General features: G+C 63.7%; 54 protein-coding genes and 1 pseudogene (2 of these 55 running past the window's edge). 23 read left to right on the top strand and 32 right to left on the bottom strand.

Translation table 11 applies throughout. From position 1 onward, the window contains the following. A protein-coding gene (locus tag WAB17_RS06340; RefSeq protein ID WP_435419170.1) for a long-chain-fatty-acid--CoA ligase crosses the window boundary here: on the top strand, positions 1–1,539 show its 3' portion. It extends 132 nt beyond the left edge of the window; 1,539 of the gene's 1,671 nt are visible here — the last part of the coding sequence; the start codon falls outside the window, past its left edge; the stop codon is at positions 1,537–1,539. A gap of 33 nt (positions 1,540–1,572) precedes the next feature. Here WAB17_RS06340 and WAB17_RS06345 read toward each other — a convergent pair whose 3' ends face one another. Both WAB17_RS06345 and WAB17_RS06350 read right to left on the bottom strand, forming a co-directional pair. Continuing rightward, complete coding sequence (locus WAB17_RS06345; protein ID WP_435419171.1) at positions 1,573–1,980, bottom strand: bactofilin family protein; 408 nt, start codon at positions 1,978–1,980, stop codon at positions 1,573–1,575. Continuing rightward, complete coding sequence (locus WAB17_RS06350) at positions 1,973–3,154, bottom strand: peptidoglycan DD-metalloendopeptidase family protein (RefSeq protein ID WP_435419172.1); 1,182 nt, start codon at positions 3,152–3,154, stop codon at positions 1,973–1,975. Before WAB17_RS06350 ends, WAB17_RS06345 begins: the two co-directional genes overlap by 8 nt. Positions 3,155–3,388: 234 nt before the next feature. Between WAB17_RS06350 and WAB17_RS06355 the strand changes: the two genes are divergently transcribed. The 9 genes from WAB17_RS06355 (at position 3,389) to wecB (ending at position 10,694) form a co-directional block, all read left to right on the top strand. Next, complete coding sequence (locus WAB17_RS06355; RefSeq protein WP_435419173.1) at positions 3,389–4,060, top strand: nicotinate-nucleotide adenylyltransferase; 672 nt, start codon at positions 3,389–3,391, stop codon at positions 4,058–4,060. A gap of 120 nt (positions 4,061–4,180) precedes the next feature. Beyond that, complete coding sequence (gene rsfS, locus WAB17_RS06360; protein WP_435419346.1) at positions 4,181–4,543, top strand: ribosome silencing factor; 363 nt, start codon at positions 4,181–4,183, stop codon at positions 4,541–4,543. Between the two features lie 127 nt (positions 4,544–4,670). Beyond that, positions 4,671–5,093, top strand: a complete 423-nt coding sequence (locus tag WAB17_RS06365; protein ID WP_435419174.1) for a 23S rRNA (pseudouridine(1915)-N(3))-methyltransferase RlmH — start codon at positions 4,671–4,673, stop codon at positions 5,091–5,093. A 19-nt stretch (positions 5,094–5,112) separates the two neighbouring features. Beyond that, positions 5,113–6,336, top strand: coding sequence for a murein hydrolase activator EnvC family protein (locus WAB17_RS06370; protein ID WP_435419175.1), 1,224 nt, complete (start codon positions 5,113–5,115; stop codon positions 6,334–6,336). Between the two features lie 142 nt (positions 6,337–6,478). Further along, the gene (locus WAB17_RS06375) at positions 6,479–7,816 is read left to right on the top strand and encodes a S41 family peptidase (RefSeq protein ID WP_435419176.1); all 1,338 of its coding nucleotides are present in this window, start codon (positions 6,479–6,481) and stop codon (positions 7,814–7,816) included. 18 nt (positions 7,817–7,834) lie between these two features. Beyond that, the gene (locus WAB17_RS06380) at positions 7,835–8,299 is read left to right on the top strand and encodes a disulfide bond formation protein B (protein WP_435419177.1); all 465 of its coding nucleotides are present in this window, start codon (positions 7,835–7,837) and stop codon (positions 8,297–8,299) included. Between the two features lie 7 nt (positions 8,300–8,306). Continuing rightward, positions 8,307–8,828: a demethoxyubiquinone hydroxylase family protein gene (locus tag WAB17_RS06385; protein ID WP_435419178.1), complete on the top strand. Its 522-nt coding sequence runs from the start codon at positions 8,307–8,309 to the stop codon at positions 8,826–8,828. Between the two features lie 79 nt (positions 8,829–8,907). Continuing rightward, positions 8,908–9,507: a hypothetical protein gene (locus WAB17_RS06390; RefSeq protein WP_435419179.1), complete on the top strand. Its 600-nt coding sequence runs from the start codon at positions 8,908–8,910 to the stop codon at positions 9,505–9,507. 53 nt (positions 9,508–9,560) lie between these two features. Further along, positions 9,561–10,694 (top strand): non-hydrolyzing UDP-N-acetylglucosamine 2-epimerase, encoded by a 1,134-nt coding sequence (wecB, locus tag WAB17_RS06395; RefSeq protein ID WP_435419180.1) that lies wholly within the window; start codon positions 9,561–9,563, stop codon positions 10,692–10,694. A gap of 36 nt (positions 10,695–10,730) precedes the next feature. Here the strand turns inward: wecB and WAB17_RS06400 are convergent, their stop codons facing one another. Further along, positions 10,731–11,732, bottom strand: a complete 1,002-nt coding sequence (locus WAB17_RS06400) for an SDR family NAD(P)-dependent oxidoreductase (protein WP_435419181.1) — start codon at positions 11,730–11,732, stop codon at positions 10,731–10,733. A gap of 116 nt (positions 11,733–11,848) precedes the next feature. Here WAB17_RS06400 and wecC point away from each other — a divergent pair, with 116 nt between their 5' ends. Next, positions 11,849–13,150 (top strand): UDP-N-acetyl-D-mannosamine dehydrogenase, encoded by a 1,302-nt coding sequence (gene wecC, locus WAB17_RS06405; RefSeq protein ID WP_435419347.1) that lies wholly within the window; start codon positions 11,849–11,851, stop codon positions 13,148–13,150. Positions 13,151–13,162: 12 nt separating this feature from the next. Here the strand turns inward: wecC and rfbA are convergent, their stop codons facing one another. The 15 genes and pseudogenes from rfbA to rfbC all read right to left on the bottom strand — a co-directional run bounded on the left by rfbA (position 13,163) and on the right by rfbC (position 27,951). After that, a complete protein-coding gene (gene rfbA, locus WAB17_RS06410) occupies positions 13,163–14,041 on the bottom strand; it encodes a glucose-1-phosphate thymidylyltransferase RfbA (RefSeq protein ID WP_435419182.1) in 879 nt (292 codons plus the stop codon). A gap of 58 nt (positions 14,042–14,099) precedes the next feature. After that, on the bottom strand, positions 14,100–14,834 hold the full coding sequence (locus WAB17_RS06415; RefSeq protein ID WP_435419183.1) for a glycosyltransferase: 735 nt from the start codon (positions 14,832–14,834) through the stop codon (positions 14,100–14,102). Continuing rightward, positions 14,831–15,988 carry a glycosyltransferase gene (locus WAB17_RS06420; protein ID WP_435419184.1) on the bottom strand — a complete coding sequence of 386 codons (1,158 nt, stop codon included), beginning with the start codon at positions 15,986–15,988 and terminating at the stop codon, positions 14,831–14,833. The genes WAB17_RS06415 and WAB17_RS06420 overlap by 4 nt, the downstream gene beginning before the upstream one ends. A 26-nt stretch (positions 15,989–16,014) precedes the next feature. Next, positions 16,015–16,164, bottom strand: a pseudogene (locus WAB17_RS06425) (DapH/DapD/GlmU-related protein); the annotation flags it as partial. Between the two features lie 446 nt (positions 16,165–16,610). Then, a complete protein-coding gene (locus WAB17_RS06430; RefSeq protein ID WP_435419185.1) occupies positions 16,611–17,681 on the bottom strand; it encodes a glycosyltransferase in 1,071 nt (356 codons plus the stop codon). After that, positions 17,656–18,864, bottom strand: coding sequence for a hypothetical protein (locus WAB17_RS06435; protein ID WP_435419186.1), 1,209 nt, complete (start codon positions 18,862–18,864; stop codon positions 17,656–17,658). The genes WAB17_RS06430 and WAB17_RS06435 overlap by 26 nt, the downstream gene beginning before the upstream one ends. Next, entirely contained in the window at positions 18,864–19,712 is an 849-nt protein-coding gene (locus WAB17_RS06440; RefSeq protein WP_435419187.1) for a glycosyltransferase, read from the bottom strand. Before WAB17_RS06440 ends, WAB17_RS06435 begins: the two co-directional genes overlap by 1 nt. Further along, complete coding sequence (locus WAB17_RS06445; protein ID WP_435419188.1) at positions 19,709–20,821, bottom strand: glycosyltransferase family 4 protein; 1,113 nt, start codon at positions 20,819–20,821, stop codon at positions 19,709–19,711. The genes WAB17_RS06440 and WAB17_RS06445 overlap by 4 nt, the downstream gene beginning before the upstream one ends. Then, entirely contained in the window at positions 20,814–21,812 is a 999-nt protein-coding gene (locus WAB17_RS06450) for a GDP-mannose 4,6-dehydratase (protein WP_435419189.1), read from the bottom strand. Before WAB17_RS06450 ends, WAB17_RS06445 begins: the two co-directional genes overlap by 8 nt. A 24-nt stretch (positions 21,813–21,836) precedes the next feature. Beyond that, a complete protein-coding gene (locus tag WAB17_RS06455; RefSeq protein ID WP_435419190.1) occupies positions 21,837–22,583 on the bottom strand; it encodes a class I SAM-dependent methyltransferase in 747 nt (248 codons plus the stop codon). Positions 22,584–22,615: 32 nt separating this feature from the next. After that, positions 22,616–23,995: a lipopolysaccharide biosynthesis protein gene (locus tag WAB17_RS06460; protein WP_435419191.1), complete on the bottom strand. Its 1,380-nt coding sequence runs from the start codon at positions 23,993–23,995 to the stop codon at positions 22,616–22,618. Positions 23,996–24,116: 121 nt separating this feature from the next. After that, on the bottom strand, positions 24,117–25,259 hold the full coding sequence (gmd, locus tag WAB17_RS06465) for a GDP-mannose 4,6-dehydratase (protein WP_435419192.1): 1,143 nt from the start codon (positions 25,257–25,259) through the stop codon (positions 24,117–24,119). Between the two features lie 147 nt (positions 25,260–25,406). After that, on the bottom strand, positions 25,407–26,300 hold the full coding sequence (rfbD, locus tag WAB17_RS06470) for a dTDP-4-dehydrorhamnose reductase (protein ID WP_435419193.1): 894 nt from the start codon (positions 26,298–26,300) through the stop codon (positions 25,407–25,409). After that, positions 26,293–27,360 carry a dTDP-glucose 4,6-dehydratase gene (gene rfbB, locus WAB17_RS06475; protein ID WP_435419194.1) on the bottom strand — a complete coding sequence of 356 codons (1,068 nt, stop codon included), beginning with the start codon at positions 27,358–27,360 and terminating at the stop codon, positions 26,293–26,295. Before rfbB ends, rfbD begins: the two co-directional genes overlap by 8 nt. A gap of 3 nt (positions 27,361–27,363) precedes the next feature. Further along, entirely contained in the window at positions 27,364–27,951 is a 588-nt protein-coding gene (rfbC, locus tag WAB17_RS06480) for a dTDP-4-dehydrorhamnose 3,5-epimerase (protein ID WP_435419195.1), read from the bottom strand. Positions 27,952–28,388: 437 nt separating this feature from the next. Here rfbC and WAB17_RS06485 point away from each other — a divergent pair, with 437 nt between their 5' ends. Continuing rightward, the gene (locus WAB17_RS06485) at positions 28,389–29,645 is read left to right on the top strand and encodes a sugar transferase (protein WP_435419196.1); all 1,257 of its coding nucleotides are present in this window, start codon (positions 28,389–28,391) and stop codon (positions 29,643–29,645) included. Positions 29,646–29,663: 18 nt separating this feature from the next. Here the strand turns inward: WAB17_RS06485 and WAB17_RS06490 are convergent, their stop codons facing one another. The 9 genes from WAB17_RS06490 to WAB17_RS06530 all read right to left on the bottom strand — a co-directional run bounded on the left by WAB17_RS06490 (position 29,664) and on the right by WAB17_RS06530 (position 40,124). Continuing rightward, positions 29,664–30,872 (bottom strand): hypothetical protein, encoded by a 1,209-nt coding sequence (locus WAB17_RS06490; protein ID WP_435419197.1) that lies wholly within the window; start codon positions 30,870–30,872, stop codon positions 29,664–29,666. A 15-nt stretch (positions 30,873–30,887) separates the two neighbouring features. Further along, positions 30,888–33,113 (bottom strand): GumC family protein, encoded by a 2,226-nt coding sequence (locus WAB17_RS06495; RefSeq protein WP_435419198.1) that lies wholly within the window; start codon positions 33,111–33,113, stop codon positions 30,888–30,890. 15 nt (positions 33,114–33,128) lie between these two features. Beyond that, positions 33,129–33,860: a polysaccharide biosynthesis/export family protein gene (locus tag WAB17_RS06500; protein ID WP_435419199.1), complete on the bottom strand. Its 732-nt coding sequence runs from the start codon at positions 33,858–33,860 to the stop codon at positions 33,129–33,131. Between the two features lies 1 nt (position 33,861). Beyond that, a complete protein-coding gene (locus tag WAB17_RS06505; RefSeq protein WP_435419200.1) occupies positions 33,862–35,247 on the bottom strand; it encodes an O-antigen ligase family protein in 1,386 nt (461 codons plus the stop codon). Positions 35,248–35,421: 174 nt separating this feature from the next. Beyond that, complete coding sequence (fabI, locus tag WAB17_RS06510) at positions 35,422–36,225, bottom strand: enoyl-ACP reductase FabI (protein WP_435419201.1); 804 nt, start codon at positions 36,223–36,225, stop codon at positions 35,422–35,424. A gap of 1 nt (position 36,226) precedes the next feature. Further along, positions 36,227–37,165 (bottom strand): YihY/virulence factor BrkB family protein, encoded by a 939-nt coding sequence (locus WAB17_RS06515; protein ID WP_435419202.1) that lies wholly within the window; start codon positions 37,163–37,165, stop codon positions 36,227–36,229. Between the two features lie 123 nt (positions 37,166–37,288). Then, entirely contained in the window at positions 37,289–38,239 is a 951-nt protein-coding gene (locus WAB17_RS06520) for a DnaJ C-terminal domain-containing protein (RefSeq protein ID WP_435419203.1), read from the bottom strand. Positions 38,240–38,322: 83 nt separating this feature from the next. After that, positions 38,323–39,114, bottom strand: a complete 792-nt coding sequence (locus WAB17_RS06525) for a class I mannose-6-phosphate isomerase (RefSeq protein WP_435419204.1) — start codon at positions 39,112–39,114, stop codon at positions 38,323–38,325. Beyond that, a complete protein-coding gene (locus WAB17_RS06530; RefSeq protein WP_435419205.1) occupies positions 39,111–40,124 on the bottom strand; it encodes a mannose-1-phosphate guanylyltransferase in 1,014 nt (337 codons plus the stop codon). The genes WAB17_RS06525 and WAB17_RS06530 overlap by 4 nt, the downstream gene beginning before the upstream one ends. Before the next feature lie 105 nt (positions 40,125–40,229). Between WAB17_RS06530 and pdxH the strand changes: the two genes are divergently transcribed. From pdxH to WAB17_RS06545, 3 genes are read left to right on the top strand one after another with little or no spacing between them, the layout of a single operon-like run. After that, a complete protein-coding gene (gene pdxH / locus WAB17_RS06535) occupies positions 40,230–40,850 on the top strand; it encodes a pyridoxamine 5'-phosphate oxidase (RefSeq protein ID WP_435419348.1) in 621 nt (206 codons plus the stop codon). Then, the gene (locus WAB17_RS06540) at positions 40,847–41,782 is read left to right on the top strand and encodes a cation diffusion facilitator family transporter (protein ID WP_435419206.1); all 936 of its coding nucleotides are present in this window, start codon (positions 40,847–40,849) and stop codon (positions 41,780–41,782) included. Before pdxH ends, WAB17_RS06540 begins: the two co-directional genes overlap by 4 nt. Continuing rightward, positions 41,779–42,597 (top strand): PhzF family phenazine biosynthesis protein, encoded by an 819-nt coding sequence (locus WAB17_RS06545; RefSeq protein ID WP_435419207.1) that lies wholly within the window; start codon positions 41,779–41,781, stop codon positions 42,595–42,597. Before WAB17_RS06540 ends, WAB17_RS06545 begins: the two co-directional genes overlap by 4 nt. On the opposite strand, the gene WAB17_RS06550 is transcribed toward WAB17_RS06545, so the two are convergent. Further along, a complete protein-coding gene (locus WAB17_RS06550; RefSeq protein WP_435419208.1) occupies positions 42,582–43,709 on the bottom strand; it encodes a serine hydrolase domain-containing protein in 1,128 nt (375 codons plus the stop codon). The genes WAB17_RS06545 and WAB17_RS06550 overlap by 16 nt on opposite strands. A 31-nt stretch (positions 43,710–43,740) precedes the next feature. On the opposite strand from WAB17_RS06550, the gene WAB17_RS06555 reads away from it, so the two are divergent. Beyond that, entirely contained in the window at positions 43,741–44,097 is a 357-nt protein-coding gene (locus tag WAB17_RS06555) for a hypothetical protein (protein ID WP_435419209.1), read from the top strand. A 17-nt stretch (positions 44,098–44,114) separates the two neighbouring features. Here WAB17_RS06555 and fcl read toward each other — a convergent pair whose 3' ends face one another. Next, positions 44,115–45,059, bottom strand: a complete 945-nt coding sequence (gene fcl, locus WAB17_RS06560; RefSeq protein WP_435419210.1) for a GDP-L-fucose synthase — start codon at positions 45,057–45,059, stop codon at positions 44,115–44,117. A gap of 81 nt (positions 45,060–45,140) precedes the next feature. Then, on the bottom strand, positions 45,141–46,304 hold the full coding sequence (gene mnmA / locus WAB17_RS06565; protein WP_435419211.1) for a tRNA 2-thiouridine(34) synthase MnmA: 1,164 nt from the start codon (positions 46,302–46,304) through the stop codon (positions 45,141–45,143). Positions 46,305–46,433: 129 nt separating this feature from the next. Here mnmA and WAB17_RS06570 point away from each other — a divergent pair, with 129 nt between their 5' ends. The 7 genes from WAB17_RS06570 to WAB17_RS06600 all read left to right on the top strand — a co-directional run bounded on the left by WAB17_RS06570 (position 46,434) and on the right by WAB17_RS06600 (position 54,243). After that, positions 46,434–46,727 carry a hypothetical protein gene (locus WAB17_RS06570; protein ID WP_435419212.1) on the top strand — a complete coding sequence of 98 codons (294 nt, stop codon included), beginning with the start codon at positions 46,434–46,436 and terminating at the stop codon, positions 46,725–46,727. Continuing rightward, positions 46,727–47,026: a CtrA inhibitor SciP gene (sciP, locus tag WAB17_RS06575; RefSeq protein ID WP_435419213.1), complete on the top strand. Its 300-nt coding sequence runs from the start codon at positions 46,727–46,729 to the stop codon at positions 47,024–47,026. The genes WAB17_RS06570 and sciP overlap by 1 nt, the downstream gene beginning before the upstream one ends. A 120-nt stretch (positions 47,027–47,146) precedes the next feature. Beyond that, a complete protein-coding gene (locus WAB17_RS06580; protein ID WP_435419214.1) occupies positions 47,147–47,413 on the top strand; it encodes a GlsB/YeaQ/YmgE family stress response membrane protein in 267 nt (88 codons plus the stop codon). Between the two features lie 244 nt (positions 47,414–47,657). Then, positions 47,658–48,905 carry an efflux RND transporter periplasmic adaptor subunit gene (locus WAB17_RS06585; protein ID WP_435419215.1) on the top strand — a complete coding sequence of 416 codons (1,248 nt, stop codon included), beginning with the start codon at positions 47,658–47,660 and terminating at the stop codon, positions 48,903–48,905. Positions 48,906–48,911: 6 nt separating this feature from the next. After that, positions 48,912–52,409 (top strand): efflux RND transporter permease subunit, encoded by a 3,498-nt coding sequence (locus tag WAB17_RS06590; protein WP_435419216.1) that lies wholly within the window; start codon positions 48,912–48,914, stop codon positions 52,407–52,409. A gap of 65 nt (positions 52,410–52,474) precedes the next feature. Next, the gene (locus WAB17_RS06595) at positions 52,475–53,686 is read left to right on the top strand and encodes a DUF445 domain-containing protein (RefSeq protein ID WP_435419350.1); all 1,212 of its coding nucleotides are present in this window, start codon (positions 52,475–52,477) and stop codon (positions 53,684–53,686) included. Continuing rightward, positions 53,683–54,243 carry a GNAT family N-acetyltransferase gene (locus tag WAB17_RS06600; RefSeq protein WP_435419217.1) on the top strand — a complete coding sequence of 187 codons (561 nt, stop codon included), beginning with the start codon at positions 53,683–53,685 and terminating at the stop codon, positions 54,241–54,243. The genes WAB17_RS06595 and WAB17_RS06600 overlap by 4 nt, the downstream gene beginning before the upstream one ends. Here the strand turns inward: WAB17_RS06600 and WAB17_RS06605 are convergent. After that, complete coding sequence (locus WAB17_RS06605; RefSeq protein ID WP_435419218.1) at positions 54,207–55,148, bottom strand: energy transducer TonB; 942 nt, start codon at positions 55,146–55,148, stop codon at positions 54,207–54,209. The two genes, WAB17_RS06600 and WAB17_RS06605, sit on opposite strands and share 37 nt — an antisense overlap. Positions 55,149–55,193: 45 nt before the next feature. Next, on the bottom strand, positions 55,194–55,887 hold the 3' portion of the coding sequence (locus WAB17_RS06610) for an electron transfer flavoprotein subunit alpha/FixB family protein (protein WP_435419219.1). Its footprint extends 236 nt past the window's final position; the window shows 694 of its 930 coding nt (coding positions 237–930); its start codon lies off the right edge, out of view; it ends in the stop codon at positions 55,194–55,196.

Raw genomic sequence — 55,887 nt, forward strand, 5'->3', positions numbered from 1 at the left:
CGGACCTACAGCTACGGCGCGATCCATGCCGAGGCACGCCGTTTTGCGGCCGGGCTGGCGAGCGTCGGGATCGGCAAGGGCGACCGCGTAGGCTTGTTCCTGCCCAATGTGCCGATCTACGCCGCGGCCTATTACGGCGCGATGATGGCGGGCGCCGTGGTGGTGAACTACTCGCCGCTCTACACTGTCGACGAACTGGCCTGGCAGGTCGAGGATTCGGGGACCCGCCTGCTGGTCACGCTGGACGTGCCGGAGCTCTATCGCACCGCCAGCGCAGTGCTGGCGGGCTCGACGCTGCAAACTCTCGTGGTCGGATCGCTGGCGGCCCAGTTGCCGCTCGGCAAGGGCCTGCTGCTGCGCACCCTCGGCCGCAGCAAGCTCGCCCGGGTAGCGCTCGACCAGTCGATACGGTCGTGGGGGTCGCTGACGCCGGACCGCGCGCCGCCTGTCGTGGCGCTCGATCCGGCGCAGGACCTTGCCCTGCTGCAATACACTGGCGGCACCACCGGTAGGCCAAAGGGCGCCATGCTCGGTCACAGCCAGCTGGCCGTTAATGCGCAGCAGGTCGCCTCGATCAATCCGTTCGGCAATCCGGCCGGCGAAGTCTTCATGGGCGCGCTGCCGTTCTTCCATGTCTTCGCCAACACCGCCCTGCTCAACCACGCCGTCGCCAGCGGCGGCTCCATTGCCATCGTGCCGCGGTTCGAGGCGAAGCAGGTGCTGCAGACCATCCAGCGCTATCGCTGCACCGGTTTCCCGGGCGTGCCGACCATGTTCCAGGCGCTGCTCGACCATCCCGACTTGCCGAAAACGGACCTGTCGTCGCTCAAGGTCTGCATATCGGGCGGGGCCCCGATGCCTGCACCCGTGCACGAGAAATTCGAAGCCGTCACCGGTGTCCGGCTCGTCGAGGGGTACGGCCTGACGGAGACATCCGGTGTCGTTTCCGCCAACCCCTATACCGGTACCCGCAAGCGCGGAACCATCGGCCAGGTCGTGCCGCGAACGGAAGTGTTGCTGCTCGACAAGGAAGATCCTTTGCGCCTCGCCCCCGATGGCGAGCCGGGCGAACTGGCGATCCACGGGCCGCAGGTGATGCGCGGATACTGGAACAGGCCGGAAGCCGCCGCCGAAACCTTCGTCGAGCACCGCGGCAAGCAGTGGCTCCGCACAGGCGATGTCGCGACCATCGATGCCGACGGCTTCCTGTCCATCGTCGACCGCATCAAGGACATGATTGCCGTAGGCGGGTTCAAGGTCTTCCCGAGCCAGGTGGAGGATGTCCTGCTGGAACATCCGGCGGTGAAGGAAGCGCTGGTGATCGGCGTGCCCGACACCTACCGCGGCGAAGTGCCGCGGGCCTTCGTGACCCTGCAGGACGGGCAAGCCGTCGAGGGCGCGGCGCTCGCCGAATGGCTGAACAGCCGTATCGGCAAGCACGAGCGTGTCGATTCGGTGGTGGTGCGCGAAGGGCTGCCCAAGACCCTTATCGGCAAGCTCGATCGCAAGGCCTTGCGTGCCGAGGTGCTGCCCGCATAGTTCGCCGGAATAGCCGCAGCACGCGGGGGCCGGTCAGATGGTAGCGGCCAGCGCTGCGGTTCCGGCTTCCGTAGCCAGCGAAACCGGCGAAGGAGCTGCTGCCTTGCTATTGCTGCGCGGGGCGAAGCGGCCATCGACAGCCGCACCCTGCTCGATCGTAAGCGCATCGTAGTGGACATCGCCGGTAATGGTCGCGGAGCGCAGGATCACCAGCTCGCGCGCATCGATCGAACCTTCGACCCTGCCGGCCAGGCGGGCGGTTTCGGCAGTCACGGCGCCCTTGATGGTGGAGGTTTCCCCCTGCACCAGCGACGCGCATCCGATATCGCCTTCGACAGTGCCGTCGACATGCAATTCGGTCGATGCCGAGATGTCCCCGCGGATGGTCACATCGCTTCCGATCACGGAAAAGCTGCCCGAAGCGCCCGACGATCTAGCCACGGATACGCTCCTTGGCAGGCCTTGCTCCGGTACGGCGGGCTTCTTTGAGAACATTGGGTGCAGCCTCCAGGAAGGGGCGGGGATTGACCGCGCGGTCGTTGATGCGGACTTCGAAATGCAGGTGCGGCCCGGTCGAGCGGCCGGTGCTGCCGATCGCCCCGATCACCGTACCCGCGTCAACCCGCGTGCCTACGCGGGTCGAAAAGCGCGACATGTGGGCATAACGGGTCATCAGGCCGTTGCCGTGGCTGATCTCGACCACATTGCCATAGCCCGATTTCCGGCCGACGAAGCTTACCACACCGTCAGCAGCGGCATAGATCGGCGCGCCCATCGGGCCTTTGAAATCGAGCCCTGCGTGCATCGCGCCGCCGCCGGTGAAGGGGTCGCGGCGATAGCCGAAGCCGGAAGAGACGCTGGTGATCGACAGGCTGGTCGGGGTGAACTGCGGGACGGCATCCAACCCGCGCTCGAGCGCCGACATACGTGCCAGGCTCAGGCCCAGCCGCTCGAACCGCGGGTCGATCTCGCCATTGGCGCCAGTGGCCAGCATGACCAGCGGACCACCCATCGCCTGCTTCTCGGCACCGGCAAGCATGGTCTGCGGATTGAGTCCGAGCTGGCGCAGGGCCTGCGCCGCCCGCGCGGCACGCTGGTCGGCAAAGCGGGTCAGCCGCTCGACATAGGCAAGCTGGCGGGCTTCAAGTTCGGCCAGCGCGCGCGCTTGCGGGAAGGCCGCACTGACCTTGTCGACAGTGGCCGCCGCTTCGCTCGTGCTGTCGGAAACCGGCGTGCCTTCGGCGGCCTTGACGTCTTCCGGCAGGGAAGAGGTCATCGCTTCGAGGAAGTCCTGCCGCTTCTTGAGGTCTTCGGCGACCTTGTCGATATCCTTGCTGTAGGCATCGAAGCGTTCCTGCGTGGTTGCCACGCGCGCCTCGCGCTCCAGCAGCGACATACGGTCGGCCTGCGCGCGATATTGAAGGTAGCTCATCACGCCCATGCTGATCGCCCAGACCAGCAAAGCGATCACGACACCCGCAGCGGCTAGCATCTGGGTGCGCGACGATACCTTGATGAAACGGACTTGGCCTTGCGAGCGCATGAAGAACTCGCGGTCCGGAAACCAATCCGCGACCCTTGCGGCAAATCCGCTGTTATCCAGCTTGTTGTACAATGCGACCCCGCTTGTATGTCGATTATCGTTCCCCGCTGCGCCGCTAGCAGCGGATTCGGGGCCGGTCGAATCCGGTAACCGTTGTAACCGCCGAGTCGGTGGAGTCGCGCGACAAACGGATTCATGACACCGGAACCTTTTCCTTGCGGTGCTGTGAGCGATCACAATTTGGCGGAAATGTGCAACTGCGCAAAGCGCTTGGAAGCGGCGCTGCGAATCGGTACGCGTTCGCCGATGGGCGCGAAACAACGGACCGGCCTGCTCGGCGGGAGCTTCAATCCGGCCCATGGCGGGCACCGGCGGATAAGCCTGTTCGCATGCGATGCGCTCGGCCTGGACGAGGTGTGGTGGCTGGTTTCCCCGGGCAATCCGCTCAAGCCCCGGCAAGGCATGGCGGCGCACCAGGCGCGCTACCGGTCGGCGCTGCAACAGGCCCGGCGCGCGCCGATCCGCGTAACGGCGATCGAGGCGCAGCTGGGCACGCGCTATACCGTCGACACTCTGCGCAAGCTTGTCCGGCGCTATCCGAATCGCGAATTCGTCTGGCTGATGGGTTCCGACAATGTGGCACAATTCCACCAGTGGAGAGCCTGGCGCGCCATCGCGAGGCTGATGCCGATTGCGGTCGTTGCCCGCCCGGGGTATGAAAGGGCCGTCGCTGCCAGCCCCGCAGCGGCCTGGTTGCGGCGCTATCGCATCGCGCCGGAAACATTCAAACGGGGCGAATGGAGCGCGCCGACCCTGGTGAACCTGCGTTTCGATCCGGATCCGAGATCGGCCACGGCCATCCGCCGTGCCGACCCCGACTGGGCGTCACGCTTTCCCGCTGGAAAACTGTTCGACCAGGCGACCCATCGATCGATCTTCGGCCGTTCCGATATCGGGGAGGATGAGCCCCGCGCATGACGCCTTCACGGACTCGCAATCGGCTCACCCGCACCCCATCTACCCGCCATGACAGGAGTATCCATCTCGCCCATGACACCGGCGCATACCATCACGCCCATCGCCAGCGGTTCGCCCGCAATGGCTGATTCCGCCTCCGCCACGCTCCATGCCCTCGTGCTCGAACAGCTCGAGGAGGACCAGGCGCAGGATGTCGTCACCGTTCCGCTCGAGGGAAAGAGCTCGATTGCGGACCACATGGTCATCGCATCGGGCCGTTCGACGCGGCAGGTTGCGGCCATCGCCCAGAAACTCGCGGAAAAGATCAAGCAGGCGGGCTTCGGCCCGATCCGGCTCGAAGGCCTTCCTGCGGCCGACTGGGTGCTGGTCGATGCCGGCGATGTCGTCATCCACCTTTTCCGCCCCGAAGTGCGCAGCTTCTACAATCTCGAACGGATGTGGTCGTTCGGGGATGCACCTGCGGCCGTTGCCGGAAACGCCTGACCGGCTAGTCATCCGCGCGCGGGCACGCGATCGCCGGCAGGGCCGGCCGCTGCGCCACCATAGCCGCGCGGTCCGCGAGAATGGCATGGCGCCGGGTGTTACCGTGGACGATTGAGGCCAACACGTCATGCTCCTTCACGTCGTCGCCCGCGGCAAGATCGCCCGCTCTCCCGAAGCCGAGCTGGTCGACCGCTACGCCCGCCGCATCACCTGGCCCCTGCGGCTGACCGAGCTGCCCGAAACCGGCGGTCGCGTCCCCGAGCCCCTGGCGCCGGTGCGCACCGTGCTTCTCGACGAACGGGGGCAGGACCTTACCTCGAAACAGCTCGCAGACACTCTCGAACGCTGGCGTGACGGCGGCACCCGCGAGGCGCGGTTCGTGCTGGGCGCGGCCGACGGACATACAGCCGCCGAACGAAGCGGCGCCGACCTGCTGCTAGCCTTCGGATCGGCGACCTGGCCGCACCTGCTCGCCCGCGCCATGCTGCTCGAACAGCTTTACCGCGCCACCGCCATCCTTGCAGGCCACCCCTATCATCGCGAAGGATAATCGGGCAGGGATTGGCGTCATGACGACTGGGCGCATCCTTCTTGCTTGTGTGGGACTGGCGGGGGCCGGACTGCTCGCGCTTGTCGGCCTCGCAGCCCAGCCGGCCGCCCCCGACGAGGATCCGCGCGCACTCACGGCTGCGATGGAAAGCGCCCGGGCCGAAGCGGCGAAGGCGGCGAAGCGCGGTTCCCGCCTCGAAGCTTCGGCCCGTGCCGCCACCGAAGCGGCGGACCGGTCCGCCCGGGAAGCCGCCGCGCTCGCAGCCCGTATCCAGCAGGCCGAGGCGGAGATTGCAGCTGCGGAAGGCCGCCTGGCACTGATAGACAGTCAGCGTCGCAGCCTGATGAAGCGCCTGGCCGAGCGACGGGAGCCCCTCGTCCGCCTGACCGCAGCCTTGCAGAAATTCGCCCGCCGCCCCCTCGGGCTCGCCGTGCTGCGCCCCGGTTCGCTGGAGGAAACTGTGTACTTGCGGGCGATGCTGGAAACCACCTTGCCACAGGTCCGCCAGCGTACCGCTGCACTGAGGTCGGAAATCGATCGCGGGCGCGCGCTCGAGGCTGAGGGGCGCACCGCGCTGGCGGCCTTGCGCGAACGGCAGGACACGCTCGATACGCGGCGCGACCGGCTCGCGGTGCTGGAAACCCGCCAGAGGCTCGAATCGCGATCCCGCAGCGGCGAGGCTGCGCGCGAAACCGATCGGGCGCTGGCCCTGGCCGAAGAGGCGCGCGATCTCGATACGCTGGTCGACCGCTTGGGCGAGGCCGGTTCGCTTCGTCAGGAACTGGCCGCGCTGCCCGGTCCGATCCTGCGTCCCGCAAGCCCCGCGCAGGCCCGCGTGGCGCCCGCAGCGGATGCGCCGCAATCACCCGCGGCCCTCGCCCCCAGGAACCTGCAGGTGCCCGTGGCGGGGCGAACCGTTGCCGGGTTCGGAGCCGTGACCGGTTCGGGAACCCTGTCCGACGGCCTGACGATTGCCCCGAGGCCTGCCGCACAGGTCGTGGCCCCTGCCGCCGGGCGGGTGGCGTTCGCCGGCACCTATCGCGGCTACGGCCGGATCGTCATCATCGATCACGGCGCGGGCTGGACCAGTCTCGTCACCGGCCTTGCCCGCACCGATGTGACGGTCGGCGACGAGCTGGTCGGCGGCGCTCCTTTGGGTATCGCCGGACCGGTGCGCCCGCAGATCGTGCTCGAACTGCGTCGCGACGGCCTGCCGGTGAACCCGCTCGATTATATCGGCTGAACGCCGCCGGGCCCGTCCACGCAGCTGCCGTTTCGACGGAGACTGCTCCGTAGAGGGACGAGCGACATGGCGGTGTGCGGCCTCATCTGGCGTTCATCGCCGAGGCAGGATAGAACGGGCTGCCAAGCAAGAGAGAGTCTGCATGAAACTTGCACCGCTGCTGCGTTCCGCCGCCCTCGTGACGGCTGTTGCCCTGGTCCCGGCGACGACCGCGACCTTCGCGCAGGTCGATGGCCGCGTCGGACCGGAATTCGCGCGCCTGTTCGAAGTCTACCAGCGCATCCAGGCCAGCTATGTCGAGCCGGTCGACAAGGACAAGCTGGTACGCGGGGCGATCGACGGGATGCTGGCTTCGCTCGATCCCCATTCCGCCTATCTCGACGGCGGGGACTTGCAGCGGCTCGAAACCATGATCGACGGGAAATACTCCGGCCTCGGCCTGTCGGTCATCATGGAAGACGGCGCCGTCAAGGTGATCAGCCCGTTCCGAGGCAGTCCGGCGGACCAGGTCGGAATCAAGGCGGGCGATTTCATCACCCATCTCGACGGCGAACTGATCTATGGCGGCGAACTGGACGACGCGGTGCAGCGGATGCGCGGCCTGGCCGGCACATCGATCCGGCTGACGATCTTCCGGCCCGGCCGTGACGAACCCTTCGATGTCACCGTAACGCGCGGCGTCATCGAACTCGAACCGGTTACCTTCGAACTGAAGCAGGGCAACATCGGCTTCATCTCCGTCAACGAATTTTCGAAGGATGTCGGCTCCGACGTATTCAACGCCTGGCGCGCCTTGCAGAAGGAAGCCGGCGGGCGCGTCAACGGGCTGGTGCTCGACTTGCGATCCAACCCCGGCGGTTCGCTGGACGAAGCGGTGGCGCTGTCGGACCTGTTTCTTTCCGAGGGGCGGATCGTCTCGCAACGCGGCCGGGTGCGCGGCGAGAATTATCTCTATGATGCGGAGACGGTCTATCGCGGCGAGATCGCCGACGACGTGCCGATCATCGTGCTGATCGACGCGGGCTCGGCCTCCGCTTCGGAAATCGTTGCGGGCGCCTTGCAGGACCACCGCCGTGCGCTGGTGATGGGCCAGACCAGTTTCGGCAAGGGCAGCGTGCAGTCGCTCCTGCCGATCGGGGAGGATGCGGCCCTCAAGCTGACGACCGCGCGCTATTACACCCCGTCGGGCAAGTCGGTGCAGGAAGGCGGCATCAAGCCGGATATCATGGTGCCGCAGATCTCGGATCCCGACTGGGAGAAACGCGCCAAGTTCCAGCTGCGCGAATCTGACCTGCGCGGCCACCTGGTCAACGATGCCAACCTCAAGGACGAGGAGCTCGAGAACGACAAGCTGCAGGATCCCCGCTTCCAGCTGACGTCCGCGCAGCTCAAGGAACAGGGCATCGAGGATTTCCAGCTCCATTATGCGCTGGAAACCCTGCGCCGCACGACCAAAGCCACGGTTGCGCTGCGGCCCTGACCTCACCATAGAGTCGGCATGGTCCTGACGCCGTCCTTGCTGCGCGCGCGGCGCATTGCGCTCCTCGTTCCCACCACCTTGCTGGCGGGGGCCTATATCTCGCAATACGGGTTCGGGCTGTTTCCGTGCGAGATGTGCTGGTGGCAGCGCTGGCCGCACTTCGCGGCTGTCGCTTTCGCGGTTCTCGGCTTTTTCGTTGCCCCGCAGCGGCTCTGGATCCTGCTGGCGGCGCTCGCGATCCTGCTGTCCGGCGCGATCGGCGGCTTCCATGCCGGCGTCGAGTACGGCTGGTGGGACGGGATCACGCCGTGCACCACCCCGGTGTCGCAGGGCGGCGACGTCATGAAATCGATCCTCGATGCCCCGCTGGTACGCTGCGACGTGGCACCATGGACGCTCGCGGGCGTTTCGCTGCCGGGATGGAATTTCCTCATCTCCACCGCGGCAGGGCTGGCGGTGCTGTTGCTGTTGGCGAGAAAGTGAGCAAACCATGGACAAGGCGCAGCTGGAACGGATGATCCGCGTCGACCAGGCCGGCGAGTTCGGGGCGACCCGCATTTACGAAGGCCAGTTGGCGGTGATGGGCGACAGGGGGCCCCACTCGGGAGAGATTGCCGGCATGGCCCGCCAGGAGGCGGAGCATCGCAAGAAATTCGACGCGCTGATGGCCGCGCGCGGCGTTCGCCCGACGGCGCTGCAGCCGCTCTGGTCGATGGCGGGGTACGCGCTGGGCGCGGGTACCGCGTTGATCGGCCCGGAAGCGGCCATGGCCTGCACGGCGGCGATCGAAACCGAAATCGACCGCCATTATTCCGACCAGCTCGAACAGCTGGAAGCCAGCGGGGCCGACCCCGAACTGGCCGAAATGATCCATGCCTTCCGCGAGGACGAGCGCGAACATCGCGACGCTGCGCTGGAACTAGGGGCCGAAAAGGCACCTGCCTATCCGCTGCTTTCGGGCCTGATCCGGCTGGGCTGCCGTGCCGCGATCAAGCTGAGCGAACGCGTCTGATCCGTTCTTTCAGGGTGTATTCACGCCGACACACCCTATATTCCAGCCAATGATTCAGAACCCCGCGAGGCAACCCCGCATGATCCGCCGTATCAATCCGCTCACCCTCGCCGCGCTGCTGGTTGCAGCGATGATGCCGTTCACCGACCCGGTTGCCGCGCAGGACGACGGCGGGGACAAGGTCCGGATGGTGATCCTCTATGGCGACGATGCCGTTCCTGCCGCCGATGGGGACGAAATCCTCGTCGTTGCGACGCTGCCCGAAAGCGAACGCTATCGTATCCCCGAAGTGCTGCGGAGCAGCGACGATCCGGCGAACACGGCCTGGGCCCGCCGCGTCGAATCCTTCAGGTTCGTCGGCGATTTCGGGATATTGTCGTGCTCCCCCAGCGGGGCCGGCGGCTACACCGGCTGCACCCAGGAACTCATCGATGCCGCCTTCGAGGCGCGCGCCAACGCCCCCGGCGTGCGTTTCGCGCAGCTGATCGAAGCGGCGCGGGCCGACCGACTGTCGACCATCGATGAAGAGGCTGCCGCCGAACAGGAACGGGTCGAGGCGATCGAGCGGGCCTATATGGAACGGCTGGAGCGCGAGCGTGCCGGAGAAACGGCTCCTGTCACCGATGAGCCCTTGCCGCAGCCGGCCAATGACGATGAGCCGGAGGCGGCCGGGCTCTGACGTCCCGCAAGGGCTAGGCAGCATTTAACGAATTGCCGCTAGAGGGTTGCCGCATGAGCACCGCTGCGGCACCCCTTCGCAAAATCGTCACTGTCTTCGGCACCCGACCGGAGGCTATCAAGCTGTTCCCGCTTCTGCACGTGCTGGAAGCCGACCCGCGCTTCTCCAGCCGCGTACTTGTGAGCGGGCAGCATCGCGGCATGCTCGACCAGGTCCTGGCCATCGCCGGTATCGTCCCGCACCACGATCTCGACGTGATGCAGCCGAACCAGTCGCTTGATGCGCTTACGGCCCGCCTGCTGACGGGTATCGGTGACGTGCTGGACCGCGAACAGCCGGATTGGGTCGTGGTGCAGGGCGATACCGCCACCGCCATGTGCGGCGCGCTTGCGGCCTATTACCGCAAGATCCCGGTGTGCCATGTCGAGGCCGGCCTGCGCAGCGGCGATATCTATCATCCGTGGCCCGAGGAAGTGAATCGGAAGGTTATCGGCAGCTTCGCCGCGCTCCATGCAGCGCCAACGGAGACTTCGGCCGCCGCCTTGCGCCGCGAGGCGATCGATCCGGCGACCATCCATGTAACGGGCAACACCGTCATCGACGCGTTGCACTGGATCACCGCCAAGGTAGCGGCCGAACCGGCCCTGGCTGAAGGCCTTGCCGCGGTGGAAGAGCGGTTCGCGGGGCGGCGTATCATTGGGGTGACCAGTCATCGCCGGGAGAATTTCGGCGAGGGGATGCGGGCCATCGCAACCGCCATACGGGAGCTTGCGGCGCGCGACGATGTGGCGCTGGTGTTCCCGGTGCATCTCAACCCCAACGTGCGCGCGGTGATGAACGAAGAACTGGCAGGCTTGCACAATGTCGCCCTGCTCGAACCGCTCGACTATCCCACTTTCTCCCGCTTGCTCGACATCTGCACCTTGATGCTGACCGACAGCGGCGGCGTCCAGGAAGAGGCGCCGGCGCTCGGCAAGCCGGTGCTGGTCATGCGCGAAACCACGGAGCGCCCGGAAGGTGTGGAGGCCGGCACGGCGAAGCTGGTCGGAACCGATGCGGACCGCATCGTGCGCGAAGCGTCCCGCCTGCTCGACGACGAAGCCGCGTACCTCGCCATGGCCCGTGCGCACAATCCCTTCGGTGACGGGCACAGCGCGCGCCGGATCGCGGACCTCTTGGCCCGCTAGAAACTACGCGGCCCTTCGGGCCGTCACTTGGGGTCGTCACTTGGGGCCGTTCCAGCCCCGGTACCATTCGACGAAGCGGGGAAAGCCTATCTCGACCGGCGTGGTCGGGGCATATCCGTGGTCGCGGGTGATCGCATCGATATCCGCATAGGTCTGCGGCACGTCGCCCGGTTGCATCGGCAGCAGTTCGATCTGTGCCCTGCGTCCGCAGGCATCCTCGATGATGCGGATGACATCCAGCAATTGCTCTGGCCGATTGTTGCCGATGTTGTAGATCGCGTGAGGTGCGATGCTGCCGCCGGGTTTGGCGCAGCCGTCGTCGGCCGGGGCCTTGTCGAGGCAGGCGACGATCCCCGCAACGATATCGTCGATGTAGGTGAAATCGCGCTGCATCCGGCCCTCGTTGAACACGGGTATCGGCTCGCCGCGCAGGATCTTCGAGGTGAAGATCCAGGGCATCATGTCCGGGCGGCCCCAGGGCCCGTAAACGGTGAAGAACCGCAGGCCGGTCTGCGGAATGCGGTAGAGATGCGCATAGGTCTCGCTCATCAGCTCGTCCGACTTCTTGGTCGCGGCATAGAGCGAATAGGGATGATCGACCCGGTCCTCGACGGAAAACGGCACCTTGTCGTTCCCGCCATAGACCGAACTGGAACTTGCATAGACGAGGTGCTGCACCTGCCGCGACCTCGCCAGTTCGAGCATGTTCACATGCCCGACCACGTTCGAATGGATGTAGGCGTGGGGGTTCTCCAGCGAATACCTGACCCCGGCCTGGGCGCCTAGATGGACGATGCGCTCGAATTCGATCGACGCCAGGGCATCCTGCAGCGCAGCCATGTCGGCAAAGTCGAGTGCAAGGAACGTGAATCGCTCGCCCCCGGCTTCCTGCAGGCGGGCAAGTCGCGCGTGCTTGAGCTTGACGTCGTAATAGTCGTTGAGATTGTCGATCCCGACGACCTCTTCTCCGCGGGCGAGGAGGCGCTCGGCAAGCGCGGCACCGATGAAACCGGCGGCCCCGGTCAGTACTATGCGCATTGCAATCCTTCCCCTCGCTGGTGCCGCCTTGCCATGGCGGAACATCATTACCGCTATCTTAACCCCTTCCGCGCTACGCGTCGCGTCACACTAGGTATGGAATGCGGGATCTGACAATGCGCGGAGAATCGAAGCCCCAGGTATGCGTCATCGGCCTCGGCTACATCGGCCTGCCGACGGCGGCAGTGATCGCGCGGGCAGAGTGCCCAGTGCTTGGAATCGATATCTCGCAAGCGGTGGTCGATACGATCAACCGCGGCGAAATCCACATCGAGGAAGTCGATCTCGACGGACTCGTCCGGGGCGTCGTGCAGCGTGGCTATCTCAAGGCATCGACCCAGATCGCGCCGGCCGACGTGTTCGTCATTGCCGTGCCTACACCCTTCGAAAAGGACGGGAACCATACGCCCGACCTGTCCTATGTGATGGCCGCAGCCACCGAGATCGCCGCCGTGCTCAAGAAAGGGGACTGCATCATCCTCGAATCCACCTCGCCCGTGGGGACGACGGAAGCGATGCGCGACCGTATCGCCGGGCTGAGGCCCGACCTGCGGCTGCCCGGCCTGTCTGCCGATACCCCAGATGTCTCCATCGCCTATTGCCCGGAACGCGTGCTGCCCGGCCGGATCCTCGAGGAACTGACCCACAACGATCGCTCCATCGGCGGGATCACTCCCCGATGCGCGCGCAAGGCCATGGCTTTCTACAAGCGCTTCGTTCGCGGAACCTGCGTGACCACCGATGCCCGCAGTGCGGAAATGACCAAACTGGTCGAAAACGCCTACCGCGATGTCAACATCGCCTTCGCCAACGAACTTTCCATGATCGCCGATCACATGGGCCTCGACGTGTGGGAGGTTATCCGGCTCGCCAACCTTCATCCGCGCGTCAACATCCTGCAACCGGGCCCCGGCGTCGGGGGTCATTGCATCGCGGTCGATCCCTATTTCATCATTCACGGCGCGCCAGAGCAGTCGCCGCTGATCCGCACGGCGCGACAGGTCAATGACGGCAAGATGCGTCACGTCCTGGCGCGTGCCGAAGCGCTCATCGAACAATACCCCGGAATTCCGGTCACCTGCCTGGGCCTGGCCTTCAAGCCGAACATCGACGATTTCCGTGAAAGCCCGGCCCGCTTCATCGCTGCCAGCATCGCCCGCAAATATGGCGAACGGGTCCGGATCGTGGAACCTTACGCCGCCGAGCTGCCGGTCGAATTCAAGGCGACCGGCGCGACGCTGGTCGATCTCGACGAAGCGCTGGAAGCCGGCGGAATCCTGATCGTGCTGGTCGACCACGACGTCTTCAAGGCCGTACCCGCGGAGGAGCGGAGCCATGCCATCGTTTACGATACGCGGGGCATCTGGGGGCAGAGATCGGGTCCCGAGGCACCCGGAGCCCTTCGCCTTGCCAGCTGAGCGAGCCGGCAGTCAGACGCCGCGTTCGAGCAGTCTATGCAGATATCGCCCATAGTTCGTTTTACCGAATGCTTCCGCACGGCTGCGTAAAGCCTGGTCGTCGATCCAGCGATTTTCCCACGCGATCTCTTCGAGGCATGCCAGCTGTATTCCCTGTCGGTGCTGGATGGTCCGGACGAATTCGCCGGCTTCGAGCAGGCTTTCGTGAGTGCCCGTGTCGAGCCACGCGTACCCGCGCCCCATCGTTTCGACATGCAGGTCACCCGCTTCCATATAAAGGCGGTTGAGGTCGGTTATCTCAAGCTCGCCGCGGGCAGAGGGTTTCACACGCAAAGCAAGGTCGGTCACACGGCTGTCGTAGAAGTACAGTCCGGTGACTGCCCAATTCGACTTGGGCTTGAGGGGCTTTTCCTCGATGGATTTCGCGCGCCCGGTTTCATCGAGTTCGACCACGCCGTAGGCCTCGGGAGAATCGACGTGATAGCCGAAGATGGTCGCCACCCCATCGTCTGCACGACGCTTTGCGGCCGAGAGCATGTTGCCGAGGCCGGCACCGTAGAAAATGTTGTCCCCCAGGACGAGACTCGCAGGGCCACCGTCGACAAAATCGGCCCCAAGGTGAAAGGCCTGAGCAAGCCCTTCGGGCCGCGGCTGCACTACGTACTCAATGCTGATGCCGAATTGGCCGCCGTCGCCGAAAAGGCGCTTGTAGTTGTCGAGATATTCGGGCGACGAAATGATGAGGACCTCGCGGATCCCTGCAAGCATGTGGGTGGCCAGCGGGAAATAGATCATGGGTTTGTCGTAAATGGGCAGGAGCTGCTTGTTGACGGCGATCGTGGCCGGATGCAGCCGGGTCCCTGAACCGCCGGCGAGAATGATGCCCTTCATGTGCAACCTGGTCCTTTCAGAATTCAACGACTAATTGGCCAGACTTGGCCCGGACGTCCTACAAGCCAGTCAGAAAGCGCAAGCTGCTCACCGCATGCCATCGCAAGTGCCTGAAACTGCGCCGGCTCGCTCTTTGTGCATGATGGACAACCCGTGTGGTCGGATCGACCAGAACTTCGTACCCTGCCCGGCGGAGGCGCTGGCAAATGTCGGCATCCTCGAGGTACATAAAATAGCGCCTGTCGTCGAACCCGCCGATCGACGCGAAAGCTTGGCGGTCGAAAACCACGAACATACCGGCGACCCAGTCCACAGCCACCGGGCTGTTCCCCGACAGGTCGTAATCCGCCCCGCGGCGGCCTAGCAGCGTCCGGGAAAGCAATCTGGGGAAGGTGGGGAAAAACCGTGCGCTGTCTTCGATGTCTCCGCCAGGGCCGAGAACCAGCGGGGCACAGGCACCGGTTCGAGGGTCCGAAACCATCGAGACGAGACGGGCGAGGTCGAGAGGCGTGGCGCGAATATCGGGGTTGACGATGGCGAAGCAGCCGCCGGTACTCTGCCGGAATGCCGCGTTGTGATTGGCGCCGAAGCCTTTCGGGACGGCGTTTTCTATGATCCGGATCGGCAGGTCTGAGAATGCTTCGATCCACCCTTGGTCTTCGGGGATGTTGAGCGTCAGGATGATCTCGAAAGTCGCCCCAGTAATCGTGCGGCAATCGGCCAGCAGATCGCGCACGATGGCGCCTTGACCGTGGCTCACAACGGAGAGCGTTATCTGCGGCGTATCGCTCATGCGGCGTTCGCTTTCTCGCTGGCCGAACTCTGCACAGACGCGGGTGCATCTTCGGCGACCAGCATCGTCCAGAGTTCATCCCAATTGGCGGCGAAAGGGCCACCCGGAGCGGTCGGCGTGCTACCGTCAGCTTGCCACGTCCCGCCAATGATCGCTTCCATGAGCCGGGCCAGTCGGTCGGGGGACAAGGGATCGAAGAACGATACCAGATCGTATTCGCCGACCGTTTCGTGGGCATAGGGCAAGTCGGCCACAAGCATGGGAAGCCCTTGGCCTTTCGCCTCGGTTATCGGCAGGCCCCAGGTTTCCAATCGGCTCGGAAACAGCGCAACAGTGGCCTCGGCGTAGAGGTCCGGCATGGCATCCGGCGGTTGCAGCCCGATGAAGCGAAGCTGCGCAAGATGGCCGAAGCGTTGCTTCAACCAGGCGGCATAGCGATTCTCGCTGCCGTCGATCGTGAAGCGCACCTCGAATTCGGTCACTCCCCGATTGACCAGAAGCGACACCGCCTCGCCAATCACCTCGAAGTTCTTGAAGACCCTGGGGAACGCCGCGTAAAGAAAGACTTGCCGGCCTGTTTCGCGCAGGATCCCGGTTCTCGGTGTCTGGTCTGCCGCCGGATGGGCGACCAGCATCGGCAGCGGACCGAACCGTTTGCGGAATTCGTGACGGAGCCATTCCTGCTGCACGATCACATGGCTGTTGCGCCGGATGTTCAGCCGGTACAGCCAGGCATAGAAGAGGTTGAAGAGCCACAACTTCGGTTCCTGCATGGTCTCGCGCAGGCTGAGCCGGTAGAACGGAGCCGGGTTATGGCAATAGACCGCCTGGCGGCCCGCCGACACGCGCGGGGTGATGTCGTGCAGCGACAGCCAGACATCCGCCTTCCATTGCTTCGAAAGCCGCGCGAAACCGAACCACTCCCAGCGCAAACGGCGCCACCAAGCGGCCTTGGCATCGGGAATAGCGACGGCCCGGACACGCGGGAGATCGATCAGTTTCGCATCGTGGACGAGGGCCATGATCTCCCACTCCGGGGGCAGGACCTCGACGGCCGATGCAAGGCTTTCCCGCAAGACGGTCAGGGGACCGCCTCCGGAGAAATTCACGGCCGACACGACCAGGAGTTTTGACCCGGTCAGATCCTTGCCCATTCGCCGGTTTCCTTCGAATAGCGTCGGATCTCGCGCGCCGGGTTGCCGGCAACGATTGTGTCCGGTGCCACATCCCGCGTTACTACGGAGTTCGCGCCGACGATCGCCCCGGCACCGATAGAAACCCCGGGCAGGACCATCACCTGCTCGCCGAGCCATACCCTGTCACCGATCACCACTGGCTTGGCTACGATCGGTCTTTCGGCGGGTGGTACGTCGGGTGCGCTTCGCGCGTCGGGTGTGTCATAGCTGCCGTGGCTGTGGTCGGTAATGAAGACGCGACTGGCGATAAGTACGTCGTTACCGATCTCGACCCTCTCGGCGGCCCCAATGTGGACGGAATCGTTCAGTTGAACATTCTTGCCGATGAAAAGGACAGGGCCATTGGCGGCAAGGGGAAAAGCATCCAGCCGACAGTGCCGCCCGGTCGTCAATCCCGCGCCGAGGCGCATATGCGACCTGCCCCGGATATGGATCGGGAAGCGCACGAGCCTGGCGGAAGGGAATCGCGCCTTGGTGAGTAGCCAGTGAATCATCAGCCCGATGATTCCGAGCAAGCCATAAGTGCGAATCAGCATTGGCCGATACCCCGCCGCTCAAGATGTTGACCAAAAGACACTCGTTACCTTTCCGAAGACTGCAATAATCCGTACAACTGCCTGTAATCGGATATGATTTTCTCTTTTGAAAAGCGCTCTTTGTAGTACCCCGCAAAGGAGACGGGAGGCGTCGTCCGAGCCGCACGAATTGCGGAAATCAACGAACTGACGTCGTTTTCGAATAACAGCGATGGCGAGTAGATGATCTCAGGCACGGCGCAAACGTTGGATCCGACAGCCGCCACACCTCGCGCATAGGCCTCTATCAGCGGCAATCCGAACCCTTCACCATAAAGGGCCGGCATGATGACGCAATCGGCGGTCACGTAAAGATCGTGAAGCGTCGCATCATCGACGTAACCAAGAAACAGCAGGTTATTCAACTTCCTGGTTTCACATTGTGCCCGGTACAGATCGAGCAGCGGTCCCTTGCCGGCTACGCGCGTAACCGCGAAGGGCAGATGATCGCGGCAGTATTCCGCAAACAGAAACACCAGTTCGAAGTTCGCCCTTTCCTCTATGCCCCTCACCACCAGAAACTGCGCTGCTTCGGGCAGGTCCGTCGCCGTCGCAACTGGCAGAACGTCCGCAGGTTCGGCAGCCAAGGTATTGTAGATCAGATGCAGCTTGTGCCGATGGTGTCGACCTCCTTCCGCCTCGGACCATGCATAATCAGAGATCGTGTGGATCAACCGCGCTCTCCGATAAACCCAGCGCTCGATGATCCTGAAGGGCAGCAGAAACCGGGCACCGCCACTTCGCTTCAGATAGGTCAGACCATCGTGAATGGTGAAAACGAGTGGCGCCCCCGATGCGATTGCTGACAGGAGATAGCTGTGACCATGAAAAACAATTGGGCAACGATGCTTCCGGCCAATCCGCGCTGCAAGCTGGCGTAGCAGGATTGCCGCAGCGAAAAACCCGAACGGGACACCGATGGCGACAAGATTGCCCCAGCGAAACACTTCGACGCTTCTCGAGCGGAATATGTAGTAGCTCGGCGACGCTGACGCTTCCGATTGGGCCTTGATGACGTTTTCGGTGCCGCGCACATGGATGCGCGGGTCGTTAAACCCGAGATATATAATGCGCATCGATCTTTTCGGCCGGGAAGTGTTGCAGGAAGAACCGATCGCCAAAGGCCAGTTTCAGAAATAGGGCCAATCCAAGATTGAATACGTTCGAAAAGGCCAACTGGATATCGACCAGCATCGGCGCAGCGACAGTTGCATAGAGGCAAAGGTCGTAAACGCTTCGTACCGAGCGAATGATCGTGGATATTACCAAGGCCAAGATCACGTAATAGAAAAAGTACAGCGAACCGAACAACGCTGTAGAATCGACATAGATCTGGGGGTTTGGGCCGTAAATATCGCTGTTGAAATTAAATTGCACAAGGTTAATCGCTGGACCGAGACTTGGCTCAGCTAGTGCCGGTTGAATCCTGAGCGCGACCAGAAGCTGCTGGATTGGGTAGGAAAAAGAAACCCTGATAGGATTTTCGAAGTTGAAATAATAGAAGGGTCCATCGGCAAAGGCCATGAATCGCAGGGTGAACTGATCTACGTAATCTATACCAAAGATTGCATAGAACATCGCGAAAACGCTGGCGGCGCCTACAAGCGTGATTGCGGAGATCCTGCCAATCGAAATCCTGAAGCTGCTGAAATACATTGCGGCGCCCACAGACGTGAGAAGAGCGAGCAATCCCGCCTTTGAGCCCAAGGACAAGATGACAAAACAGGTCCAGAACAGCAGCAGGATATTCGTGGGTTTCAATCCGTTGCCCTGTACGAAGGCACGAGCCCAATGGGCGGCAAGGACCACGGAAAATACGACGTTCAGCCTCTGGAATATTCCCCAGCCTTGGTAGAATTCCTGCCTGGCCTTGACCCCTTCCTCGGCGAAGATCAGCAGCCCCTTGTTGTAGGCGAGATAGGCATTGACCGCGACCGAAAGGGCAATGATGTAGGGTATCGCTCGTTCCCAAGAGGCTGTATTTTTTGCCGAATTCGCCATCGAATTCATCCGGGCGGCAAATTTCGTCAGAACCTGCTGCACGATCAGGAAGAATACCAGTATCGAAACGACATGGCCGAACGGCAGGTCGGTGATGGCGAGCAGACCCAAGGTGAATGTGACCTGGAAGTAGGCCGGCGTCATGGGGTGAAGATAGCTGTGGATCACCCCGGTCCGTTTGAGAAGCATGAGCGCGACGGCGCTGATGAACATCGCTCGAAAGACGTCGAGAGGATAGAATGCCTCGATAATGTGCATTACGTCAGCCTCTGCCTGATCGACATACGCACCATGTAGAGCCATGCGTGCAACAAACGCAACGAATGCGCGATGAATGAACTTCCCTCGCCCAGTTCGCGGAGCAGACGCTCTCTTTCGGCTGCCAGTTTCACGGAGTGCCGCCAATCGCTGGATACACCATTGAGATCAAAATCTGCGATCTCGAGAGTGGTTTGCCGGTACCTGTCCGGGTGGGCCGACCGAATAGTCCATAGCGCCTTGAAGTCGGCGAAATGCGGATAACTCAAATCGAACCCGCCGGCAGCCAGATAGGCTGCTCGCTGCGCCACTGCGGCTTGATGGCAATACGCAGATTGAAAGGCCGACCTGGCATTTGCCGCGTGGTCCGTCGTAGGATAGGTCGCGAACGCGCTGTCCTTCATCACGCGCACCTTGTTCATGAGCAAGGCCGGTCGTTCGATCAGGAGTTCTGCAATCCTGCTCATCGAGGTCGGCTCCAGCAAGGAATCGCCGGCGTTGAGGAAGTACACGTATTCTCCGCGGGCCAGCCTCAATCCCTTGTTCATGGCATCGTAGATGCCGCCGTCCGGTTCACTTATCCAACGCAGCTTCGGCATATCGAGCGCTTCGAGAAACTCGCGGGTGCCGTCTCGGGATGCGCCATCGATAACCAGCAACTCCATATCGGGGAAGTCCTGACAGCGAACGCTTTTGATCGTTTCTCGCAATGCTTCGAGGTCGTTGAAGGTGACCGTGACGATGGATACCAGAGGATTTTCCACCCCCTTCGAGCTCCCGGCGCCCGTAGTCAGGTGCGCCGCCGCATCCGCCCGTGCGGGGCCGGAAGGCTGTCCGTCGCCTTTCATGCCAGCAGCTCGCGGTAAGCGTCGGCGGTCTCCCGCGCGCACCGATCCCATGAAAACCGCCGCGCCTGGGCCTCGCTGCGCGTTTTCAGCACGGCTCGTTCGGCCTCGTCGAAGCAGGCGGTTTCGAGTTGCCTGCATATGTCGTCGACATCGTCGGGATCGAACATCAGCGCGGCGTCGCCGACGACCTCCGGGATGGAGCTGGCGCGCGAACAGGCCACGATCCCACCGGCGGTCATCGCCTCTAGCGGCGGGATGCCGAACCCCTCGTAGCGCGACGGGTAGATGAACACCCGTGCATGCCGGTAAGCGCGCGCCAAGTCGTCGTCGGATCCGCCCAGGCGCACTATGCTCGTGGCCGGCAGCGCCAGGCTGTCCAACAGGGCGAGTTCAGCCGCATCGGGCCGCGGACTTCCACCGAACGCCACGAAATCGAACTCGCGGCGCAACCGTTCCGACATGGCGTAGGCCCTGACGGCGTTCTCGAAATTCTTGTAGCCCCCGCGATTTCCCACATAGAGAACATAGGGGCGGCCATGCGGCGACGTTTCGTCGGGAAGGGGTGGCTCGGCAAAGACTTCCGAGCAGGCCAGGTGGGTGACGGTAATCTTGTCTGCCGGGACATCGCACAGATCCTGCAGGTCACGCGCGGTCGAATGCGAAATACAGATCACATGGTCGGCGGCGGCCACATTGGCGCGTTTCCAGATCGACGTGGGGTCTGCCGCCGGGAAATCCGCCGGGAAAAGTTCGTGGATCATGTCGAATACGGTCAGGACAGACGGTGTCCTCGCCTTGGTGCGCGATCCCTGAGAGTAATAGGTGTGGTGCACCAGCGATGGACGGGCGACTGCTTCGAGCAAGGGCGAGGCAAGGCGATTGGCAACCCGACCGGCGCGTCCGCCGGAGCCGAGGCTGCCCGGCAAGGGCATCGCCCATTGAGGCGCCTTGCAGTCGGGCAGGTAGGCATTGCCGTGCAGCGGAGCCACAATGAGCGAAGAGAGGCCCGCCAAGCCGTCCATGCGCTCGGCAAGCTCGCAAAAATAGCGGGATATCCCACCATATTTCTGTGCGGTGAAAATGCGGTGGTCGTAAACGATTCTATGCATGGTGGCGGCTGCGACCGAGCCTTTCTACAGCGGCTTGGCACATCCGGGCGACCATCTCTTCCACCGACACCATGGCCTTCCACCCCAGACGGCTTTCCGCAAGTGCTGGATCGGCAGCACCATAGGATATGTCCGAAGGGCGCAGGAGCGCGTTGTCCTGATGCACATACTCCCGCCAGTCGAGACCGAAAAACCGGAAGGCAAGGTTCACGAAATCTTCAAGCGATACAGTCGTACCGGTCGCGATGACGAAGTCGGCAGGGCTGTCCTGCTGCAGCATCCGCCACATTGCATCCACATAGTCCGGAGCCCAGCCCCAGTCCCGGTAGATCGACAGATTGCCGAGCTGCAGCGACGCCTGTTCGCCGGCTGCGATCCGGGCCGCTCCGTAAATCACCTTTTGCGTTACGAAGCGTTCGGGGCGCAGCGGGGATTCGTGGTTGAACAATATGCCGGTACTGGCATGCAATCCGTAGGCTTCGCGGTAATTCGCCACGAGGTTGTGGGCACAGGCTTTGGCCACAGCGTAAGGGCTGCGCGGTCGGAATGGAGTAGTCTCCGTCGCCTTCACGCCTCCGGTATCGCCAAAGCACTCGCTCGAGCCTGCGTTGTAGAACCGGATCGGAAGACCGACGAAACGGATTGCCTCGAGCAGGTTCAGCGTTCCGATCGCAATGCTCTCCATGGTGTCGACCGGTTGCTCGAAGGAGAGGCTGACTGACGACTGGCCGGCCAGATTGTATATCTCGTCCGGCTTGACGTTCGACAGGGTCGACAAGACACTGCCGAAGTCAGTCAGCGACATCGACACGAGCGATACATCTTCCCTCACGCCCATCGCCGAAAGGCCGTGAAATGTCTGGAAACTGATATCGCGCGATGTCCCGGTAACGCGATAGCCCTTGTCGAGCAAAAGCCTGGCGAGATAAGCGCCATCTTGCCCGCCGATGCCGCAGATCAGCGCGTGCCTGTCGATAGGGGTCTGCATCATTCTGGCTCGCCGAATTTCATGTCGTCACCCGCCTTTCTGTTGGCTCATCCGTTCAAAGTCGGTCCAGACCTTGGACGGCAAGCCGCGAGAAAAGACGAACGGCAGGCGGCCGGCCAAACGACAGGCCATCTGCCATTGGGTCGCGCTTACCTTCTTGTCGCTGAAAAGGTGATAATTTCTGCCGTCGCTCACCAGGTGCTTGCCGAGACGACGCGCAATCCATTCGAGCGTGGCGAGCCGGAAGAACCCGATGTGCTGGCCGTGATCGAGGCCATAGTACCACCATTCGTGCGGCTTGGGGGTCGGCTCGGGGGCCAGCTCGGTCGAAACAAGCAGGTTCGGCGCCACGGTGAACAATTTGCCGATATCTTCCATGGGCTCGACGAAATGCTCGAATGCCTCGAATGCGGTGACGAGATCGGCGTGCCCGCCGTCATGCTCGAAGCCGAGAGCGAACAGGTTCTGGCAATAGGGGTCAGACCACAGTGCTTCCACGCCGGCATCGCGCAGCAGGCGAACCAGGACACCGTACCCTCCGGCGCAGTCGACGACCTTGCCCGATCGAGCCTTGAGGCACGAAAGGGTGGCCAGCACGATCCCGACATTCGCCCGATTGCGCAGAAGAATGCCGGTATCGGAAACGTTTATGGCGCTTTCGTAAGCCTGGTCGAGCCAGTCCGGTCTTTCGGTCTGAACATAACGGCACACGTCGCATTCGAAGTAATTGACCCGACGGCCGAAGATCTGCGCCTCAAACTTCGGATCCGCCACGGATGTCCCGCACACACGGCAATGTTCGCTTGTCATGCAACTTTCTCTTCGATGTCCCGGCGGAAAACCAATCCGTAGCCGAGGCATGTGACTGCCAGATAGGCGATGATGCCTGCCAGCACCACGCCGAATGCACCCGACGTCGCAGCCAGCCATAGCTTGAGCGGCAATGCGCAAATGACGAACAGTGCCACAACCCAGACCTGCTGTATTACGACACCGATGCCGTTGAGGAAAATTCCGAAGGCATTGCCGGTGCATTCGAGGATCATCCAGACGGCCATGACAGCAATAAGCGACTGAGCGGGTGTCACCTCGCCGCTCGTCCAGTAATCTATGATGTCCTTGCCGAACAGGATGATCATGATGGCACCTGCGGCGGACACCAAAAGAGAAACCCCAAAGCTTCGCTTCAATGTCTTGCGAATGAACCGGTGCTCCTTGCGAAAACTGGCATCCGCATACGCGGACCAGAGCGGCGCATTGATCATCGCGAGCGGCTGGGCGACCAGGAAAGTGAGGCGCTGGATAACCGCGAAAGCGGCAACGGCACCGGTCCCGACGGCATTGGCGATGATCAGGGAATCTGCACCCCATCCGACCATTGTGCCGATCTGTAGCAGGAAGAACAGGCTCCCACCGCGCAACAGGACGCCCGCCTCCGACCGCGCAAACCGCGCGGTTTGCGGAATATCGAAGAGTTTTTCGAACCGCAGCCGGACAAGCAGGGCGAGTTGCGCAAGGATCGGACCGGCCAGCATGCAAACGAGAAGCACCGGAATTCCGGCTTGCCGTTGGGCGAAGACGTAAACCGCGACAAGACTGGCAAGCGATCCGATCGCAGTCGCAATGTGAACTTCGAAGCCGCGTTGCATGCCGTGGAATGTCCTCCCCACGCCATTGGCGAAGGTCATGGCGGCGAACAGGAAGGCGAATACGGTAGCGGCCAGGCCGACTTCGGCCACCAGCGCCTCGCTCTGCAGTTTCAGCAAGGCACGCCAATCGACGACATCTGCTGCCACGGTCATGCCGAGTCCGACAAGCAGCGAAACCATGAATAGAACCCCGAGCCCGCCACTGATGGCTGCCTTCAGCTTGGCATCTTCGGGATCAGTTGCGGCCAGCGCCACACGATTGGTCAGGGCGTTGCCGATGCCCAGATCCAGGAACGACAGCATTGCCGCAAGGCTGGAAATCGTCATCCACGCGCCGAAACGCTCTTCCCCCAAGTAAGGCACGGTGAGATTGATCGAAAGTATCATCGTCACGAGACCGATGGCACGGGCAAGGACGCTCGCGATCAGCGTCCACAATGCCCGCCGGTAACGTTCGGCCGTGCGCACCTCCTCGGTGTCTCCCTTGAAGGGCCTGATGCGCAGATAGGCCAATCGATTACGCAGGGGCATCAACATATCATCGATGTCTCAAGGGCAGTCCGCGGCCTGCCGGACCCGCGCTCCCAAGCCCGCACATGTCGTCCATACAGGCCATGGCTTCCCCGCCCCTCGCAGATGGCAAAACTGCCCTGTGCGATCAATTTTCACGACTAACCGGAATCTTGAACCCATGGCTCTTCAACAGTGCCTGACGCTTCGCTTCCGCGAGGTCGGCAGCGACCATCTCATTGCACATTTCCTGAGCGGTGATTTCCGGAACCCAGCCGAGCTTGGCCTTGGCCTTGGCCGGATCGCCCAGGAGTGTTTCGACCTCGGTGGGGCGGAAATAACGCGGATCGATCCTTACGACCACATCGCCGACCTTCACCGCGGGTGCGTCATCTCCTGTGATCGTGTCCACTATCGCAATTTCGTCTATCCCGGTGCCTTCGAACCGCAGGCCGATACCCAATTCTTCGGCGCTCCAGCGGATGAAATCGCGCACGGAATGCTGGACGCCGGTGGCGATGACGAAGTCTTCCGGCTCATCCTGCTGCAGCATCATCCACTGCATCCGGACATAGTCCTTGGCGTGCCCCCAGTCCCGCAAGGCATCGAGATTGCCCATGTACAATTCCTTCTCGAGACCCTGCGCAATGTTCGCAAGGCCGCGCGTGATCTTGCGGGTCACGAAGGTTTCGCCGCGCCGCGGGCTCTCATGATTGAACAGGATGCCGTTGCAGGCGAAGATCCCATAGGCTTCGCGATAGTTCACAACGATCCAGTAGGAATAGAGTTTGGCCACGGCGTAAGGGCTGCGCGGATAGAAAGGCGTGGTTTCCTTCTGCGGGATTTCCTGCACCAATCCGTAGAGTTCGCTGGTGCTGGCCTGATAGAAGCGGGTCTTTTTCTCCAGTCCAAGAATACGGATTGCCTCGAGCAGGCGAAGTGTCCCCATCGCATCGACGTCGGCTGTGTATTCGGGGCTTTCGAAGCTCACTGCGACGTGGCTCATGGCGCCGAGATTATAGATCTCGTCGGGCTGGATTTCCTGAACAATGCGAACGAGATTGCTCGTGTCGGTCAGGTCGCCGTAGTGCAGCTTGAAGTTTGCCCCCTCGACATGCGGATCCTCGTAGATCTGGTCGATGCGCTGGGTGTTGAACAGGCTGCCGCGACGCTTGATGCCGTGAACGACATAGCCTTTCTCGAGCAGCAGTTCGGCCAGATAAGAACCGTCCTGGCCGGTAATGCCGGTGATGAGAGCTACTTTCTTCTGGTCTTGCACATCTAGTTCCATTCGGATTTCAATCTTGAAGGGAGGTCAGCTTGTCTTGGCGCCGCTATGGCGATTTCCTGCCGGCGCGAACAGCAATTTCGGCGTAGCGTTCGGACCTTCCCAAGCTACGTTCGCCGATTGCAGAACCAGGTTCGGGTTTGCGGACGTTCATGCCGGCGCACCCTTGCCGGCCAGGATACCGACAGTCTCCCCGACCGCCTCTTGCCAGGGCCGCAGCGTCAGCCCGAAATCCCGTTGCAGCGTGCTACAGTCGAGGCGCGAGTCCATCGGGCGGCGTGCCGGGGTAGGATAATCCTGCGTCGGGATTGGCAAAACTTCCCTCGGTACCGGCATGCCGCGCGCCGAAGCGTTTTCGAAGATACAACTCGCGAGGCCGTGCCAGGTCGTGTTGCCGGCATTGGTACAATGCCATGTTCCGGATTCGAACTTCGACTCCTTCGTCATTGCCAATGCCACTGCCGACAAGGCGTTCGCAAGGTCTCCTGCGTGGGTCGGAGAGCCATGCTGGTCCGCCACCACGCGCAGGGTCGAGTGTTGTGCGCCAAGGGCCAGCATGGTTTTCAGGAAATTCCTTCCGTCAGCGCTGATGACCCAGGCAGTCCGGATTATGGCATGGCGCACTCCGGAACTTCGAACCGCCTGTTCGCCCTTTAACTTGGTTACGCCGTAGACGCTGGCAGGCGCGGGCGTTTCGTCCGGCGACCACGGTCCCGACCGGTCAGGAGGAAAGACATAATCCGTCGAGACATGGATGAAGGGTATGTCCGCACGTGCTGCAGCGTCTGCCAGTCGCCCGGGCGCAGCGGCATTGACGCTATGGGCCAGCGCGGGTTCTTCCTCGGCCCTGTCGACGGCCGTGTAGGCACCGCAATTGATTATGGCGGAGACCCCGTCCAAGAATGGCGAGAGATCATCCGGCAAGCGCGCGAGATCGAGCTCCGCGCGTGTCGGCGCCGCAATCTCGATCCCTTTCAGCGGCAAGCGCGACAACGCCTTGCCGACCTGCCCGGTCCCGCCCGTAACCAGCCAACGATCAGGCATTCGCCAGGCCGAGCCTTTGCCCGCTGTAGGAGCCGTCCTGTATCGCCGCCCACCACTGTTCGTTTTCGAGGTACCACCTCACGGTCGAGGCTATGCCCGTTTCGAAGGTTTCTAGCGGGACCCATCCGAGTTCGCGCTCGATCTTCGATGCATCGATTGCGTAGCGAAAGTCATGTCCCGGCCGATCGTTCACGAAGGTTATCTGGTCTCTGTACGAGTGCCCGTCGGTACGGGGGCGCAGCGCGTCCAACTCATCGCAAATCGCATGGACGACCTGCAAATTCGTGCGTTCGGAGCGACCGCCGATACAGTAGGTCTCGCCCGGTGTACCGCTGGTGGCGACCAATCTCAGGGCGCGCGCATGATCTTCGACATGCAGCCAGTCCCGTACGTTCGAACCGTCGCCATAGACCGGAAGGTCCTGTCCGCCGATGGCTTTCAGGATGACAAGCGGGATAAGCTTTTCGGGAAAGTGGAACGGTCCATAGTTGTTCGAACAATTGGTGACCACGACCGGCAGCCCGTGGGTATGAAACCATGCCCGAGCCAAATGGTCGCTGGATGCTTTCGATGCGGAGTACGGCGACCGGGGATCGTAGGCTGTATGCTCGGTAAAATACCCCTCGGCACCGAGCGAGCCGAACACTTCGTCGGTTGAGATGTGATGGAACCGGAAGCCGTCGCGACGATGCCGCTCGAGACCGCGCCAATAGGAAGTTGCGCAGTCGAGCAGCGTGAAAGTGCCGAGAATGTTCGTTCGCATGAATTCGGCCGGGCCGTCGATCGAACGGTCGACATGGCTTTCCGCCGCGAGATGCATGATGGTGTCGGGCCTGAAATCGGACAACAGGCCTTCGATCGCTCCCCTGTCGCAGATATCGATCTGTTCGAAGCGATAACGATCGCTCCCGGATACGGAAACGAGCGATGCCAGGTTGCCGGCATAGGTGAGTTTATCGACATTGCAGACGACGGCATAGGTCTGGCCGACAAGTTGACGGATAACTGCCGAACCGATGAAACCGGCACCTCCGGTGACGAGAATTCGCTGCGACGACATGTTTCAGATACTCCGGTCGAGTTCGGCCAATGGTGCGCCTTCGTAAAGGAAGGGGCTGGCGAAATCCGCCAGGCGCCCCATTCGCCTGTCCTTGTCAGACAATACCGGCTCCGCACCATATAGCGGCCAGCTTATCCCGATGTCTGGATCGTCCCAGGCCAGCCCGCCGTCGCAATCGGGGGCGTAATAGTCGGACGTCTTGTAGGCCACTTCCACATCGGGCGCCAGTGTGAGGAAGCCGTGCGCAAATCCGACCGGGACATAGAGCTGCTCGCCGCCCTCGGCGCTCAACTCCGCTGCGACCCATTGGCCGAACGTCGGTGAACCCAAACGGATATCTACGGCGACATCCCAGATCGCCCCGACAAGGCACCGCACCAGCTTGGCCTGCGAGTGCGGAGGTGTCTGGAAATGCAGGCCCCTGAGCGTTCCGCTAGCAGCGGAATAGGACTGGTTGTCCTGCACGAAATCTATATCGATCCCGTGTTCCAGCAGCCAGCGACGGCTGTAGCTTTCACTGAACCAGCCGCGGGCATCGCCGAAGCGCTTGGGCACGAGCAATAAGGGCAAATCCGTCACAAAAGCGCTCATTCAGGTTCAGACCGAGCCGTGGTGGCGAGACACCCCCATGCAGCTTGTAATGTCGATCAGTCCGGCTAGTCGGTCGCCAGACGGCTCCAGGCTGTTTCGGCTGGAGCCTTTATCGCCTTACCTCGACGGGCAAAACCCGAAAAATGCCGGTCTTCGTGCAATCCTGTGTCGTGGCCGAAATCTATAGCGATCAGACGCGGTCAAATGAGCAGGCTGCCCGATCGGGGTTTCTCAAATACCTTCACGAACGACTGCAGACCGAGTAAGCGCGCTCTTGGCCGGCGGAATGAGAAAACCGAGCCATAGGGGCCGCGTCGGTAAGCGCGAGGCAGGGCAGTCAAGGATTTGAGGCAAGGACGGATGATGCGCTTGGATTGCAAGGGTTCGCGATGACACGTCCACCCATGCGAGTAGCTTCGGCCCGACCTGGCCCGGTATTGACAGTTCCCATCCAGCTTGTGCTGTACCTCTCCGTCGGCGCTATCGGCCCGACGGTTGCATGGTTGCTTGTCCGCTCGCTTGATTTCGTGTCCGTTCTGGCCGACTGGTCCCTGTACCAGATTGTGCTGGCGAACTTGCTGACCTGGTATGCGCTCGGACGGTTGCGGAGCTATGCGCGGGCACGACTGCTTTCCTACGTGCTGCCTGTCAATGTCATCACCTTCGGCACCGTCCTTGGCCTGAATGCCCTGGCGCGGACCGGTTTTTCCTGGACCCTGCTTCTTCCGTGCGCATTCGCGACTCTCGCGGTCAGCTACCTGGTTACCGCGCGGATTCGACACGCCAATCCCAACTTGCGCCACTACATTGTTCCCGGTGGCGACATTGGTTCCATACTCGGGAGGCAGGGGTTCCTCCAACTCGGTTCTGCCGACGAGCTCAATGACCTCATCGCAAGGAAGCTCGTCACCGGCTCGGTTGTGGCAGACCTGCACGACGAAAAGGCACCGGAATGGGAACGGGCCATTGCCCGTGCGGCATTGAGCGGGGTGCCGGTCTATCACTATCGGCTGATAGAGGAGGAACTGACCGGCGAAGTGCGGATCAACCACTTGCGCGAGAATGATCTCGGGTCGCTGATCCCCAACTTGCCCTATCGCACCGTCAAGCGCGCGATCGACATCGCCGGGGCGATGGTGCTGATGCCGGTCCTCCTGCCCCTGATGGCGATCATCGCGCTGCTCATCCGGATGGACGGTGCGGGCCCCATTATCTTCCGGCAGGAACGGCTCGGCTACCGCGGCGAGAATTTCACCATGGTCAAGTTCCGCACCATGCGCGAGCGTGTCGTGTCGGACCATGACGATGCCCGGCGTGATGATGCCATCACGCGCGATAGCGACGACCGGATTACCCGCGTGGGCGGCTTTCTGCGCAAGACGCGGCTCGACGAATTGCCGCAGGTCTGGAACATCCTCAAGGGCGACATGAGCTGGATCGGGCCGCGTCCGGAAGCGCGTGCGCTGGCCGACTGGTACGAGGCCGAGATACCGTTCTATGCCTACCGGCACATCGTGCGGCCGGGAATTACCGGCTGGGCCCAGGTCAACCAGGGTCATGTCGCCGGTATCGACGACGTTCACACCAAACTCCGGTTCGACTTCTACTATGTCAAGAACCTGTCGCTCTGGCTGGATATCCTCATCGCCCTGAAGACGCTGCGGGTCATCGTCAGCGGGATCGGCGCGAAGTAGCGGCGCCGGCGGGCCCGCTCAGCCGCGCGGCCGCATTTCCAGGTTGGTAATCCGTACCACGGACGCGGTCTGGCCATCCGGTCCGGTCGCCGAGAGGGTCAGGGACAGCAGATTGCAGCCGGCAGGGGCAGTGAAACCGCGCTCGAAAACACTGGGGCCGAAGCCGACCGGCACCGCTTCCTGCCAGACCGCTGCCGATGCCGCGCCGGCCGCGTCGAGGCAATCCGCCCGCCAGCTGATCCGCACACCCTCGCTGCCGCGTTCGAACTGCGTGCGATGCCGCAGCTGATAGCTCTGCCCGGGCGTGACCGGAACGCTGCGGGTGGCGACGGTGCCGCGAGCCAGCGGGGAGAGAAGGGCTTCGATGGTCTTGCCGGCGGCGAAGGTCGCGTCGATCCCGTCGGTATCGCCGAACTGCCAGGCCAGCGGGCCGAGCCTCTCGTCGGCCGAGGCGGCGCTGGGCGAGACGTCCGCGAATGCGGCGGAATCGAAATCGTCCCAGACCGATCTTGCCAGTTCCATGGCTTCGGGCCATTCACCGGCTGCGGCCAGGCGAAGCAGGATCTGGGCGACGGCGGGTTTGTAGGGGTCGGTGCCGAGCTGGCGCGTGACCGGCCTGGCGATGGCCATCACGTCGTCGAGCCGGCCGTCCTTGGCCGCAAGGGCAAGGAAACCCGGAGCCCAAGCCGCGTCCCTGGACAGGTACGGGCGCAGGGCCGCGCGAACCTCACGGTCGCTGCTGGCCTTGACCAGGATGGGGTTCAGGACGGGCGCGAGTTCGGGGGTCACGGCGAGCGCCGCGTTGTAATGGTTGAGGATCGCCTCGCTGTCGTCTTGGCGTGCCGCATTCTCCAGCAGCCAGATCTGGGCCCAACTGTCGCGCCGCGAGATGCGGTTGGACAGACCCAGCGCGGTCCGCGCGTCTGCGACGGATCCGCGCATCGCCTTGTCCATCCCGATGATCCGCAAGGAACTGCGAGACAGGGGGGTGTCGACCAGCGAGCGAACGGCGGCCTGCCGGTCTTCCGGCGTGGTGGCGTACTTCCCCGTCTTGCCGATCCTGTTGTTGATGTCGCGCGAAAGGGCAGATGCATCGTCCGGATACTGCGCCAGCGCGACCGCGGGCTGGCTCAGCCGCAAGTTGGGCAATAGGGCGAAACGGTAGGCCTGCCACGCGCACGCGGCTGTAATCGCCACAAGGATGGTAGTGCGGAGGGATGCGGTCACAGCCATGGCTCGGTGCTAGCTTGCGGCCGCTTCCTCGCCGTAACGCTGCCCATAGCCATAGCCGTAGCCATAACCATAGCCATAACCATAGCCGCTGGCACGGCTGCCCATCTTGGTCAGTACCACGCCCGACAGGTGCGCATTGACCTGCTGGATACGCTTGATCGAAGCACGGATGCCGCGCACCGCCGCGCCGCCGGCTTGGACGACGTAGACGATGCTTTCCACCGCGTTGGCGATGAGCGGCGCATCCGTCATGCCGAGCACCGGCGGGCTATCGATCACGACATGGTCGAAGCGGGTGAGGGCGTCGGCGATGAATTTCTCGAGCCGGTTGCCGCTGAGCAGTTCGGCCGCGCTCGGCGGGACGGGGCCGGCCGTCATGATCGACAGGTTGGGGTTGGGCGCCGCGCTGACCAGGCTGACCCAGTCGGGGTCGCCCGCCAGGTAGTTGCTCAGGCCCTTCTCGTTGACGGCGTCGAAATACCCATGGATCGAGGGCGAGCGCATGTCGGCATCGACCAGCAGGACCTTCTTGCCGGTGCGCGCGAGAATCGTTGCCAGAGCCATGGAGGTGCTCGACTTGCCCTCGCCGGGACGCGTGCTGGTAACGGCAATCGACTTGGGGAAGCCGTGATTGGTGGAGAAGGCGAGACTCGAATGGATGGAGAAATAGGCGTCGAAGTAGCTCGACTTGACGTCCTGCAACTCGTCCTGGACTTTCTCGCCATCGACCATCGGCGTGAGACCGAGCAGCGGCAGCTTGAGCATCTGTTCTACCTGGCCCGGTTCGCGGATACCCTCGTCGATCTGCTCGAGTGCGAATGCAGTCGCTGCGGCGAGGCCGACGCCCAGGAGAAGTGCAACTGCGAGGTTCAGTAGCATGACCGGCGATGACGGCCGCACCGGCACGATCGCGGGTTCGACAATGGCGATATTGTTGACACCGACGGTACCGGCAACGCCGATTTCCTTGTAGCGTTGCAGGAGTGCGTCGTAGAGTTCGCGGTTGGTATCCGCGTCGCGCTGGAAAATCGCGTACTGGATGTTCGCCTTGTTCTGCTCGCTCAACTGGTCGCGCAGCGTTGCTACCTGGTTGCGCAATTCGCGCTCGCGCGAAAGGGCCTCTCTGTATTCCTGCGAACGCGACCGGCCGATCCGGGCGGTTTCCGCCGCAATGGCCTGATCGATCGAGGCGAGCTGTTCCTTGAGCTCGATCACGGCCGGATACTCGGGCGCGAACTGGACCTGGATCTTCGAATATTCCGCCGCGATTTCGGCCCGCTGGCTCCGCAGGTTCGACAGGCTCGCGCTCGTTACCGCCTCCGACGTGTTGCCGCCGGCCGCGCGCGAGCGGGCTTCCGCCTCGATGCGGGCCGCGGTAGCCTCGTTGAGTTCGCGGGCGAGCTGTTCCAGATTCGATCCCGTCAGTGTGCGATTGCCGATCGCTCGGCCATTCGCGTCGCGCACTTCGTCGAGCGAGACGATCCCGGTTTCGGTCGCGTAAAGCACGGCCCGTCGTTCGGAGTCTTCAAGCCGTTCGCGAAGGGTCTCCAGACGCTCCTCGAGGAACGCCCTCGCATCGGAGGTGGAGGCAAATTCGCGCTCCATGCTGAGGTCGATGAAGGCAGTTGCCCATTGGTTGGCAATCCGGGTCGAGAGTTCCGGATCGCGGCTGGTATAATTCACATCGACCAGCTTGGAATTGCGAATCGGCGCGACTTCCACGGAATCGAGCAGCGCGTTGACGACCGCCCGGTTACGCTCTTCGGAAAGTTCCCTGGCGGACTTCTCGCTGCCTTCGGCCTCGAATGCGCCCGGGTCGATCCCGTGTGCTTCGAGGAATGCATCGTTATCGTAGAGACGCAATTCGGTCGCCACACGTTCCGCCAGCGGACGCGCGGCCAGGAGTTCGTATTGCGTCGCGTAGAATTCCATGTCCTGCCCCGGCAATTCCGCCTCGAGGCCTTCGACATTGGTGATCTGCTTTTGCTGCCGGTCGATCTGCAGCTGCACATTGGCCGTGTACAACGGCGCCATCAGCAGCGTCGCGACCAGCCCGATCAGCAAACAGGCAAGGACGATAGCCGCCATGAGCCAGCGCCACCGGACCACGGTGTGCCAGTACTGCACCAGCACGGGCGGCACGTTGAAGGTATGCTCTTCCGTTTCGTCGCGGCCATCGCTGCGAAGCGGCTGCGCCTGCTGGAAATTCAACGTCTGGATCGGGTTAGTCGACATGTCTGGTCATGCGCCTCAATTGCTGCCCTGCAGGAGCAGGACGACCGGGGCCAGCAGCGGAGTGGCTGCAAGGAAATCACGGAAGATGCGGCGGCTTTCGGAATTGCCGACCACGACGAGGTCGCTGGCATAGACCTCCGGATCGGGATACTGGCCCTTTTCGATCGCACGAACGTCGTAAAGTGCAGCGTATTCCTGCCCCCCGACACGGCGGCGGAGCACGACCTCGCCCTTCTGCGAATATTCGGTCCAACCTTCCGCAGAGGCAATCGCGGTCATCAGCGTCATCCGGCCGACGATCGGGTAGACGCCGGCTTTCTTGACCTCGCCCGTGATGGTCACGGTCTGGCTGACGATTTCCTTCAGGTTCACGGTCACCTGAGGGTCGCGGATGAAACGGCCACGGAAGCGGTCGGCCATCATGATGCCGACTTCTTCAGGTGTCTTGCCAGCCACCTCGAGAGTGCCGATCAAGGGAAAGGTCATGCGGCCGCTGGCATCGACCTGGATTTCTTTCTTGGACAGTTCCTCAGCCCCGAAGACGTCGATTGTCAGCACGTCGAACGGACCAAGGCGATAGGGCCGGTCATTGGCCGACAGGTCGGCGACGGTGGGTGCCGGCAGTTCGGAGGACTCCACGACCGTCAGGCCGGCTGCGCCGCCGATGGTCGCTTTGGACGAAGCACAGCCGCCGAGCGTCAGCGCAAGGCAACAAAGGGCCAGAAGGAACGGTTTGGGACGGCGCATGTCAGGCATTGCTTTCGTTCGATGGGCGCGTTGCGACAGGGAAGGTCGACCAGATAGCCGCAACAGCAAACAGTGACGAGAGAATAGGAGTCCGCAGCGGATAGTCGCTAAGGCTGGCAAAGGCCAGCAATAGAATGATGCCGACACCCATGCGCCGCAAATGGCCGGCAACGCCGCGCGCCGTAAAAGCATTGCGCAAGGCAACGAGGAACATGACGACTGCGACCAGGAGTAATGCAAGGCCCGGAACGCCCGCGGTGAGTGCGATGTCCAGCCAGTCGTTATGCGCCTGGTTGATATACTGGGGCATCAGCATCTCGGCTTTTTCGTGAATCTGGTAGACCGGCACGAAGGACCCGACACCCGAGCCCCACGGCATGTAGTCCGGCAGAAACTCAAGCGTCGATTCCCAGAAGGCGAGGCGAAGGTCCTCCCCTTCGGCGTCGATCCGGTCGATCGCCACGTCGCGCGCGGCATAGATCGTGGCGCCTACCATCGCGACAAGGGATGCAGCGCCCGCTGCCAACAGTGCCAGTCGGCCAATTCCCTTGCTCGGTACGCCTTTCGACACCAGCAGGTAGGAGGCGGCGGCATAAAGCAGTGCGGCGATGGTCACCAGCAGGCCCATTCTCGACCCGGTCACCAGTATCAGCGGCACGAGCGCGACCGCCGTAGCAGCGGCGAGGATGCGTAATGCGCGCGGATTGCCGCTGACCTGTGGAGCCGCCTGTGAAAGCCCGGCAAGCACCGGGATGAGGCAGGCGAGCAGGGCGGCCTGGTGGTTGCGATTGGCGAAGAGGCCGGATGTACCACCCGCAAGACGGTACATCGCCAGATCCGAACCCGCCGCCTGGATCACGCCGACAATGGCGCTAACTCCGGCGAGTACGAGGATAACCAGCATCAGGCGCAGGTTGTCGCGAAGGTCGAAGCGCGTTGCAAGCAGGGCCACGGCAAGCGGCACGACCAGCGCGTAGAGCGCGTTCCACGTCCCCTCCGGGAACATGGTCAGTGGCCGCCAAAGACCCGCAAGACCCGCGACCTTGTCAATCTCGACCATGATCCCGCGCCCGGGGAGTGCCTGCCACATGGCAGGTGGCAGCGGCACCAGGTGCAGCGCGACCAGCAGAAGGGTCGCGCCGGCAAGGCACCACAACGCCCGGCGCGACCGGAGATATTCGAATCGCATCGAAACCAGCGCGTAGCCTGCCACACAGACCGCCAAAGGCCGCAACAGGATGAGTTGCGGCACATCAAAGCGCGAACTGCCGCCGAGCAGGAAAACGGCCACCAGAAAGACCGCGAGCACGATGAGGGGCGCGCTCCATCCGCGGAGCGACATGAAGGTGGTGACTTCTGATTTTCGGTCGACCCCGGACCGTGCCATAGACGTAAGCTCTTCTTGCTCGGCGCCAAGCTCCACCACCGAGCATCGCGCCGGGTCCATTGTCATTTCCCCGGTGCTCCGTCAAGAACGCAGGACTGTGTCTGCTGCCGCCCGAGGGGCAGCGATACTCATGATCGGGGAATGCCGGACCGGAGCGGCTCCGCCGCCCGTGCTTCAGCTGACGGCGATGTCGGGCGCATCTTCCTGCTTCATGCCGACGACGTGATAGCCGGCATCGACATGGTGCGTTTCGCCGGTGACGCCCGACGACAGGTCCGACAGGAAGTACAGCCCGGACCCGCCGACGTCCTCGATGGTGATGTTGCGCCGCAGCGGAGCATTGAGCTCGTTCCAGCGCAGGATGTAGCGGAAGTCGCCGATCCCGCTCGCCGCGAGCGTCTTGACCGGGCCGGCGCTGATCGCATTGACGCGGATGTTCTGCGGGCCCAGGTCGTTGGCGAGATATTTAACGCTGGTTTCCAGTGCGGCCTTGGCCACGCCCATGACGTTGTAATGCGGGATGACCTTTTCCGCGCCGTAATATGTCAGGGTAAGGATGCTGCCACCGTCCGGCATTATGGCGGCCGCGCGCTGCGTGATCGCCACCAGGCTGTAGGCGGAAATGTTCATGGTCATCAGGAAATTGTCGAGGCTGGTGTCGACATATTTGCCGCGCAATTCGTTCTTGTCGGAAAAGCCGATCGCGTGGACGACGAAATCGATGGTGTCCCAGCGAGAGCGCAGCGTGTCGAACGCCCGGTCCAGCGCTGCCATGTCGGACACATCGCAATCGAAGCAGAAGTCGCTGCCGAGCTGCTGGGCGAGCGGGATGACGCGCTTCGCCAGTGCCTCGCCCTGATACGAGAACGCCAGTTCCGCACCGTGCTCCGCAAGCTTCTGCGCAATGCCCCATGCGAGCGACTTGTCGTTGGCGAGCCCCATGATGAGACCGCGCTTGCCAGCCATCAGACCGGTCATGTCAAACTTCTCCTCCGTCCTGCGTGGCGACGTCCTGCCGCGTCGCGCCGGGTGCGGCGCGCCGTTGCCGGTTGTCGCCCTGGCCGATCCAGTCGAGTTCCTCTTCCGGCGTCTCGGCCAGTGCCGCGTTCAGTTCCGCTCCGATAACCACCCCCAACCCGACAAGCCAGAAAAAGAACAGCGCAACCATGATCCCGGCGAGCGAGCCATAGGTCAGGTCGTAGGTAAAGAACCGCGCGATGACCAAGGGCATGGCGAGCGTCATCGCGATCCACCAGGCAGTGACCAGCAGGGCCCCGGGCCATTTCGGGTATCGCCGGCCCCGGTACTGGGATGGGGTCAAAGTCAGGAACAGCAGGTAGATCGATCCGAACAGGCCTAGGGCGGTAACGATGCGCGACAGCGACAACTGGCCCATCGCCCCTGCCAGTTGCGGCACATAGGCGTCGATCACCTGCTGCGCGGCCGTAATCATGAAGCCGGCGATGAGCGACAGCATCAACAGCACCACCGCTCCGACGATCATGCCCATCGACAGCAGGCGGTATTGCCAGAACGGCCGCACCAGCCGGGTACCGTAAGCGCGCCGCAGGATATCGCGGATGGTTTCGATCAGGCTGCCGACCGTCCACAGGCCGACCAGCCCGCCGACCCACAGGAACCAGCCGCTGCGCGCGTTTACCACCTCGCGTGCAACCGGCCCAATCGTCTCGGCGACCGTTGGCGGCAAGGCGCGCAGGACCGCATCTACTGCGGCCGCCCGCTCGCTGTATTCGCCGATGGCGGAAAAGATGGCCGACCCGGTGATGAAGAACGGGAAGATCGCGATGACCGCGAGATAGGCGAGATTGCCGGCGTGGATGAACCCGTCGTTATAGGTTCCGACCAGTACCCGCTTCAGGATTTCGAAAAAGCGCGTGCCCGGCCCGACATTGGTCACGATCTGGTGACGGAGCGCCGCTTTCCGGCGCGCTTCGGGTGTCGGCGATTCGACCAGCCGCTTTTCCCGGTCCGGTATCGGAGGATTCGAAACGACGCCTCTCCTGCAAGCGATGGCTTGTGCCTAAATGCCCAAGGCCGCCCGGGGATTGGACGGATCGGTCCAATCTTTCAACCTTTCGGCCAGACCGGAAACATCTGCGGGCAGGGCGATCTCGAGCCGCACCAGCTGGTCGCCGCGCTTGCCCGACTTGTCGGTAAAGCCCTTGCCGGCCAGACGCATGACCGTCCCCCCTGATGTGCCGGGCCTGATGGTCAGCATGACCGGCCCGTCCACTGTAGGAGCCTTGATCCTGGCTCCGTTGACCGCCTCGTCCAGGGTCACTGGCAGGTCCAGCCTGACATTGCTGCCGTCACGTTCGAAGAAAGGGTGCTGGTCGATGGCGATGATGACGATACCGTCGCCCGCGCCGCCCGCTCCCGGCTCGCCCTTGGCCTTGAGCCGCATCTGCGTGCCGTCCTCGACGCCTGCAGGCAGCTTCAGGTCGATCGTCTTGCCGTCGGCCAGTGTGATCCGCTGATCGCGCCGGGTCGCCGCATCGACGAACGGCACTTTCAGGCGATAGGTGATGTCGGCCCCCTTGCTGGGAGGTGCCGAGCGCCGCCCGAACGGGGATCCGCCTGCGCGCGATCGCCCGCCGCCGCCGCCAAAAAGTCCGTCGAAGATATCCCCGAGGTCGATATCGTCATTACCGAACCCCTGGAAGTCCTCCGGCCGGTACTGCCGCTGGCTGCCCCCGCCGAATCCGCCCCCACCAAAGCCGCGCCCCATCCCGGCGAAAGGATTGGCCGGATTGCCGTCGGCGTCGATTTCGCCGCGGTCGAAACGCGCCCGCTTGTCCTTGTCGGACAGAAGGTCATAGGCCTGGGTCACCTGCGAAAACCGCTCGGCCGCATTGGGCTTGTCCTTGTTGCGGTCAGGATGCAGCTCCTTGGCGAGCTTGCGATAGGCGCTCTTGATTTCGCTCTCGGTCGCGGTCCGGCTGACGCCGAGAGTTGAGTAGGGATCGCTCATGCTGTGTTAGCTAGGTGCAACAGCGAACAGGTGCAAGCACGGCGTGGCGATGTCGCGCCCGCCCGATTTCCCGCCCGCAGCGTCTAGCAGGGCTGCGTGATCAGCGCCTTGCCTTGGGTACAACGGATATCGGCCGCATCCTCTACGAGCGCACAGCTACCTGCGGGCACTGCCTTTCCGGCAACGCTATAGTCGCCCTCAACGGGAATCAGCAGGAGACGACCCGGAAACCGTGCGACCGTCGCCGCATCGGGCCGCCCGTCGATCCGGTCGAGCCGGAAATGCGGGCCGTCGACGAGCGCAAGCGTGCCTTCGTCACCGACCTTCGCCTTCCAGCAATCGGCGTAAGGCTCGCGGCTGGCCACGCCCATTGCTTCGTCGAGGTGCAATTCGCGGGGCCGCCCGTAATCGTACAGGCGGTAGGTGATGTCCGAATTCTGCTGAACCTCGATCAGCGAGAGGCCGGGTCCGATGGCATGGACAGTGCCAGCGGGCAGGTAGAAAAAATCGCCGGCCCGGACTTCGTGCCAGGTGAGCAACTGCTCTATCGAGCCGTCGATCGCGGCCGCCTTGAGTTCCTCGGCAGAAATTTCGCGCTCGAACCCGATGGCGAGCCTTGCTCCCGGTTCGGCATCGAGAATGTACCAGCATTCTTCCTTGCCGCGCGAACCGGCCGGGGCCTGCGCATCGTCGGGATGGACCTGCACCGACAGAGGCTCGCTGGTGAAGAGGTACTTTACCAGCAATTGCGGCAGCTCGGCGGGCGGATCGAACCAGATTTCGCCGACGGGCGCTTCACCTGTGTTGACGAACGGCGGGGGCAATTGCGCGCGCCCCCAAACCTTTTCGACGGTGTGCGTGGGAAGCAGCCTCATTTGCCGGTCGCTCCGGCCAGCTTGCCGACTTTCTGCGCGCCCGCGGCTGATGTGACCAGGACCTCGTCGCCATCGACGATCACGATGATATCGTCGAGCCCGATGACCGACACGCGCGGTCCGTCCGTATCTACCATCACATTGTGGCAATCGACCAGTTCGAACCGGCCCCTGCCTTCGGCGGCGCGGGCATCGCGCAGGGCCTGCCAGTTGCCGATATCCGACCAGCCCATGGTCGACGGGACAACCGCTGCGGAGTCCGTCGGCTCCATCACCGCATAATCGATCGAATCGCCCTCGATCCGCGAGAAAGTCCCGGCATCGGGAACGAAAGTCCCTTCGGCTTCCGATCCCGCCTGCGCGGCGGCTTCGACCAGTTCGGCCATCTCCGGCCGGTGGCGCCGCAATTCCTCGAGATAACGGCCGGCCTGGAAGACGAAGATGCCGCCATTCCAGCTGTATCCGCCCTCCGCCAGGAACTGCTCGGCGGTTGCGAGATCGGGCTTCTCCACGAAGCGATCGATTTCGTATCCGACATCGAGCGGGGCGCCGCGGCGGATATAGCCATAGCCCGTTTCCGGAGCGTCGGGGGTAATGCCGAAAGCTACCAGCCGCCCCTGCCGCGCAAGCTCTGCCGCCTGCATCGCCGTCTCTACGAAGGCGGCAGTATCGGCAATGAAGTGATCGCTCGGGCAGACCAGCATCACAGCTTCGGGCGGCAAACGGAGCGCCGCGAGCGCAATCGCTGGCGCCGTGTTCTTGCCTTCCGGCTCGGCGATCAGGTCGATCGCGTCTGCCTGCTGGCGGATCAGCGGGATATGCCGCGTGCCGGCGACGACCAGCGGGCGGGAAAATCGTGTGCCGTCCGCGACCCGGTCTAGCGTCTGCTGGAACAGGCTGCGTTCGCCGAGCAGGGGAAGAAACGGCTTCGGCGCATCGGGCCTGCTGCGCGGCCACAACCGGGTGCCGCCGCCACCACAAAGAATTACGGGAGAAACAAGGTTTGTCATGCCGCGCGCTATAAGCATCTGATTGCAACAAATTGAAGTCCGAATGCGAAAATGGCCGCATATTGGCTGGCGCACCTGCCCCCGGCCCGTGCTAAAGGCGGCGCGATGACCTATCCGCTCGACACCAGCACCATTCCCGACAGCGATCCCTTTGCCCTGTTTACCGCATGGCTGGCGGAGGCGCGGGAAAACGAGCCCAACGACCACAATGCTATGGCGCTGGCGACAGCAACGCCGCAGGGCCTGCCGTCTGTCCGCATGGTGCTGTTGAAGGGTCACGGTCCGCAGGGCTTCACCTTCTACACCAATGCCGAAAGCCGCAAGGGCGGGGAACTTAGTGCCAATCCGCATGCGGCGCTGCTGTTCCACTGGAAGAGCCTCAGGCGGCAGATCCGCATCGAAGGCCCGCTGGAGGAAGTCGCAGCCGAAGTGGCGGACGATTACTTCCATTCGCGCGCCCGCGATTCGCAGCTCGGCGCGGTCGCGTCCGACCAGTCGCGTCCGCTGCCCGATCGCCGGCTGTTCATAGAGCGGTTCAACGCGGCCTCGGCGCAGTTTTCCGGTGGCGAAGTGCCGCGGCCCGCGCACTGGACCGGGTTCACGCTGGTTCCCGAACGCATGGAATTCTGGCAGGACCGGCCCAACAGGCTCCATGACCGCCGTCTCTTCACGCTCTCGGGTGCCGGCGATGCGCTCGCCTGGTCGAGCGAGCTGCTTTACCCATGATCGAGTCGCGCGCCGGGCTCGCGCGCAGTGCGGCGCTCGCCTCGATTACCGTGGCTGTGTTCCTGGTATCGTTGAAGACCTGGGCAACGCTGCGCACAGGCTCCACGGCGATGCTCGGCAGCCTTGCCGATTCGGCGCTGGACCTCATCGCCAGCATGGCGACTCTGGTCGGCGTCTGGATCGCGTCGCGACCCGCGGATGAGGAGCACAGGTTCGGCCATGGCAAGGCCGAAGCGCTCGCTGCCATCTTCCAGGTCATGCTGATCGCCTTGTCCGCGTCCGGGATCGCATTCCGCGCGGTCAGCAAGCTGATCGAGGGTGGCCGGGTGCAGGCGGCGCCGGAAGGTATGCTGGTGTCCGGGATCGCCATCGTCGCAACCTTCGCACTGCTCGCCTGGCAACGCTATGTGATCGCCCGGACCCGTTCGGTGGCTATCGGTGCGGACCACGTCCATTACCAGTCCGACCTGCTGCTGAACCTCGCCGTCATCGCGGCACTGGCCCTCGACCAGTATGCCGGCTTCACGCGGGCGGACCCGCTGTTCGGCCTCGGCATTGCGGGCTGGCTGTTGTGGGGTGCGTGGAACGCTGCCGGGGAAGCGATCAACCATTTGATGGATCGCGAATGGCCGGAGGAACGGCGCCAGCGCTTCGTCGAAGTGGCCGCCCGCCATCCCGAATTGTCGAACCTGCACGACCTGCGGACGCGCACTGCGGGGGATCGCGATTTCGTCCAGTTCCACGTCGATCTCCCGGCTGCAATGACGGTACGGGAGGCCCATGACATCATCGAGCGGGTCGAGGCCGATCTGGTGCGGGCATTTCCCGATACGGACATATTGATCCACATCGACCCCCAGGGTCACGTCGACGAGCCGGACAATCCGTTGGTCGAGGAAGACGAATTCGCCAAGCTGGAGAAAAAACCGTGAGCGCTGCCGCAACCCTGCCGTACTGGCATGTCGATGCCTTCGCCGACAAACCCTTCACCGGCAACCAGGCGGCCGTGATCCCCTTGCCTGCCTGGTTGCCTGATGACGTGCTGCAGGCGATCGGCGAGGAGAACAATTTCGCCGAAACGGCTTTCCTTGTGCCGGATGCGACGGGCGCAGCGGACTACGAGCTGCGCTGGTTCACACCGGCCTGCGAAATCCGGCTGTGCGGCCATGCCACCCTGGCGAGCGGACATGTCGTGTTCGAGGCACTCGGCGGCCACCGCGATGCCCAGCGGGTGACGTTTCGGACGCGCAAGGCCGGCATCCTCGAGATGCTACGCTCGGCATCGGGGTGCGAACTTGCACTGCCTGCCATACCCACCGAGCCGGGAGATTGGCCGGAAGCTGTCGCATTGCTCGGGGCAAAGCCGCAGGAGGTATGGCGCAGTCCCGATCGCTACGGCATCTACCTGTTCGCGAGCGAGGAGGAGGTGCGCGGTCTCGACCCGGACTTGCGCGGCCTTGGGGCCTTGGGCGACGACCAGTTCATCTGCACTGCGCCCGGCAGGCAGACCGATGTCGTCAGCCGGGTCTTCGTGCCGGGCGGGGGCGTCGACGAGGACAGTTTCACCGGCTCCGCCCATGCCGCGCTGACACCCTTTTGGGCCGATCGACTCGGGCGTGACAGTTTCTCCGCCTTCCAGGCTTCGGCGCGCGGCGGTTATGCGCAGTGCCGGCGCGAAGGCCCAACCGCCTGGCTCGGCGGCAATTGCGTGACGGTGGTAGAGGGCCGGTTCTACCTTTCAGGGTAGAGCGCGACGATATCGGCCAGCTGCCGCAGCAGGACCTTGCGTTCGTCGGCATCGGAATGGCCCAGCCGCACGACCGTCAGCCGCTGGCGTGGCGATACCAGGACGTATTGCCCCATATGCCCGACAGCGGCGAAAAGGCCGGCGGGCTCGGCCATGGGGTGGAGCGCATCCTCGGCCCGGTCGGCTTCCGTGTTCAGCCAGGTCTGTGCCCCGTAGAATGCGCTGCGCGGGCTCGGGCGGGTCATGAACTCGATCCATTTGCGCGGCACCAGTTGCGCGCCGCCCGCCGATCCCCCGTTGCGCAGGAACTCCCCGAACTTGCCCCAGTCCCGCGCGGTGGCGTGGATCAGGCTCCCGCCGATCAGGGTTCCACTGGCATCGTATTCGGGCACGACGCTGTCCATGCCCAGCGGGTCGAACAGGCGGGCGTCGAGAAAATCGTCCACCGCGCGGCGGCGCAGTTCCGGATCGTCGCTGCCCCGAGCGAGCACGCGGGCAGCGATGTCGGCGAGGATGACCGTGGTGGCGCTGGAATATTCGAAGCGGGATCCCGGCTCCGCTTCGAGCGGCTGCTCCTCCGCCCATTTCGCCATGTCGTCCCTGCCGTCGAGGAAGAGCATCCGGACCTCCGACGATTCGTATGGCGGGTCGCCGGCTTCCGTATGCCGCAGTCCGCTGCGCATCTGGAGCAATTGGCGCAGGGTGATGGCGCCGCGCGGATCGCCGGGGCGCTGCCAGCCCGGGATGGGCGGGCTTTCGTCCAGTTGGAGCTGGCCGTCCGCCACCAGCATGCCGATCATGACTGCGGTTACCGTCTTGGCCATCGACCAGCTGACGAACCGGGTGTCGGCATCATAGCCTGGGGCATAGCGTTCCGCCGCTATTTGCCCGTTGTAGAGCACCACGGCGGCGCGGGTTTCGCCCAGCGTCTCGTCCGTGAACAGTTCGTCGAGCTGGCGTGCCAGCTGCTCGTCCGGGGCCCCGGGGTTCTCGCCCACTGCGGCAAGCGCATCCTCGGTCAGGGGCGTTTCCACCGGCGCCGCATCGCTGCATGCGACAAGGGTTGAGGCGAGGGCCAGCATGGCGATAAGGGGGGCGGCGCGGCGCTGCATGGGGCACGCCTCTCGCATGACAGGATTCGCCTTGGCAACGTCAAAATCCCCTCGCCCTGCCGGGGCCCGGATCCTCGCCCGGTGGCGCTGGGGCCTGTTTGCCGTGCTGGCCGCGGCGGCTGCCGTGTTCCTGTGGTTTCGCACGCCGATCGGGGGCTATGCCGAAACCGGGACCGCCTATGCCGCCCGCGTCGGCTGCTCGTGCCGCTTCGTAGCCGGCCGGACGATGGAAGACTGCGCCAAGGACAAGCTCGCCGGGATGGAACTCGTCACGCTGAGCGAGGATGCCGGGGAACGCAGCGTGACTGCCCGTTTCCTCTTGCTCGCCAGCGATACCGCGCGCCTTCGGGATGGCTATGGCTGCGTGCTGGATCGCTGGCAGGAGTAACCCGGGCGACCAGCGTATCAAGCCACGCTAGCGCGCGCTTCATGGTCGAGGAACCACCGGTAGGTGCGCTCAATGCCTTCCTCGAGCCCGATTTGCGGAGCCCAGCCCAGACCCGCGATCTTCGACCCGTCCATGAGTTTGCGGGGGGTGCCATCAGGCTTTGACGTGTCGCGTTCGATCCGTCCCTCGAAGCCGACCACCTTGCAGACGGTTTCGACCAGTTCGTTGATCGTCAGATCGGTGCCCGACCCAAGGTTGACATGGCCGTCGGCCGAATAGTGTTCCAGCAGGTAGATGCAGCCTGCCGCCAGATCGTCGACGTGGAGGAATTCGCGGCGCGGCGTGCCAGATCCCCAGATGGTGATCGCCTCGCTGCCGGACAGCTTGGCCTCGTGCGCCTTGCGTATCAGCGCCGGGAGCACGTGGCTCGACTGCAGGTCGAAATTATCGCCCGGGCCGTAAAGGTTTGTCGGCATCGCACTGATGAAGTCGCAGCCATATTGCTTGCGATACGCCTGGCACAGTTTGATCCCGGCGATCTTCGCGATTGCGTACCACTCGTTGGTCGATTCCAGCGGGCCGGTCAGCAAAGCGTCTTCAGCCATAGGTTGCGGCGCGAGCTTGGGGTAGATGCAGGAGGATCCGAGAAACAGCAGCTTTTCGACGCCGTTGCGATAGGCAGCCTCGATGATGTTGGTTTCGATCATCAGGTTGTCGTAGAGAAAATCGACCGGGTAGGTGTCGTTGGCGAGGATCCCGCCGACCCTGGCGGCTGCCACGACGACGACATCCGGGCGGTTTTCGGCAAACCAGGCCCGCACCATTGACTGCTCGCGCAGGTCGGTCGCGCGCGAGGCGGTGAGGACGTCGATCCCCCGTGCTTCGAGCTGCCGCACGATGGCCGAGCCGACCATCCCGCCATGGCCGGCAACATAGACGCGCTTGCCTGTCAAATCGAACATTTACGGACCCAATCGTGTGTCAGGGGTAAGGCAGGGCCACCCGGCCGTGCCGCAATCGAGCGCGCCTTACTGTCCCTCTCGTCAGTCCGCAACAGCCGCTTGGGTTGACCCGATCCAGCCGCCGCCGACCACGCGGTCGCCGGCATAGAGCACCGCTGCCTGCCCCGGTGCGACACCATATTCGGGACTGGGGAAATGGATCGTGGCCGTCGCGCCGTCACCGATCGTTCCTTCCAGCTCCACCTGCACCGGCTTCGCCAGCGAGCGTACCTTCGCCGTCAGCGGAGCGGAGGGCAGGGGACCAATACGGTTGGTCTCGAGCAGGGTGGCGGAGCGCACGGCCAGCATCGCCTTGGGCCCGACCCGCACTTCGCTGCGTGCCGCATCGAGGGCGACGACATACAGGGGTTCGGGCTGGCCGCCGATCTCCAGCCCGCGCCTCTGGCCGACAGTGAAATGGACGATACCCTTGTGCTCGCCAAGGACATCGCCCGTGCGGGCATCCACGATGGCGCCCGATGCACCGCCTTCCGGGCGCAGCTTCTTGACGATTCCGGCATAATCGCCGTCGGGCACGAAACAGATGTCCTGGCTGTCGGGCTTGGCGGCATTGCGCAGACCGGCCGCCTCGGCCAGCCGCCGCACCTCCGCCTTCGGCAGTCCGCCCAGGGGGAAGCGGAGGAAGTCGAGCTGCGCCTCGGTCGTCCCGTAGAGGAAATACGACTGGTCGCGGGCCGGATCATGGGCGCGGGCCAACTGCGGGCCCGCAGGCGTTGCGACGCGGCGCACGTAGTGCCCGGTGGCGAGGCAATCCGCCTCCAGTTCCCGCGCCATGCCCAAAAGGTCGGTAAACTTGGGACCCATGTTGCAGCGGATGCAGGGCACGGGGGTGCGCCCGGCGAGGTAATCGTCGGCAAAGCGATCGACCACTTCGACGCGGAATGCGGATTCGTGGTCGAAGACATAATGGGCGATACCCAGCCTGTCGGCGACTGCGCGCGCATCGCTGATATCGTCCCCGGCGCAGCAGGCGCCCTTGCGCCCGGTTGCGGCGCCGTAATCGTACAGCTGCAGGGTGATCCCGATGACCTCGGCCCCGCTGGCATGGGCAAGGGCGGCGACCACCGAGGAATCGACGCCGCCCGACATGGCGACGACGATCCGCGACCGGCTGGCCGGCTTGGCGAGGTCGAACAGGCCGGCTGCGGCGGCCGGGTCCAGCAGGGAAGTGTCGGCGAAAGTCATGGCCGGCGCGCCATACACGTGCCGCCGCCGCAGCGGAAGGGACAGGTTTACCCCGCGTTCGCCTATCCTAACCGCTGGTAAATCGCGGCTTTACCCGATCTTGAGAGTCGCGGTTGTAAAGCGCTTCGAATGTTGGAAACCAATTTCACGATTCCCGGCCCCGGTGTGCCCTTGGCGGAACCGCCGCTGACGCCGGTCCAGTGGAGCGAACTTGCCGCCCGGCTTTCGGCGCAGGGCGATTTGCGCCGCGCGCTGGTGCCCGCGTCCCTGTCAGCCGCCAGCTTCACCGGCGCCGCGACCGCGATGGAAGCGCAGCGGGCAGAATGCAAACGTGGCGTTAACCGTGATGCTTTAGTCAATGGCAAAGACCCGTCGGCCACAACCGCCGGACCGGATTTGCCCGATAGTGACCGAGAGATTTGATGATCGAAAACCAGAAAATCCGACCGGCACAGGTGATCGGCCCGCTTGGCGAGCCGCTGACGCTGGACGACCTGCCCAGCCCCAACACCCGTCGCTGGGTGGTCCGGCGCAAGGCCGAGGTCGTCGCTGCGGTAAACGGCGGCATGCTCACCATCGACGAGGTGCTCGAACGGTACAATCTCACCCTCGAAGAGTTCGCGTCGTGGCAGCGTGCTGTCGATCGATCGGGCATGCAGGGACTGCGCGTGACGCGCATCCAGCATTATCGCGACCTCTACGAGCGGCAGCTGAAGTACTGATTCGGCGAGGATTTTTCCGCCAAGGCCGCGCTGCGCACCCGCCTCGCGCTGCTCGTCGCGGGAACCGAGCGCTTCATCCATCGTATTTCGTCTATCCGGGAGGATAAACGGAGAACGACAATGGGATGGATTATCGCAATTATCGTCGGCGGCGTCGCCGGCTGGCTGGCCAGCATGGTGATGAAGCGTGATGCCTCGATGGGCATCTTCCTCAACATCATCGTCGGTATCGTCGGCGCACTCATCGGCAATGCGGTGCTCGCACCGCTGCTCGGCTTCGGCGGCAGCATACAGACGTTCGACCTCGGCGCGTTTGTCATCGCGATCCTCGGTGCGATCATTCTGCTTGCGGTACTGAACCTGGTGCAGCGCGGCCGCGTCCGCTAAACAGCAAGCGACATGCAATCAGAGGGGCGGGGCCGCAGAGATGCGGTCCCGCCTTTTCGCTATGGGCGATGCCAGGCCTGTAGCCGGACCGTTACATTGCGCCGTTCGTAGAGAGCGCAATTGCGTTGACGGCGACGGCGGCCTACGGCGGAGGCTGGCTAATGCCGTCGCCAGCATGTGGTTGCACAAGGTGCCTTAGTCAGATAATACAGTCGCCGACGGGTGGATCGGTCATGGGATCTTTATGAACTATCAGCACAGCGAGATTCGAAGCGATACGCCGACGCAGGTCGCGGGCGAAAGCTACGATGTCGGCGCGTTCGAGCAGCGTCGCGGCGCCCCGTGGCGGTGGATCATCCTCGGTGTGCTGGTGGTGGGCGGCATCGTCGCCGCATGGCTGTTGCTGGGGGCTGGCGAAGGAACGGCCGTGCCCGCCGCGGACCGGGAAGACCAGGCGCCGCGCATCACGGTGGTTGCGCCCGGGACGACCACGATCGAGGGAACGATCAATGCCACCGGCACTCTCGCCGCACGTCGGGCCATGCCGGTCGGTGTCGTCGGCGAAGGCGGGCGCGTGGTATCGGTCCCGGTCGAGCAAGGCCAATGGGTCCGCGCCGGACAGGTGCTGGCCTCGATCGACCGTTCCGTGCAGAGCCAGCAGGCGCGGGCGCAGGCGGCGCAGATCGAAGTCGCCCGTGCCGAAGCCGAACTGGCGCAGGCCAATCTCGACCGTGCGCTCAAGCTGGTCGATCGCGGTTTCATCTCGCGGGCCGATGTCGACAGGCTCACCGCAACCCGCGATTCCGCCAATGCGCGGGTCAATGTCGCCCGTGCCCAGTACAACGAGCTGCTGGCCCGCAACGCCCGCCTCAATGTCATCGCCCCTGCATCGGGCCTGCTTCTGGAACGCAATGTCGAGCCCGGCCAGACCGTCAGCGCCGGTTCGCCCGCGCTGTTCCTGATCGCCAAGGGCGGCGAGATGGAATTGCTTGCGCAGGTTGGGGAAACCGACCTCGCCAAGCTGGCCCCCGGGGTTTCCGCCTCGATCGTACCGACCGGCCTCGACCGTGCCTTTACCGGCCAGATCTGGCAGCTCGAACCGACCATCGATCCGCAGACGCGACAGGGAACGGCCCGTATCGCGCTGAGCTACGCCCCGGGCCTGCGCCCCGGAGGGTTTGCCACCGCGACCATCAACAGCGGGACCATCGTCGCCCCGATGCTGCCGGAATCGGCTATCCTTTCCGACAGCAAGGGCGCCTACGTCCTCATCGTCGACAAGGACAACAAGGTCCGCCGCCGCGCGGTGCGCACGGGGATCGTGACTTCCGGCGGCATTGCCGTGGTCGGCGGACTGACCGGGGCCGAGAAGGTTGTGCTTCGCGCTGGCGGCTTCCTGACGGAAGGCGAGACCATCGTGCCCGAATTGCAGGGTGCCAAGCGACCTGCGGCCAAGGCGGCCGCAGCGGGGAAAGACACCAGCAAAGGCTGATCCGGCATGGACTTTAGCAAAATCTCCGCCTGGTCGATCCGCAACCCGGTCATTCCGCTCGTCTTCTTTACCGCGCTGCTGCTGGCGGGGATCCTCAGCTTCTGGCGGATGGACGTCGTCAACAACCCGGACGTCGAATTCCCTGCGGTCACGGTCAACATCTCGCAGCCCGGTGCCGCGCCGACCGAAATCGAAAACCAGATCACCCAGCGCGTCGAAGCGGCCGTGCGTTCGATCAACGGCGTCAGTTCGCTCAATTCGACCGCGAGCGAAGGCAATTCCAACACCTTCATCGAATTCGAGATCGGCACCGACGTCAACGATGCGGTTGCCGAGGTGAAGAATTCGATCGACCGGATCCGCGGCAGCCTGCCCGACGGCATCCTCGAGCCGCAGGTCGGCAAGGTCGATGCCACGGGCGGCGGTTTCCTCGCCATCTTCGCGGTCGAAGCCGACGACATGACCATCGAGCAGCTGAGCTGGTTCATCGACGATTCGATCGCCAAGCGGCTGCTCGCCATCGAGGGCATGGCCGAGGTGGACCGCTTCGGCGGGGTCGATCGCGAGATCGAGGTCGTGCTCGACCTGCCCAAGATGCAGGCCTTCGGGGTCACCGCTAGCCAGATCAACGGGGTGTTGCGGCAAACCAACATCGACGCCGCCGGCGGCGCCACCGAGGTAGGCGGCACCCGCCAGTCGGTCCGCGTTCTGGGCAGCACGGAAAGCGCCTACGACCTGTCGCAGCGGCAGATCCAGCTGGGCAACGGCCGGACCATCAAGCTGGCCGATGTCGCGCGCGTGCGCGACGGTTACAGCGAGCGGACGTCGATTTCCAAGGTCGGCGACAAGGAGGTCGTCAATTTCGCCATGACCCGGGCCAAAGGCGCTTCGGACGTAACGGTGTTCGAGGACGCCAAAGAGGTCATCGCCGAGATCGAAGCCGATAACCCTGGGGTGAAATTCATCCCCCTGTTCAACACCGTCAAATATACCGAAGAGCAGTACAAGAGCTCGATGTGGGCGATGGTCGAAGGGGCCGTGCTGGCGGTCGTGATCGTCTTCCTGTTCCTGCGGGACTGGCGCGCCACCGCAATCTCCGCCATCGCCATCCCGCTGTCGGCCATCCCGACCTTCTGGTTCATGGACCTGCTCGGCTTCAACCTCAACCAGCTGTCCCTGCTGGCGCTGGGCCTCGTCGCGGGGGTGCTGGTCGACGATGCCATCGTCGAGATCGAGAACATCGTGCGCCACATGCGCATGGGCAAAAGCGCCTACCAGGCCAGTATCGACGCGGCCGACGAGATCGGCCTGCCGGTGGTCGCCACGAGTTTCTGCATCGTTGCGGTATTCCTGCCGGTCGGGCTGATGCCGGGCATTTCGGGCGAATTCTTCAAGAACTTCGGCATCACCGTGGTGGTCGCCGTGCTGATGTCGCTGGCCGTCGCGCGCATGATCACCCCGATGCTGGCTGCCTATTTCCTCAAGGCTCATGGCGAGGCATCGCACGGCGAAGGCCCGATGATGGACCGCTACATGGGCGTCCTGCGCTGGTCGCTCGATCGCGGCCGGCTGCACGCCCGCCGCGACGGGGTAGAGCCGCCGCGGCGGCGCTGGCTCTACGTGCTCTCCTTCATCCTCGTCGTCCTCGCCATGATCGCCGTACCTGCTGCGGTGGTTTTCGGCGCCAACGGCGCTCTCGGCGGCTTGGGCCTCCCCGAAAAGCTGGCCGGCCTGGTATCGTCGGACCCGCAATCGGGCATCGCCGGGATTGCCGGGCGCCTGGTCCAGTTCGTGCAGTTCGCGCTGGTGCTTGGCCTCGGTTTTGCCGCGGGCTGGGCCTTGCTCAAACTCTTCGGCGTGGCAAGCCGCGCACTTGGCCGCCACATGCATGATTCCTGGCGTTACCTCGAGGCGCGCTACTACGACCACCGCGTCTGGATGCTGATGGTCGGCTATTTCTCGCTGCTGTTGACCGTATTGCTGTTCATGAGCGTCCCGGCCCAGTTCCAGCCCAATATCGACGACGACAACAGCCGGATCGAAATCGAGATGGTGCCCGGCACCACGCTGGAGACGACGGAGCGGGTGGCTGAACAGGTGGCCTCAATCATCGAGGACCAGCAGGAAGTCGAACGGGCCCTCAAGCGGGTGCGCGAAGGCAATGCGACGATCTTCATCTCGCTCGGCGCCGACCGCGAGCGGACCTCGATCGAGTTCGAACGCGATCTCGCGCCGCAGCTCGCGCAGATTGCCGATGCGCGGGTGCGGTTCCAGTCGCAATCGGGCGGTTTCGGCAGCGGCCGCGACGTGACGATCATGCTCGCCGGTTCCGATCCGCAGCGGCTGGAAGCGACCGCGGCCACGCTCGTCGAACAGATGAAGGGGCTCGACACGCTGGTCGCGCCGCGCATCAGCGCCGATATCAACCGTCCCGAGCTGATCATCACCCCCCGGCCCGATATCGCCGCCGAACTCGGCGTCACCACGGCCGCGCTCAGCCAGACGATCCGCATCGCGACGCTCGGCGAGATCGAGCAGAATGCTGCCAAGTTTTCGCTGTCCGACCGGCAGATCCCGATCCGGGTGAAGCTGCCCAAGCAGTCGCGGCAGGACCTTTCGACCATCGAGAACCTGCCGGTGCCGACCAGCACCGGCGGCGCGGTGCCATTGTCGCGCGTTGCCGAAGTCAGCTTCGGATCCGGTCCGACCTCGATCCAGCGCTACAACCAGAACCGCCGCGTACTGGTGGGTGCCGATCTGGCGCAGGGCGTGATCAAGGGCGAGGCCGACGCGCAGATCAACGAACTGCCGATCCTCAAGAACCTGCCGCAGGGCGTGGTCCGCGATGTCGTGGGCCAGGACGAATGGCAGCAGGAACTGGTCCGCAACCTGCTGATCGCGGTCGTGGCCGGGGTGCTGCTCGTGTTCGCGGTGCTGGTGCTGCTGTACAAGCGCCTGATGAGCCCGCTGGTTAACATGACATCGCTGGCCCTTGCCCCGCTGGGCGGCATCTTCCTCGTCTGGATGGTCGGGCAGGCGCAATCGATGCCGGTCTATATCGGCATCCTGCTCCTGCTCGGCATCGTCTCGAAGAACTCGATCCTTCTGATCGACTTCGCGATCGAGGAAATGGCAAAGGGCACCCGCAAGTTCGAAGCCATCGTCGATGCCGGGCACAAGCGGGCCCAGCCGATCGTCATGACGACTGTCGCCATGACCGCCGGCATGGTCCCGATCGCTTTCTCCGGGCTGCTGGGTTCGGGCGACGGCGCCTGGCGCGCGCCGATGGGTACGATGGTGATCGGTGGCCTGATCATGTCGACCGTGCTGACGCTGCTGATCGTGCCGGCGGGCTTCAGCCTTGCCGACGGGTTCGAGAAGCGCGTGGGCCCGTGGCTGCGCAACCGGTTCCTCACCTACCGGCCCGGAGACGAGAACGTTGGCGACCATCACGGCGAAAAGCGTGGCGGACCCATGCCGCCTGAGGCTATCCCGGCCGAGTGACGACGCCACACCGCTCGATTCTCCCACCCGACGGCAGCGACCTGCTGGCGGACCGTGCCCGCTCCATGCGGATAACCGCCACGCTGATGCTGGTGGCGATGGCGGCGGTGTTCCTGCTGACCCACCGCCTGCTCGATCTCCATCCCGCGTGGGGCTATGTAAATGCCTTTGCAGAGGCGGCCATGGTCGGCGGCCTGGCGGACTGGTTCGCGGTGACCGCGCTGTTCCGCCATCCGCTGGGCATCCCCATCCCGCATACCGCGATCATCCCGGAAAACAAGGATCGCATCGCCGACACCATGGCGCAGTTCCTGCGCACCAATTTCCTCACCCCCGCCGTGGTCGCGCGGCGGATGCAGGGGATGAACGTCGCCAAGGGCGTGGGCGATTACTTGGTCGCACCGGGCGAGGAGGCGCGCAGCCGCATCACCGGCGGGGCGGCGGAACTGCTGGCCGAAGTGCTCGAATCGCTCGACCCGGACCGGCTCGGCAACCAGGTCCGCACCGGGCTGGCCGGCCAGCTGGCGAAGATCGACGTCTCGCCGCTCGCCGGGCGGATGCTCGAAGGCGCCATCGCCGACAAGCGGCACATGCCGCTGATGGACGGGTTCATCCGCTGGGCCGGCTTGACGCTGGAGGATAACGAGGAAACCGTTCGCCAGATCATCCATGACCGGGCCAATTCGGTGCTGCGCTGGACCGGGCTCGACGAGCGGATCTCGGCCTCGGTGCTGGATGGTCTCTATCGCCTCCTGGCCGAGGTCTTGGTGGATCCCGAGCACCCGCTTCGGGGCAAGATCGAGGAAGGGCTGGAAAAGCTCGCGAGGGATCTGCAGACCGATCCCGACACACGCGAGAAAGTGGAAACCATCAAGCGCGACCTGCTCGCCAATCCGGCCGTCGCCGAATGGTGGATGGGGGTATGGGAACGCATCCGCCTGTCGCTGATCCGCCGTGCGCGTGAGCCCGACAACGCCCTCGGCGGCGAAATGCGAAAGATGCTCGGCGAGCTCGGTGCAGCCTTGCAAGCCGACCCGCGCCTGCAACACCAGATCAACCGCTTCGCCCGCCGCACCGTGGTGGGGATCGCGACCCGCTATGGCGACGAGATCGTGCGCCTGGTGTCGGAAACGGTAAAACGCTGGGATGCGACCACCGTCACCAGCCGGATCGAAGGCGCGGTGGGGCGCGACCTGCAGTTCATCCGCATCAACGGCACGCTGGTCGGCGGGCTGGTCGGCCTCGTCATCCACGCCGTCGTGCAGGCGACCGGATGAGCGGGCCGTTCCTGCTGACCGAGCGGCTGGAGCTGTGGCTGCCGGTAAGGGACGATCTCTATCCGCTGTTCGAAATTATCAGCCAGCCCGACACGCAGCGCTATCTCGGCGGCGCCCCGACGCTGCACGATCATTTCATGCGCTTCGCCCGCAACGCCGGGAGCTGGACGCTGTACGGCTATGGCATCTTCGTTGTGCGCGAGCGGGGCGGCGACGGCACACCGCTCGGCAATTGCGGCATCTTCCACTCGATCCGCGGCCTCGGCGAGGATTTCGACGACCGGCCCGAAGCCGGCTGGATCCTGCGCGAGGAGGCGGTGGGGAAAGGCTATGCCGGCGAGGTGATGCGCGCAGTGCTGGAATGGTTCGATGCGAGGATCGGCGGCGAGGTGGTGTGCATGATCGATCCCGACAACGCGCCCTCGCTCAAGCTGGCGGGCAAGCTGGGGTTCGCGCCGTTGCGCGATGGCGTAATGCCGGATGGCAGCGTCGCGAAGCTGCTGCGCCGTCCGCAACGCGATCAGGGAATGGCGAAGCGTACCGAGGTGCGGAAGTAGGACTTCATCGGTTTGCCCGCGGCATCTAGCGCTGGCTCGAACCGGGCGTTTTTCATGAGGTTGCCGCACACGGCCTTGTCGAAAGCCTCGGAATAGCCGGATTGCTGGATGTGGCAGCTTTCCGGCGATCCGTCGGCACCGATCATCAGGCGGAAATAGACCAGAGCCTGCTCGCCTTTGGACAGGGCAGCGCGAGGATAGTCTCTGGCGGTAATCCACTTGCCCGGGGATTGCAGCGGTACTGGTTTGCGCGACATCGCACGGTGCCGCTCGACATCAAGCCCCCAATGCAGCAGCAATTCCTCCGAGCAGGTTTTGAGCGCGGTGAAGAGTTCCCCCATCGGCCCGGTCGCCAGTCGAACCCGCGGCTTGCCTGCAACCGCGATCTGTATCCATTCGACCTTTGCTTCGTCTTCGAGCGTTATGGGATCGCTCGGTACGAAAGTCGCGATCCTGGCTTGTTCTGAAGCTTTGCGCGATGGCTCGATACTCTCGGTGTCGCGGACAGCGGTGAAAGGGAAGATCAAGCCGGGCTTGAAATCCCCGATATCACCGGCGGTCGGTATCGTGTCCGGCTTGGCAGGATGGACAGGTCCGAACTGGATGCGCGCCTTGTCGGCTTCGATCCGCCGCCCCAATCCGCCACCAGCGACAGCGAGCATGAAGGTATGGTCGGGTTCGAACTGCGTCATTTGCAGCAACGTCCGGTTATCGCCTTCCCCGAAAAACCTTCCGACGCGGCAGGAATCTTCACTGTAATCGAGTCCCCAGCCAGAACTCGCTTTCAAAAGCGTGCCTTCGAAACTGTCGGCGCCGGCCTGCGATGCAGAAGCGGCCTGCGACATCAAAAGAAAAGGGGCCGCCAGTGCAGCGACCCCTTTAGCGTTACTGGAGATTCTCATCATTCTTGCGAAGCTAAAGCAGCCACTACGCAAGAACAACTCTGAAAATCAAAGCTTGCTGGTCAATTCCGGCACGATCTTGAACAGGTCGCCGACCAGGCCGATGTCCGCGACCTGGAAAATCGGGGCATCCTCGTCCTTGTTGATGGCGATGATGACTTTCGAATCCTTCATGCCGGCCAGGTGCTGGATCGCGCCCGAGATACCGACGGCGATGTAGACTTCCGGTGCCACGATCTTGCCGGTCTGGCCGACCTGGTAATCGTTGGGGACGTAGCCCGCATCGACGGCAGCGCGGCTGGCGCCGACGCCCGCGCCGAGCTTGTCGGCCAGCGGGATGATCACTTCCTCGAACGTCGCGCTGTCCTTCAATGCGCGGCCACCCGAGACGATCACCTTGGCGCTGGTCAGTTCGGGGCGCTCGCTCTTGGCGATTTCGCTGCTGACGAAGCTCGACAGGCCGGCATCGCCGGGGCCGCTGACGGCCTCGACCGTGCCGCTGCCGCCTTCGGTGGCGGCCTTGTCGAACGCCGTGCCGCGAACGGTGATGACGAGCTTGGCATCCGAGCTGGTAACGGTGGCGATGGCGTTGCCGGCATAGATCGGACGGGTGAAGGTCTTGTCGCCTTCGACCGAGAGGATGTCCGAAATCTGCATCACGTCGAGCAGCGCGGCGACGCGCGGGGCGATGTTCTTGCCGGTGGTGGTGGCGGGCGCGACGAAGGCGTCATGGCTGTCCATC

Origin of the sequence: Parerythrobacter aurantius (genome assembly GCF_045291475.1) — a bacterium.
GTDB classification, from domain to species: domain Bacteria; phylum Pseudomonadota; class Alphaproteobacteria; order Sphingomonadales; family Sphingomonadaceae; genus Parerythrobacter; species Parerythrobacter aurantius.

Excerpts from the sequence above, each read along its gene's own strand:
- WAB17_RS06355 (WP_435419173.1), top strand. The coding sequence starts at position 3,389 with ATGGGCGCGAAACAACGGACCGGCCTGCTCGGCGGGAGCTTCAATCCG.
- rsfS (WP_435419346.1), top strand. The coding sequence starts at position 4,181 with ATGGCTGATTCCGCCTCCGCCACGCTCCATGCCCTCGTGCTCGAACAG.
- WAB17_RS06365 (WP_435419174.1), top strand. The coding sequence starts at position 4,671 with ATGCTCCTTCACGTCGTCGCCCGCGGCAAGATCGCCCGCTCTCCCGAA.
- WAB17_RS06370 (WP_435419175.1), top strand. The coding sequence starts at position 5,113 with ATGACGACTGGGCGCATCCTTCTTGCTTGTGTGGGACTGGCGGGGGCC.
- WAB17_RS06375 (WP_435419176.1), top strand. The coding sequence starts at position 6,479 with ATGAAACTTGCACCGCTGCTGCGTTCCGCCGCCCTCGTGACGGCTGTT.
- WAB17_RS06380 (WP_435419177.1), top strand. The coding sequence starts at position 7,835 with ATGGTCCTGACGCCGTCCTTGCTGCGCGCGCGGCGCATTGCGCTCCTC.
- WAB17_RS06385 (WP_435419178.1), top strand. The coding sequence starts at position 8,307 with ATGGACAAGGCGCAGCTGGAACGGATGATCCGCGTCGACCAGGCCGGC.
- WAB17_RS06390 (WP_435419179.1), top strand. The coding sequence starts at position 8,908 with ATGATCCGCCGTATCAATCCGCTCACCCTCGCCGCGCTGCTGGTTGCA.
- wecB (WP_435419180.1), top strand. The coding sequence starts at position 9,561 with ATGAGCACCGCTGCGGCACCCCTTCGCAAAATCGTCACTGTCTTCGGC.
- WAB17_RS06400 (WP_435419181.1), bottom strand. The coding sequence starts at position 11,732 with ATGCGCATAGTACTGACCGGGGCCGCCGGTTTCATCGGTGCCGCGCTT.
- wecC (WP_435419347.1), top strand. The coding sequence starts at position 11,849 with ATGCGCGGAGAATCGAAGCCCCAGGTATGCGTCATCGGCCTCGGCTAC.
- rfbA (WP_435419182.1), bottom strand. The coding sequence starts at position 14,041 with ATGAAGGGCATCATTCTCGCCGGCGGTTCAGGGACCCGGCTGCATCCG.
- WAB17_RS06415 (WP_435419183.1), bottom strand. The coding sequence starts at position 14,834 with ATGAGCGATACGCCGCAGATAACGCTCTCCGTTGTGAGCCACGGTCAA.
- WAB17_RS06420 (WP_435419184.1), bottom strand. The coding sequence starts at position 15,988 with ATGGGCAAGGATCTGACCGGGTCAAAACTCCTGGTCGTGTCGGCCGTG.
- WAB17_RS06430 (WP_435419185.1), bottom strand. The coding sequence starts at position 17,681 with ATGCGCATTATATATCTCGGGTTTAACGACCCGCGCATCCATGTGCGC.
- WAB17_RS06435 (WP_435419186.1), bottom strand. The coding sequence starts at position 18,864 with ATGCACATTATCGAGGCATTCTATCCTCTCGACGTCTTTCGAGCGATG.
- WAB17_RS06440 (WP_435419187.1), bottom strand. The coding sequence starts at position 19,712 with ATGAAAGGCGACGGACAGCCTTCCGGCCCCGCACGGGCGGATGCGGCG.
- WAB17_RS06445 (WP_435419188.1), bottom strand. The coding sequence starts at position 20,821 with ATGCATAGAATCGTTTACGACCACCGCATTTTCACCGCACAGAAATAT.
- WAB17_RS06450 (WP_435419189.1), bottom strand. The coding sequence starts at position 21,812 with ATGATGCAGACCCCTATCGACAGGCACGCGCTGATCTGCGGCATCGGC.
- WAB17_RS06460 (WP_435419191.1), bottom strand. The coding sequence starts at position 23,995 with ATGTTGATGCCCCTGCGTAATCGATTGGCCTATCTGCGCATCAGGCCC.
- gmd (WP_435419192.1), bottom strand. The coding sequence starts at position 25,259 with ATGGAACTAGATGTGCAAGACCAGAAGAAAGTAGCTCTCATCACCGGC.
- rfbD (WP_435419193.1), bottom strand. The coding sequence starts at position 26,300 with ATGCCTGATCGTTGGCTGGTTACGGGCGGGACCGGGCAGGTCGGCAAG.
- rfbB (WP_435419194.1), bottom strand. The coding sequence starts at position 27,360 with ATGTCGTCGCAGCGAATTCTCGTCACCGGAGGTGCCGGTTTCATCGGT.
- rfbC (WP_435419195.1), bottom strand. The coding sequence starts at position 27,951 with ATGAGCGCTTTTGTGACGGATTTGCCCTTATTGCTCGTGCCCAAGCGC.
- WAB17_RS06495 (WP_435419198.1), bottom strand. The coding sequence starts at position 33,113 with ATGTCGACTAACCCGATCCAGACGTTGAATTTCCAGCAGGCGCAGCCG.
- WAB17_RS06500 (WP_435419199.1), bottom strand. The coding sequence starts at position 33,860 with ATGCGCCGTCCCAAACCGTTCCTTCTGGCCCTTTGTTGCCTTGCGCTG.
- WAB17_RS06505 (WP_435419200.1), bottom strand. The coding sequence starts at position 35,247 with ATGGCACGGTCCGGGGTCGACCGAAAATCAGAAGTCACCACCTTCATG.
- fabI (WP_435419201.1), bottom strand. The coding sequence starts at position 36,225 with ATGACCGGTCTGATGGCTGGCAAGCGCGGTCTCATCATGGGGCTCGCC.
- WAB17_RS06520 (WP_435419203.1), bottom strand. The coding sequence starts at position 38,239 with ATGAGCGATCCCTACTCAACTCTCGGCGTCAGCCGGACCGCGACCGAG.
- WAB17_RS06525 (WP_435419204.1), bottom strand. The coding sequence starts at position 39,114 with ATGAGGCTGCTTCCCACGCACACCGTCGAAAAGGTTTGGGGGCGCGCG.
- WAB17_RS06530 (WP_435419205.1), bottom strand. The coding sequence starts at position 40,124 with ATGACAAACCTTGTTTCTCCCGTAATTCTTTGTGGTGGCGGCGGCACC.
- pdxH (WP_435419348.1), top strand. The coding sequence starts at position 40,230 with ATGACCTATCCGCTCGACACCAGCACCATTCCCGACAGCGATCCCTTT.
- WAB17_RS06540 (WP_435419206.1), top strand. The coding sequence starts at position 40,847 with ATGATCGAGTCGCGCGCCGGGCTCGCGCGCAGTGCGGCGCTCGCCTCG.
- WAB17_RS06550 (WP_435419208.1), bottom strand. The coding sequence starts at position 43,709 with ATGCAGCGCCGCGCCGCCCCCCTTATCGCCATGCTGGCCCTCGCCTCA.
- fcl (WP_435419210.1), bottom strand. The coding sequence starts at position 45,059 with ATGTTCGATTTGACAGGCAAGCGCGTCTATGTTGCCGGCCATGGCGGG.
- mnmA (WP_435419211.1), bottom strand. The coding sequence starts at position 46,304 with ATGACTTTCGCCGACACTTCCCTGCTGGACCCGGCCGCCGCAGCCGGC.
- WAB17_RS06570 (WP_435419212.1), top strand. The coding sequence starts at position 46,434 with ATGTTGGAAACCAATTTCACGATTCCCGGCCCCGGTGTGCCCTTGGCG.
- sciP (WP_435419213.1), top strand. The coding sequence starts at position 46,727 with ATGATCGAAAACCAGAAAATCCGACCGGCACAGGTGATCGGCCCGCTT.
- WAB17_RS06580 (WP_435419214.1), top strand. The coding sequence starts at position 47,147 with ATGGGATGGATTATCGCAATTATCGTCGGCGGCGTCGCCGGCTGGCTG.
- WAB17_RS06585 (WP_435419215.1), top strand. The coding sequence starts at position 47,658 with ATGAACTATCAGCACAGCGAGATTCGAAGCGATACGCCGACGCAGGTC.
- WAB17_RS06590 (WP_435419216.1), top strand. The coding sequence starts at position 48,912 with ATGGACTTTAGCAAAATCTCCGCCTGGTCGATCCGCAACCCGGTCATT.
- WAB17_RS06595 (WP_435419350.1), top strand. The coding sequence starts at position 52,475 with ATGCGGATAACCGCCACGCTGATGCTGGTGGCGATGGCGGCGGTGTTC.
- WAB17_RS06600 (WP_435419217.1), top strand. The coding sequence starts at position 53,683 with ATGAGCGGGCCGTTCCTGCTGACCGAGCGGCTGGAGCTGTGGCTGCCG.
- WAB17_RS06605 (WP_435419218.1), bottom strand. The coding sequence starts at position 55,148 with ATGATGAGAATCTCCAGTAACGCTAAAGGGGTCGCTGCACTGGCGGCC.